Genomic DNA, 56,650 nt, shown 5'->3' with positions numbered 1-56,650 from the left:
ATCGTCGACCTCGGTGGCGGACGACCGGCGCCCGAGCTGCTCGACGCGATGCTGAAGGCCGTGGGACCGGGTGCGTCGGTGTGCGCGGTCGGCAACATCCACGGCCAGGGCGAGGCGCTGCTCGACGAGCTGGAGAAGCTGCCGACCCGATGATCGTCATCGACCTGAACCCGCAGACCGCGGCGCTCAGCCTGGGCGTCGGCCTGGTCTTCTCGCTGCTGTGCTACCTGACCACCAACCTCTCCCCGGGCGGCATGATCACCCCGGGCTGGTTGGCGATCGCGATGGTGCAGGACTACCTGCAGGTCGTGGTGATCTTCGCGATGACGATCGTGACCTACCTGGCCATGACCGTCCTGCTGAAGATCACGATCCTCTACGGCAAGCGCCTGTTCGCGGCGATCGTGCTGCTCGGCGTCCTCTTGCAGTTGACGCTCTTCCTGATCATCCAGGGCGAGCTTCCCCTGCTGTTCGTGCACCAGACGCTGGGCTTCATCGCGCCCGGCCTGATCGTGTACCAGCTGATCCGGCAGCCGCCGGCCGCCACGATGCTGGCGACCGGCATCGTGTCGGCCGCGACCTACGGCGTGATGATCAGCGGAATCCTCGCCGGCGTGGTGCCGGCGCTGTAACCGGGCCGGCGCTCCGGCGCCGGCGCTGTAACCAGAGAGGAGTCGCATGAGCGGGCGGAACGACCGGTCGGTTCTGGTGAGCGTGCTGCTGGCCGGATGCCTCGTCGTCGCCGCGCTGGCCTGGCTGGGGTTCCAGCGGGTCGGCGGGTCGCCGAAGAGCACGGCCGAGCCGGCCGAGGACGTCGCCGTCGAGGGCGTGCCGCTGGAGGTGGCCGGCTCCTCGGCGTCGGTGCCGCCCGCCGACGCGTCCAATCTGGTCTACCAGCGCGCGGCCGACCCGAACCGCACGATCGCCAAGGACGCCGGCGGCCGCGTGGTGGCGGTCTTCACCGACGGCGCCCGCACCGTGCGCCTGTCCGGTGCCGTGCGCCGGTTCGCCGAGCCGAAGTTCACCCAGGCGACCGTGACCACCGACGCCTGGATCCGGCTGGCCCCGCAGGAGTGGAAGGCCGGCCAGGAGAAGGCGGCCTGGTACAAGCCGTGGCTCACCGCCGCGCTCGCCGACAAGAGCCCCGACGCGCTGGCGATCGCCATGCAGTACGTGCAGGGCGCGCCGGCGCAGAAGGACGCCAAGGGCGTGCGCATCGCCGGTGACGCCGACTTCGGTCCGTTCTCCGAGACCGACCCCGACGGCCGGGCCGAGAACTCCGACTTCTTCGACTACCTCGGCATCCAGTACCAGTTCACCGACGGCGGACGGTCGCAGCCGCAGCCCGACCGCAACGGCGACCTCGACTGCTCCGGATACGTGCGCATGGTGTACGGCTACCGCCTGGGCTACCCGGTCCGCAGCCAGAACACCGCCGGCGTCGGCCTGCCCCGGCGGGCGTTCGCGATGAACCAGTTCGGCCCGGGTGTGGCGATCGCCGCCGACAAGGGCACCCAGGTGCGCGACTTCAACAAGATGCAGAACGGCGACCTGGTCTTCTTCAACCTCGACGGCACCGACGGCCCCCAGGCCGACCACTCCGGCATCTACCTCGGCGTCGACGACTCGGGTCACCACCGCTTCCTGTCCAGCCGCAGCAAGGCCAACGGCCCCACGTTCGGCGACTTCGGCGGCCCGGCGATCCTCGACGGCGGCGGCCACTTCGCGACGAAGTTCCGCTCGGTGCGGCGCCTCTGAGTCAGACCCGGAAACCGGCCACCAGGCTGCTCAGCTGGGAGGACATCCGCGCGAGCTCCGACGTGGCGGTCTGCGTCTCGCCGACGCCGTCGCTGGTGCGGGCCGCGGCCTGTGCGACCTCGATGATGCTCTCGGAGATCTCGGCGGTGCCGGTGGCGGCCTCCGACACGCTGCGGTTCATCTCGGCCGTGGTGGCCGTCTGCTGCTCGACCGCCGAGGCGATCGTCGTCTGGTAGTCGCTGATGCGGGCGATCACCTGCGCGATCTCCTCGATGGCGGTGACGGCGCCCTCGGTGTCGGCCTGGATCGTCTGCACCCGGCGCGCGATGTCCTCGGTGGCGCGGGCGGTCTCCTGGGCCAGGTCCTTCACCTCGGAGGCGACCACCGCGAACCCCTTGCCGGCGTCGCCGGCCCGCGCGGCCTCGATGGTGGCGTTCAGTGCCAGCAGGTTCGTCTGCTCCGCGATCGACGTGATCACCTTGACCACGTTCCCGATCTCGGCCGACGACTCGCCGAGCTTGCCCATGGTCGCCGACGTGCTCTGCGTCACCGACACCGCCTCCGACGCGACCCGGGCCGCCTCGGCGGCGTTCTGGGAGATCTCCCGGATCGAGGCGCCCATCTCCTCGGAGCCGGCCGAGACCGTGTCGACGCTGCGCGAGATCTGCTCGGCGGCGGCCGAGACGGCCTGCGCCCGGATCGAGGCGGTGCTCGCCGACTCGGCGATCTGCGCCGACGTGCTGCTCATCTGCTCCGAGGCGCTGGCCAGCGACGACGCCGACTCGTCGATGGTGCCGACGGTTCCGCGCAGGGACACGACGGCCGCGTCCAGTGCCCTGCCCATCTGGCCCGTCTCGTCGCGCGAGGTCAGCCCGGTGGTGCGCGTGAGGTCGTTGGCCGCGAGCGCCTCGCAGGTCTCCCTGACCCTGGTGAGCGACCGGACGATGGAGCGGGCGATCACGAAGCCGAGCCCGAGGGCGACGGCCAGACCGACCAGGAGGAGCGACAGTGACAGGATCCGGTTGGAGTTGTAGACGGTCTTCGCGGTGTCGGCGTTCCTGACGGCGTCGGCCGCCTCGGTGGCGTCGAGCTCGTCGAGGTACCCGGTCATCTTCTCGAGCAGCGGGAGCGTCTCGGCGTCGCGCACGGCCGCCCACTGGGCGAGCTGGTTGGCCTCGCCCAGCGGCAGCAGCTTCGTCTTCGCCACGGTGGCGTACTCGTCGAAGGTGGCGTCCAGGCTGTCGATGGTCGCCGGATTGCCGGCCGGGTTGCTGGCCCGGTAGTCCTTCATCGCGGCGCCGAACGTGTCGATGTCGGCCAGGAAGCGGTCGCCGAAGGTCTTCGTGGCGGCGTCCGTGGTCGACAGCGCCTGGTTCGCGGCGTCGACCCGCGCCTGCACCACCGCCACCCGGAGCCGGCCGACCGCGGTGATGCTGGCGACGTTGCTCGTCGAGATCAGCTCGGCGACGTCGCTGGTCTCCTTCAGGCCGATCATTCCGGCCGTGCCGACCAGCACCGCCACCAGCGCGGCCGTACCGACGGCGCTCATCACCTTCGTTCGGACGCTCAGGTTGGCCAGCGACCACCGCCCCGACGATGCGCTCACGTTCGCCCCCATGAACCGTTCTCGCGATCCGGTACCGATCATCGCGAGAAAGCGCCGGTACGGCTGCCGAATGGCCAAACTGCCGCCATCACGCGGCGCCGCCCTTAAGCGGCGCCGGCCAGGGCGCCGATGAGGTCGGCGCGCCGGCCCCCGTCGGTCCGGACGCGGTTGCTCAGCTCGACATGGACGAACGCCGCGCCCTCCGCGGCGGCCGCTTTGGCCTGGACGTTGGTGGTGCCCTCCAAGCGGCCGCAGCGCTGTGCCCAGGCGCGGCACTCGTCGAAGCCGGCCCCGGCGAGATCTTCGGCGACGCGGGTGGCGAGCGGGTTCGCCTCGTCGGTGCCGGTCGACACGGCGATGTCGTGGTCGGGCAGGTTGAGGTCGGCGAAGCCATGCACCTGGATCTGCGGCACGCCGGCCTTCGCGAACGCCACCGACAGGGCCTGGTAGAGCGAGTGCTCGTTGTGGGCCACGTCGGCCAGTTCGCCGGCGGCGCGGCGGTGGGCGCCAGCGATCAGCAGCGTGCTGCCGGGCACGGCGCGGAAGAGGTCGAGCCCGATCCACTCGGTGCCGATGTCGGTGCGCGGGTGCGGCACCTCGACCGCGAGCCGGGTCGGCTCCGACAGGTCGACCAGCACCGCGCCCCAGGCCCGGTCGTCGGCCGGCGACGTGTGCAGCGCGTACCGCCGCCCGGTGACCTCGTCGACGCCTTCGACGGTGGTGAACCCGAGGTCGGCGTACCGCTCCGCGACGGCGGCCCGCTTCTCGTCGTCGGTGGGGTCGCGGTAGGGCTGCTCGGCGTACTGGGTGGCGAGGAACGCGGTGATCCGGCCGGCCAGCCCGGGCGGCGGCTCGCCGGCGGCGGAGAGGTCACGGCGGTCGCCGGTGCGCACCAGGCTGACGACGACCACGAGCCCGATCGCGAGGGCCAGCGCCAACAGGCCTTTCAACCGCATGTCAGTGGGTACGTCCGCCGGTCAGCGTTTGCCTCCGGGCTGTGAGGAACCCGCGCTCGGCGTCGTTGCCGGCCAACGCGATCGCGGCGTCGTACGCCTCGGCGGCCTCCGCCGTTCTGCCGAGGCGGCGAAGCAGGTCGGCCTTGACGGCGTGGAACACGTGGTACTTCGCCAGGTCGAGGGCGTCGAGGAGGCGCAGGGCCGCCTCCGGTCCCTCCGTTTCGGCGACGGCCACCGCGCGGTTCAGGGCCACCACCGGCGTCGGCGCGACGGCGAGGAGCCGGTCGTACAGGTGCCGCACGCGGGTCCAGTCGGTGCCGCCGGGCGAGCTGTGCACGGCGTGGATCGCCGCCTGCAGCTGGTACGGCCCGGGGTGGTCGCGCAGCAGTGCCACGCCCTCGTCGATGAGCCCGGTGTTCCACCGCGACCGGTCCTGCTCGTCGAGGGGCACCAGCGCGCCGCCGGTGGTCTGCCGGGCCGGCCGGCGCGCCTCGACCAGCAGCATCAGCGCGAGCAGCCCCGACACCTCCGGCTCGGCCGGCAGCAGCGACACCAGCAGCCGCCCGAGCCGGAGGGCCTCCGCGCACAGGTCGGCGCGGATCAGCGGACCCGACGACGCCGCGTACCCCTCGTTGAAGATGAGGTAGACCACGGCGAGCACGCCGTCGATCCGGCGCGGCAGGTCGGCCTCCGACGGCACCCGGTACGGGATGTGCGCGTCCCGGATCTTGTTCTTGGCCCGCACGATGCGTTGCGCCATCGTCGGCTCCGCCACGAGGAACGCGCGTGCGATCTCCGCGGTGGTGAGGCCGCCGAGCAGGCGCAGCGTCAGCGCCACGCGGGCGGTGGGCGCCAGCGCGGGGTGGCAGCAGGTGAAGATCAGCCGCAGCCGGTCGTCCTCGACGGCGCCCTCGTCGTGCGGCTCGTCGTCGTGGGCGAGCAGCGCGGCCTCCGCGTGTTTGTCGCGGCCGCGCGTCTCGCGCCGCAACCGGTCGATCGCGCGGTTGCGCGCCGTCGTGATGATCCAGCCCGCCGGGCTCGGTGGCGTTCCGTGGGACGGCCACCGCGCGGCCGCCGCGGCGAAGGCCTCCTGCACGGCGTCCTCGGCGATGTCGAGATCACCGGTGACGCGCGTGAGCACGGCCACGGCGCGCCCGTACTCGGCGCGGTAGAGGTCCTCGAGGTCGTTCACCCGAGGAAGGGCCGGATCTCGATCGGCACCGTGGCGGCCCGCGACAGGCGCTCGGCCCATTCGAGCGCGGCGTCGAGGTCGGGGACGTCGATGATGCTCACCCCGCCGAGGTACTCCTTGCCCTCGGCGAACGGACCGTCGACGATCAGCGGCTCGCTGTCGCGCCGGGCCTCGACCACCGTGGCCGAGGACGCCGGTGCCAGCCCCCCACCGAACACCCAGACGCCGGCGTCCGCCATCTCCCCGTGCAGCGCCGTGACGTCGGCGGTGATCCGCGCGAGCCGCTCCGGCTCCGGCTGCGTGCGGCCGGCCGGATACATCACGCTCAACAGGTACGTTGCCATGCCAGAATCCTGCAGGGTGCCGGCGCCCGGAGCCGGGAGGGACACACATGGCCCCGGCCGACACCGATTGGGTCGCCACCGGAACCCGCGTCCCGTCGCTGCCCGACGAACTGCGCGCGGCCGGGGGCACCCTGGCGGACACCGACGCCGGCGCCGCCCCGACCGGCCTCGGCCTCGGCCTCGCGGGCCTGTCGGAACGCGTCGCGGGCCTCGGTGGCGAACCGACGGCGGACCGATGGGCAGCCGCCACTTCGTACTCCGCCCCGCGCCCTTCCCCGCCCCCGCGCCCCGCACCCTTCCCCTTCCCCGACCCCCGCACCCTTCCCCGCGCCCCGCGCCCTCCCTGAGCGCCGCGCCCTCCCCGCGCCCTCCCCGCGCCCCGCGCGCCGCGCCCCGCGCCCTCCCCGCGCCCGCGCCCTCCCCGCGCCCCGCGCCTTTCCGCGCCCTTCCCACGCCCCACGCCCCGCGCCCTTCCCACGCCCCGCGCCCTTCCCACGCCCCGCGCCCTTCCCACGCCCCGCGCCCGCGCCCGGCGCCCGCGCGCCCCCGCGCGCGCCGCACCCGCGCCCCGCGCCGTCCGCGCGCCGATCTTGCAGTTGTGGCCCCTGAAATAGGCGACATAGCCCGAAATAGGTGCGGCCACGAGTGCAAGATCGGCGCTGCCCCCGGCGCCGACGCGCGGGCATCCGGCGCCGGAGCGCGGGCATCCGGCGCCGGAGCGCGGGCACCCGGCCGGCGCGCGGGCACCCGGCCGGCGCGCGGCCATTCGGCACCGGTGCCGAGCTTCCGGGGTGCCGCGCCTGTCCGGGCCGGTGCGCTGCCGAGCGAGGGTCCGCGGTTCATCCCGGCCGCACACGCGGCGGGCTCGGCCCGCCTCGGTGGTCGGGTGCGTCATCGGGCAGAGGCAGCAAGATCGAGATTCGCCGGCCTCGATGGGGTGGTATGGTCCGCTGGTGGCGATGAAAGCGCTTACATCCACCCGCGGCGTGACCATCTACGCCGTCGCCGAGCGGGCTGGGGTCTCCATTGCCACCGTGTCGCGGGCGTTGCGTGACCCGGGACTGGTGGCCGAGGCAACCCGCGCGCGGGTGGAGGCCGCGGTCGCCGAGCTGAACTTCATGCCCAGCCGGCTGGGACGGTCGCTCGCCGAGGGACGGCATGCGGCCAACGGCATCGTGTTCCCCGACCTCATCGGCCCCTACTACGCCGAAGTGCTCCTCGGATACGAGGAGGCCGCCGCCGACCTCGGACGCAGCGTGCTCATCCTCGGCACCCGGGGACGCGCCGACCCGACCGCGCAGGTGCTCGACCTCGCCGGCCGTGTCGACGGGCTCGTCGTCATGGGCCAGACGGTCGCCGACGACGTGGTGGCGGCCATCGCCGCCAGCGGTCCGCCCGTGGTGCTGCTCGCACGGCCGCCGGTCGCGGGCGCCGACACCGTGACCGCGGAGAACGAGGCCGCCGGCGCCGAACTGGCCCGGCATCTGCTCGGCCACGGGTACCGCCGGTTCGCGTTCCTCGGTGACCCGGCCGGCTCGCCCGACGTGGCCGGCCGGTACGCCGGCATCGCGGGAGCACTCGCCGACGCCGGAGTGAGACCGCCGGCACCGCTGCGGTGCGCGTTCGACGTGACGGCCGGCCACGAGGCCGCGGTCACCCTGTTGAAGCGCCGCACCCGCCCGCAGGCCGTGATCTGCGCCAACGACGAGGTCGCTCTCGGGGTCCAGGAAGCTTGTGCCGACTACGGCCTGGACATTCCGACGGACCTCGCGCTGACGGGGTGGGACGACGTCATGACGGCCCGGTTCGTCGGGCTGACCACCGTACGCCAACCGATGCGGGACCTCGGCGCGACCGCGGCGCGCTGGCTCCACGACCGCATCAAGGAACGAACAGAGTCGGCAGAGACAGGGCCGGCGCGCACGAAGGTCCTCCCGACGCAGCTCGTCGTCCGCCGGAGCTGCGGCCCCCACGACCCGGATTGAGGTGACGATGCGACGCCTGATCGCCGCGCCGGTGGTGGCTCTGCTACTGCTGACGCTCAACCCCGGTACCGCCAAGGCCGAACCGGCACGAACACAGGGCCTGTCCGGTGCCGACACCCGCGTGCTGAACCAGTACGCGGCCGACACCTGGAAGTCCATGGACGCGATGCTCTTCCGGGAGACCGGGCTCGTCGCCGACTACATCGGTGGCGACCTGACCCCGGCGAGCCGCTCGCGGTACACGTCGCCGACGAACATCGGCGGGTACATGTGGTCGGCCGTCGTCGCCCGGGACCTCGGGCTCATCTCGCGCCGCGAGGCCGCCGACCGCATCGGGAAGACCCTGCAGACGTTGCAGCGCCTGGAGCGGCACCCCGCCTCGGGCATGTTCTACAACTGGTACGACCCGTTGAACGGCGCGAAGATCCGTACCTGGCCCGACGACGGCAGCCCGCGCAACCCGTTCCTGTCCAGTGTGGACAACGGGTGGCTGGCTGCCGCGCTCGTGGTGGTGCGCAACGTGGTCCCGGAGCAGCGGTCGAAGGCCGCCGCGATCCTGTCGAAGATGGACTTCGGCTTCTACTACAACCCCGACGCGCGCGGCAACGGCCTGCCCGGCCTCATCCGCGGCGGCTTCTGGGACGAGGAGCCGCTGACCCCACCCGAGTGCAACGTCGTGGGCAACTACCGCGACCGCGGCCCGGACGTCTTCTACACCTGCAACCATTACGACATCACCGTGACCGAGCCGCGCATCGCGAGCTACCTCGGCATCGCGTTCGGCCAGATCCCGCGTGAGCACTACTTCGCGACGAACCGTACGTTCCCGGCGTCGTGCGACTGGTCGTGGCTGGAGCAGCAGCCGACCGGCGTCACGCGTAACTACCTCGGCGTGCCGGTGTACGAGGGCGCCTACGAATACCGCGGCATCAAGTTCGTTCCCAGCTGGGGCGGCGACATGTTCGAGGCCCTGATGCCCGACCTGTTCGTTCCGGAAGACCATTGGGGACCGCGAAGCTGGGGCCGCAACCACCCGGCCACCGTGCGCGGGCAGATCGAGCACGGCATGAACGACGCGAAGTACGGCTACTGGGGCTTCTCCCCCGCGTCCAACCCGTTCGGCGGCTACGGCGTGTACGGCGTGGAGGCGATGGGCATGGATCCGGGCGGCTACCCGTCCGACAAGGAGGGCACCAACTACGACCCCGGCTTCGGCACCTGCCGCCCGCCCGGCCCGCCCGTGACCTACGGGGACGGCGTGGTCACCCCGCACGCGGTGTTCCTGGCGATGCGCTACGCCCCACGCGAGTCGGTCGACACGCTGGCCAAGCTGAAGCGGAACCTGGGCGCCTACGGTCCCGGTGGCTTCTACGACTCCGTGGCGGTGCGCAGCGGCACGGTAGCCCGCCGGCACCTGTCCCTGGACCAGGCGATGGTCATGGGCGGCCTCGGCAACGTGCTGGCCAGGGAGAACATCCGACGCGCCTTCTCCAGCCCCGACATCGAGCGGGCGCTGCGCCCCCTGATGGCGATGGAGGAGTTCAGCGTGCCCGCCCGCCAGTAACAGATCCGGCGGATCCCCCGCTCCTTCGATTCGCAGGGCGGCCAGCCACTCACCCTCCCCCCGGTGCGCTGGCCGCCCCGCCCTGACCCCTCCGTGGGCGGCGGTCCCCCCGTCCGCTGCCCACGGAGGCCCCGCCCACCCCGCATGCCTCGGCACCGCCCCGGCCCGGCCGCCCGCGCCCCGCCCCCGCATGCGGGGCCTGCGCCCGGCCTCGCCACCGCCAACCGGCCGCCCGCACGCCGGCCCACCCCGGCCCGCAAGCCCACGCGTCGCCCCGCGCCGCCCGCCGCCCAACGGCGCGCCGCCCCTGCCAGACGCACATGTGTCACCTCACGCCGCCGATCTTGCACTCGTGGCCGCCGGTAAAGCGGGACATAGGTGGAAATAGGTGCGGCCATAACTGCAAGATCGGCGGGCACGGGGTGGCGGCGCGCACCGGGGCCGCGCAGGTGGCGGTCCGGAACAAGCCGTCCGGAACAAGCCGTCCGGAACAAGCGGCACGGGAGGAGCGACGCGCAACAAGCGACCCAGGAAGAGACAGCGCGCAACGAGCGAACGCATTGACAGGCGTCACCGCGTGAACCAGACTGCAGAAAGCGCTCTCTGGTCTAGACCACCGTCACGGCCCCGCCCGGCCGTCGTCGAAGGGACCTGTCCATGCCTCCCCGTCCGCGCGTCCTCGCCGGCGCGTTTGCCATCACGCTCGCGCTCACGGCCGTCCCCGCACTGGCCTCCACCACGGCGAGCGCGAAACCCACCCCCGCACCCGCCCTCGACGGCCTGAACGCCGGCATGGTCGAGGCCATGCGCCGCGACCTCGGCCTCACCGACAACCAGATCCGCGGCCGGCTCGCGACCGAGGCCGCCGCACCCGTCGTCGAGAAGGCCGCCCGCGCGGCCACCGGCGACAGCTTCGCCGGCGCCTGGATCCCCGCCGACGCCGGCAAGCTGACCGTCGCCATCACCAACGGCGCGAAGGCCGACGCCGTGCGCCAGGCCGGCGGCCAACCGGTCGTGGTCACCAGGTCCGAGAAGGCGCTCAACGGCATCCGCGCGAAGCTCGACGCCACGAAGGCATCCACCGACGTGCACGGCTGGTACGTCGACGTCGCCACCAACAGTGTGGTGGTCGCGGCCGCCGCCGAGGGCGCGGCCCGCGCGTTCGTCGCGGCCGCGGGTGTGTCCATTGTGGACGTGCGGGTGGTGACCGGCACAGACGCGCCGAAGCCGCTCTACGACATCCGCGGCGGCGACCAGTACGTCATCAACGGCAACACGCTGTGCTCCGTGGGCTTCGCCGTCGCCGGCGGGTTCGTCACGGCCGGGCACTGCGGCGGCGTCGGCTCGCCGACCCTCGGGTTCAACAACGTCTCGCAGGGCACGTTCCGCGGCTCGTCGTTCCCCGGCAACGACTACGGCTGGGTGCAGACCAACGGCAACTGGACCCCGCAGCCGTGGGTCAACAACTACTCCGGCGGCAACGTGACCGTCGCGGGCTCGCAGGACGCGGCCATCGGCGCGAGCGTGTGCCGGTCCGGGCGCACCACCGGGTGGCGCTGCGGCACGATCCAGGCCCGCGAGCAGACCGTGAACTACGCGCAGGGCGCGGTGTACGGGCTCACCCGCAGCAACGCGTGCGCCGAGGGCGGCGACTCCGGTGGCGCCTGGATCTCCGGCAACCAGGCGCAGGGCGTCACGTCGGGTGGGTCGGGCAACTGCTCCACCGGCGGCACCACGTTCTTCCAGCCGGTGAACGAGATCCTCGGCGTGTACGGCCTCAGCCTCACCACCACCGGTGGCGGAAATGGCGGCACGAGCCGGCTCATCGGTCAGCACTCCAACAAGTGCATCGACGCGCCGACGTGGAACGACGGCCAGCAGCTGACCATCTTCGACTGCCACACCGGCCCGAACCAGCAGTGGACGAACCCCGGCGACGGCACGCTGCGCACCAACGGCCGGTGCATGGACGTGGCGTGGGGCTCGCGCGACAACGGCGCGATCATCCAGATCGTCGGCTGCAGCGGCAACCCGGCCCAGCAGTTCGTGCTCAGCGCGGCGGGCGACCTGGTGAACCCGCAGTCGAACAAGTGCGTCGACGTCTCCGGGTGGGGCACCGCCAACCACACCGGGCTGGTCCAGTGGGACTGCCACGGTGGCGCGAACCAGAAGTGGCGCCGCGGCTAGAACCCGAGGGGTGGGCGTGCCCGCACGCCGGACACGCCCACCTCACTGAAGGTTGACCCGCACCTCGTCGGGGCAGCGCACGCATCGGAACACCCGGTACATCCCGCACTGCCCGACGATCACGCCGGTCGGCTCGGTCGCCGCCGTGTGCGCGGCGGTTCCGGCGCGCAGGCCGCTCTCCTCCACCGGGCGCCAGCGCGACGGGTCTCCCCATTCACCACTGTCGACCTGGAGCAGATGCGACATCCGGTCGCCGCAACGGCCGCACAGCACCGGGACGGCGTCGGTGGTCGGCCACGCCGGCCAGCCGCCGACCTTCCAGCCGGGCGCGGTGGCCAGCTGGCGGTGGTAGCGGCCGCCGTGTTCGAGGTCCCAGGCGTGCACGTCGAAGCCGGGGTCGGCGGGCAGGTCCTGCCACCACGGGTACTCGGTGACCGGCTCGGGGCTGAGCGCGCACGGGTGCGGCAGGTACCGCGCCTCGCTCGCCGCGGGTTTCGGCGGCGGCTCACCGCGCCGCGCCGGGAGGTCGCTCTCCGCGCGCCAGCGCAGGGTGACCGCGGGAGCCCAGCCACCGTCGAGGTCGTGGTCGTTGGGGCACCAGAGGACCTGGAGCAGGTCCGTACCCGGTGGCGGGTCGAGCGTGGGCACGTCGGCGAGCCGGAGTTGCGCGACGGCCACGTACGGCGTGGGTTCCGGCTCGGGCCGCGCGACGTGCCCGTGCGCGGTGCCGTCGCGGCGGTCGACGCCGCTGAACCCCGGTATCTCGCTCGCGAGTTCGGAGAGGACCGCGGCGCCGTCCTCCCAGTTCCGGTTCTGCCGGGCCGCCCGCAGTCGCGCCAGTAAAGGCGGCGGGACCGGCGTGCGCGTGGGAACCACGTGCACGGCGTCGCACAGGGGCCACGGCTCGTCGGCCGGCCACCACAGTGGACCCCCGACATGGCTGCGCCGCCGCGACGTGGTGCCGCGTCGCGGATGCAGCCGGGTGGCACCGGCCGCGTGCGCGGCCAGCGCCGGGAACAGCGCCGTGACGTCGACCGGCGCCGGTGGTGTGGTCCTGACCATTGCCGGTCAGGTTACTCGGGAAGCACCATGTTTCCGGTGTCGTCGCGCGTCACCGGATGGACCTTCACGACCGCGGTGACGGGAACCGGACCGTAGATGTGCGGGAACTCCTCGGTGGCACCGGGTTCGCCGGGTTCGAAGACGACCTTGGCGTCGAGCTTGCCGGGGTCGATCTCCAGGAGCACCAGCTCCTCGGCGTCGGCGTAGATGAACCCGCCGACCCGGCGCACCTGGTGCAGCAGCGAACAGTGGATGAACCCCTGCCGATCCAGGCTGACCCCGCGGGTCGACTGCCGGTACTCGCCGGCCGCGACGGCGGCGGCCCACGTGGCGGGTTCGGTGAGGTGGTAGATCGACGTCACCGAAACAGCTTAAAGGAACCATAAACCGGTCTAGACCGGACTGGTCCGATCGCCTAACGTCAATCCATGACCCCAGCAACACTGATCGGTCGGGCCCGCCCGCTCGTCCGGACACTGGTGGTGGCGGCGCTCGCAGCGTCCGCCGTCATCGCGACCACGACGGCGGCCGAGGCCGCCACTCCCACCGCGACCTTCGTCAAGACCTCCGACTGGGGTAGCGGCTGGGAAGGCAAGTACACGGTCACCAACGGCGGCACCACCACCCTGGCGAGCTGGTCGGTGGCGTTCGACCTCCCCTCCGGCACCAGCATCAGCTCGTCATGGGACGCGCAGCGGTCGCAGAGCGGGAACCGCTACACGTTCAGCAACCTCTCCTGGAACGGCAACCTCGCGCCGGGTGCCTCGGTGAGCTTCGGGTTCATCGGCACCGGTTCGGGCAGCCCGGGCAACTGCACGCTCAACGGCGCGGCCTGCGGCGGCGGCACCGACCCGCAGCCGGGCGCACCCGGTGTTCCCGGCAACGTACGGGTCTCCGGCACCACGAACACCAGCATCTCGGTGGCGTGGAACGCGTCGTCGGGAACGGTCACGGGCTACCGCGTGTACGAGGGGACGGCCGTGCGCGCGACCGTCACCGGCACCAGCGCGACGATCTCGGGGCTGGCGACCTGCACCTCGAAGTCGTACACGGTCGCCGCGTACAACGCGAACGGCGAGTCGGCGAAGAGCACGCCGGTCACCGGAACCACCACCGGGTGCACGAACCCCGACCCGGGTGGCCCGCTGCCGAAGCACTTCCTCACCGGCTACTGGCACAACTTCGACAACCCGGCGGTGGAGCTGCGCCTGCGTGACGTGCCGGCGGAGTACGACCTCGTCGCTGTCGCGTTCGGCGAGGCCACGTCGACGCCGGGGCAGGTCACGTTCGGCATCGACCCGGGGCTGTCGGCCGCGCTCGGCGGTTACAGCGACGCCGACTTCCGGGCCGACGTCGCCACCGTGAAGTCGCGCGGCAAGAAGGTGATCCTGTCGGTCGGCGGCGAGGCGGGCCGGGTCGCGGTCAACGACGCCGCGTCGGCGAACAACTTCGCCTCGAGCGTGCGCGGCATCATCCAGTCGTACGGGTTCGACGGCGTCGACATCGACCTGGAGAACGGCCTGAACCCGCAGTGGATGGGCCAGGCGCTGCGCACCCTGCAGGCCCCGTTCGGCAGCAACTTCATCATCACGATGGCGCCGCAGACCATCGACATGCAGTCGACGGCCGGTAGCTACTTCGCGTTGGCGCTGAACATCCGGGACATCCTGACCGTGGTGCACACGCAGTTCTACAACTCCGGCTCGATGCTCGGCTGCGACCAGATGGCCGCGTACGGGCAGGGATCGGTCAACTTCCTCACGGCGTTGGCGTGCATCCAGCTCGAGAACGGGCTGCGGCCCGACCAGGTCGCGCTCGGGCTTCCGGCGGGGCCGGGCGCCGCCGGCGGCGGCATCGTCGCGCCGTCGGTGGTCACCAACGCGTTGGACTGCCTGGCGCGCGGAACGAACTGCGGCTCGTTCCGGCCACCGCGCACCTATCCGGGCATCCGGGGCGCGATGACCTGGTCGATCAACTGGGACGTCTCCAACGGCAACGCGTTCGCCCGCACGGTGCGTCCGCACCTCAACACACTCCCGTAGGCCGGGATACGGTGGGGCGGGTCGGGTCAGGGCCCGCCCCATCGTCATCCCCGGGAGGCACCCCTTGGGCATGGTTCACGTGGTCGGCATCGTGCTGCACCCTCGGCGCGACTGCACGCCGGCCGTCGACACGATCCTCGCCTGGGCCAAGGAGCGCGACGTCACCGTGCTCGGGCTGTCCGACGAGATCGGTCGCATCGACTGCTCGGCGGTCGCGGTGTCGTCCGAGGAGCTGGTCGACCGGTCGCACCTGCTGGTGAGCCTCGGCGGCGACGGAACGATGCTGCGGGCCCTGCGGCTGGTCGAGGGCCGCAAGACGCCGGTGCTCGGGGTCAACGTGGGCCGGCTGGGCTTCCTCGCCGAGGTCGACGCGAACCACCTCACCGACGCGCTCTCGGCGATCGACGCGCACCGGTACACCGTGGAACCGCGGATGGCGGTGCGCACCACGCTGCCCGACGGCACCGACGTCACCTCGTTCAACGACATCGCGCTGGTGCGCTCGCCCGGCAACGGGCTCGCGGCGGTCAGCATCACGGTCGAGGGGCACAGCTTCGTGCGGTACGCGGCCGACGCGGTGATCGTGTCGACGCCCACCGGGTCCACCGCCTACAGCTTCTCGGCCGGGGGTCCGATCGTCTCCCCCACCGTGCAGGGCCTGCTGGTGAGCGCGGCGGCGGCGCACTCGTCGTTCAACCGGTCGCTGCTGCTGTCGCTCGACGAGCACCTCGCCCTCGACGTGCTGCCGAGCAGCGGCCGGCTGGCCGTGGAGGCCGACGGCATCGTGCGTGGCTTCGTCGACGCCGGCGACTGCGTGAAGATCACCCCGCTGCCGGGTGCCGCCCACGTGGTGCGCCTCGGCCGCACCACGTTCTACGAGCGGGCCCGGCGCAAGTTGCGGGTCGCCGGCAGCGCCCAGGTCGACACGTTCGACACCACGAACGTGAGCGTGGTCGACAACTTCGAGTCCTCCCGCTACGAGGTGCTGGTGGCCGGCGAGGTCGCCGGTTACGTCGAGTACCGCCGCTCGGTGGGTCACATCGAGTTCCTGCACACCGAGGTGGTCCAGGGCTACGAGGGCCGCGGCCTGGCCGGCCGCCTGGCGACGAGCGCCCTCGACGACGTGCGGGCCAGGGGCGCGACGATGACCACGAGCTGTCCCTTCATGGCCGGCTACGTCGCCGACCACCCCGGGTACGCCGACCTCCTCGGTGAGACTCCTTCGGGGTAGTCCGATCGGCCGGCTCCCCGGCGTTGGCCGCGTGTCGCGTCCGGCGTCGCGGGAGTATCGGCCATCGTGTCCCCACACGACGAAGCGCGACCCCGACGCTGGTGGCGCCGGCCCGGCATCCTGTTCCTCGTCGCGGTCGTGGCCGCCGGCGCGGCGGCGGTCATGGTGTTCGACCCGTTCGAGCCCAGCCCGGCGGCGGTGCCGGCCACCGACGGCGTCGTCGAGATCGGCTGGGACAACCCGGTCAACACGTTCGACGGCAGTCCCGCGCTCGGCGCGGGCATCGACGGCCTCGAAGGCGGCGAGATCGCCAAGATCTGGACGCCGGAGAACCTGGAGGCGATGAAGTCGACCGGGTTCGGGTCGCTGTCCTACCGGCTGCGCACCGAGCTCGGCATCAAGGCCTGGCACTGGAACGCCGAGGGGACCTGGAGCGACCCCGCCCGCCAGGAGGGCTACTGGACGTCGTCGACCGAGGTGACGAACGACCCGGGCGTCTCGTACGGGTACCACCTGCCGCGCCGGGGCCACACGCTCGACATGGCCAAGGACGACGGCTATTCACGCCTCGACGACGGCGACCTCACCACGTTCTGGAAGAGCAACCCGTACCTCGACTCGCGCTTCACCGGCGTTCCGGACGCCGACCATCCACAGTGGATGGTGATCGCGTTCCCGCAGGCGTTGCCGGTCGACCAGGTACGGATCGAGTGGGGCACCCCGTACGCGACGCGGTTCCAGGTGCAGTACTGGACCGGCGAGGACGCGTTGTTCCCCGCGCAGGCCGGGCCGGTCGCCTGGAAGGACTTCCCGCGCGGCGTCCACACCGGCCGCGCCGGTTCGCAGACCGTGAAGGTCGCCGACCAGCCGGTCGAGGCGCAGTTCGTGCGGATCCTCATGACCGCCGACTCCGACACCGCGCCGCCCGGCAGCACCGACGTGCGCGACCGCCTCGGGTACGCGGTGCGGGAGCTGTTCGTCGGCTCCAACGGCACCGACCACATCCAGCACCGCAAGGACAAGAACCAGACGATGATGGTGGTGTCGTCGACGGATCCGTGGCACCGCGCGTCCGACCTCGAGAAGAACCACGAGCACGCGAGCTTCGAGCGCACGTTCGCCAGCGGTCTCACCGCCGGCGCGCCGTTGATGGTTCCGGTGCCGGCCCTCTACGGCACCCCCGACGACGCCGCGGCCCTGGCCGCGTACCTGCGCAAGCGGAAGTTCCCGGTGCGGCGCATCGAGGTCGGCGAGGAGCCCGACGGTCAGATCACGCAGCCGCGCGACTATGGCGCGCTGTACCTGCAGATGGCCGCCGCGATGAAGAAGGAGAACCCCGAGCTGGAGTTCGGCGGACCCGGCTACCAGACGGTGATCCCCGACTGGTTCGCCTGGCCCGACGCGAAGGGCGTGCGGTCGTGGACCGGCCAGTTCGTGAACTACATGCGCGAACGCGGCCGGATGGAGGACTTCGACTTCTTCTCCTTCGAGTGGTACCCGTTCGACGACGTGTGCGAGAACCCGGCCGGCCCGCTGGCCCGCCACCCCGCGATGCTCACCGACATCGTGAAGAGACAGGAGGCGGCCGGGCTGCCGCCGGACATCCCGAAGGTCATCACCGAGTACGGGTACTCGGCGTACGCCGGGCTGCCCGAGGTGGAGCTGCCGGGCGCCATCATCAACGCCGAGACGGTCGGCCTGCTGCTCGCGCTCGGCGGCGAGTCGAGCTACCTCTACGGGCTCGAACCCGACGACGTGTACCAGGAGGACGAGAGCAAGCCCTGCAACAGCTGGGGCAACCTCATGCTGTTCCAGTTCGTCAAGGACAAGCCGGTACGGCCGCTGCCCACCTACCACGTGGCGCAGATGCTCAACAAGCACTGGGCCCAGCCCGGCACCGGCCGGCACACCGTGCACCTGGCCACCTGCAACCTGAAGACGAAGGACAACCATCCGCAGGTCACCGCGTACGCGTTGCGCCGCCCCGACGGCAGGCTCTCGGTGCTGCTGCTCAACAAGGACCCGCGCAAGCCGGTCACGGTCCGGCTGGCACGCGACCGGAAGCCGGTGACCGGCGACCTCGACCTGTTCCAGTACTCGCCGCTGCAGTGGAACTGGGTCGCCCACCCGAAGGGCGAGAGCTACCCCGACCGCGACCTGCCGCCGTTCCGGTCCACAGTGGAGGATGGCCGCGCCGTGATCCTGCCGCCCTACTCGGTGACGGTGGTCCGCACGGTCAAACCGGTGTGAGCGCGGGGAGCAGGCCGTCGAAGAACTCACCGGCCGGCGGCCTCCTTCATGGCCGCCTTCATGGCCGCGGCCATCTTCGCCGGGTCGTGGTCGGGCCGGACCCCGTCGAAGACGATCGCCGAGCCGTCGATGTTGTTGGTGCGCAACGGCAGGATCGCCTGGTACGCCGGCGAGTGGTACCAGTCGCGGGCGTGCTCGCGCGACGGGAACTCGATGATGACGAGCGAGCCCGGCCACTCCCCCTCGACGACCTCGACCTGCGGCCCGTGCACGAGGAACCGGCCCTCGTAGGGCTCGAGCGTGGCCTGGATCCGCTCCAGGTACTCGATGATGTCCGGGTGCGCCGAGGGGTTGTGCAGGTGGGCGAGTGCGTATGCCTTGGTCATGCGGTCAACCTTCGCGGGTGCCGGTGGGTGCTGTCGATTACGTGGCAGGTAAAGCCGCCGCCTATCGGCCCGCGGCCGCAGGCCGCCTAGCGGCCCAGTAGGCCCCGCACGTACGCCGCCTGCCCGGCGTGCTCCAGGTCGTCGTCGAGCACGCTGATCAGCCGCACGCCCAGCGTCACCGGCGGGTCCCACCGCTCGTCGACGACCCGGTCGAGGTCGGTGGCGGTGAGCCCGCGCAGGAACCCGACGGTGACCTCGTGCACCGCGTCGAAGTACTCGACCAGCGCCTCGACGCTCTCCGGACGGACCGTGCCCACCTGCTCGATGGTGTGGTCGTACCCGGTGTCCTCGGGGTCGGGCTCCAGCCCGAACCGGCGCGGCCACGCGCCGCTGAGGTACACCTGCTTCTTGTCGACCAGCTCGGCGATGTGGCTGTCCTGCACCCGGGTGAGGTGCCAGACCAGCCATCCGATCGGGTTCGCCATTTCTCCGGGTGCCCAGCGCAGGTCGTCGGTGCTCAGGCCCTCGACGGCCGAGCGTACAAGGTCGGGTAGCCGGCCGTAACCGTCCAGCAGCAGGTCGTTGACGTCCATGCGTCGACCTTAGGCCGATGGTCGACAATGGGCGCGTGGACCCGCTTGAGACGCTCGTCATCGATCGCACCGTCACCGAGCGCGGCGAGATCGTGCTGCGCCGGCGCGGCGACGACTTCGAGATCATCAGCAACGGCGTCTTCCTGATGGACACCCGCAACGGCGAGTCGGAGCGCCTCCTCGTGCGCGCCGCCCTCGACGCCTTCGGAGCGCCGGCCGACCTGCTCATCGGCGGCCTCGGCGTCGGGTTCTCGCTCGACGAGGCCGTGCTCAGCGCGTCACCGAAGAGCATTTCCGTTATCGAGATCGAACCGGCCGTGATCGCCTGGCACCGCGACCACCTCGGCGCCGGTGGGCTGGCCGACCCACGGGTCCGCGTGGTGCGCGCCGACCTCCTGGCGCACCTCGCCGAACGGACGGACGAGTACGACGTCGTCTGCCTCGACATCGACAACGGTCCTGAGTGGACGGTGACCGACGGCAACCTGGCCCTCTACGGTGATCGCGGGCTGGCGCTGCTGCGCTCCCGGCTGCGGCCCGGTGGGGTGCTCGCGGTGTGGAGCGCCGCGGAGTCGGCGGAGTTCGCCGCGCGCCTGGCGGCGGTCTTCCACCGGGTGACTACGATCCCGGTGCCCGTTCCGCGCGGCGTGCCCGACGTCGTGTACCTCGCAGCACTGGAGGCCCGATGAGCACGACGCTGGTCCGCGGTCAGAACGCGCCGTTGGGCGGCTCGGCGCCGTACCTGGTCGTGGTGACGCACGAGCCGGGACCCGAGGTCGACCTCACGGGCTTCCTGCTGACCGGTGACGCGCGCGCGGTGAACGAGGACGGCATGGTCTTCTACAACCAGCCGACGCTCGACGGCTACCCCGGTGTGGAGTGGCGTGCCGCCGCGCCCGGCCGGCACGAGGTGGCGCTGGCACCCGACCGGTGGCCCGCCGACCTGGCCCGGGTGCGGGTGGGGCTGACCGTCGCAAGTGGAACGTTCGGCGCGGTGCGGGGGCTGTCGGCGCACGTGGCCGACGCTTCCGGGGCGGTGATGGCCACGCTCGACCTCGGGCAGCCCGACCGGCAGAACGCCCTCATCGTCGGCGAGGTGTACCGGCACGGCGGCGGCTGGAAGGTCCGCTGCGTCGGCGACGGCTTCACCGACGGGCTGGAAGGGCTCGCGAAGGACGCCGGGATCGCGGTGGCCGAGGACGACGAGCCGGCCGCCACCGCCACGGCCACCCCGCCCGCGTTCGCGCCACCGCCCGCCACCGCGCCGCCCGCCACCGCGCCGCCGGCGTTCGCGCCGCCACCCGCCGCCCCTCCATCCGCCGCGCCCGCGAGCCGGATCAACCTCACCAAGCCCGCCCCCGACGCCCCGAAGATCGACCTCCGCAAGTACGAGGTCTCCGTCGCGCTCACCAAGAGCAACCTCGCCGACCGCACCTTCCGCGTGGTGCTCGCCATCGACGCGAGCGGCTCCATGAAAGCCATGTACCGCAACGGAACCGTGCAGCGCTCGCTGGAACGCATGGTCGCGATCGCCGACATCCTCGACGACGACGGGCGCATGGAGGTCTGGTTCTTCGGCGACTTCCCGGTGCGGTCGGCGCCGGTCACGGTCGCCACGATGTACGACTACGTCGAGGCGAACGCGGCGGCGAAGCGGCAGGCCGAGGGCGGCAACTTCGAGCCGCGCGTGATGAAGGAGATCGTCGACTGGACGCAGGCGGAGCCGTCGCCGTACCCGACGCTCGTCCTGTTCTGGTCCGACGGGGGTGTGCACGCCGAGAAGCGGATCGTCGAGACGCTGGTGAAGTCGTCGCGGCTGCCCATTTTCTGGATGTTCCTCGGTCTCGGCCGGGCCGACTACGGAGTGCTCGCCCGCCTCGACGACGTGCGCGGCGGGGTGGTCGACAACGCCGGTTTCATCCCGATCGACGACATCGACCGGTACCCCGACGACGAGATGTACGGCCACATCTTCGGCTCGTTCGTCCGGCCCTGGGTCGACGCCGCGACCGCTGCCGGGGTCATCCGCTGGAGGTAGCGTGATGGTCATGAGTCTTCAGTCGGACGCGGCGGCGATCCAGGACGAGCTTGCCGCGCTGCGGCGCGAACTGCACCAGACGCCGGAGATCGGCCTGCACCTGCCCCGCACGCAGCAGACCGTGCTGTCGGCGCTCGACGGGCTCCCGCTGGAGATCGGTACGGGTAAGGCGCTGTCGTCGGTGACGGCCGTGCTCCGCGGCGGCGTCGCGGGTGGACCGGTCGTGGTGCTCCGCGGCGACATGGACGCGCTGCCGGTGGTGGAGCGCACCGGCGAGGAGTTCACGTCGAAGAACCCGGGTGCCATGCACGCCTGCGGGCACGACCTGCACACCGCCGGCCTGGTCGGCGCCGCCCGCCTGCTCAGCGCCCGGCGCGCCGAGCTGCCCGGCGACGTGGTGTTCATGTTCCAGCCGGGCGAGGAGGGCTTCGACGGCGCCGGTCACATGATCGCCGAGGGCGTCCTCGACGCGGCGGGACGGCCGGCCAACGCCGCGTACGGGCTGCACGTGGTCTCCAACGAGTACGAGCGGGGCGTGTTCAGCGCGCGGCCCGGTCCGCTGATGGCCGGGTCGGCCGGGCTGTTCGTGAAGGTGGTCGGCGCCGGCGGGCACGGGTCCCGGCCGCACGGTGCCCGCGACCCGATCCCCGCCGCGTGCGAGATGGTCACGGCGCTGCAGACGATGGTGACGCGCGAGTTCGACGTGTTCGACCCGGTGGTGGTCACCGTCGGGGTGCTGCAGGCCGGCACCAAGCGCAACATCATCCCCGACGACGCGCTGTTCGAGGCGACCGTGCGCACGTTCTCGGCCCGGGCCCGCGAGAAGGTACGGGCGGCGTCGGTGCGCGTGTGCAGGGGCATCGCCGCCGCGCACGGGCTCGACGTCGAGGTGCGCTTCGAGGACGAGTACCCGGTCACGGTCAACAACGCCGACGAGACCGACTTCCTGGCCGGCACCGTGCGCGACCTGTACGGCGACGACCGGTACCTGGACATGGCCGACCCGATCACGGGCTCGGAGGACTTCTCCCGCGTGCTCGACCGGGTGCCCGGCGCGTTCGTGTTCCTCGGCGCGTGCGCCAGCGACGACCCGGAGACGGCGGCGTCGAACCACTCGCCGCTGGCCCGCTTCGACGACAGCGTCCTCGCCGACGGCGCGGCCCTGCTCGCCGAGCTCGCGATGCGCCGTTTGTCGCGCACGTCCTGAATCGTGTTCGCACAGACGGACGACAGTCGGAAACCTGACTGGGTCGGATCCTCCCGGAAACGTGCCTAACCAGGAAATCTGCAGATCAGCGCATTGGTTTCCGGACTTAGGCTCTCCCACATGGTCTCTGCGGCATTCGGTCTCGGCGTCGACTTCGGTACCTCCAGTACCGTCGCGATGCTGCGTTGGCCCGACGGCCGGGTCAAGCCGCTCCTCTTCGAAGGCTCGCCCCTGCTGCCGTCGGCGGTATTCGCCCCCACGGAGGGGCCCCTCGTCGTGGGCAGCGACGCACTCCACCACGGCCGGTTCGAGCCGAGCCAGCTCGAACCCAACCCCAAACGGCTCATCGACGACGAGGGGCTGCTCCTCGGCAGCCGCGAGGTGTCGGTCCTCGAGCTCTTCACCGCCGTGCTCAAGCATGTCGCGGCCGAGGCGGCGCGCGTCACCGGCGGCGTCGTGCCGCAGACCGCGCTGGCCTATCCGGCCGGCTGGGGCACCGTGCGGCGCGGCGCGCTGTTGGACGCGGCACAGGCGGCCGGTCTCGGCTCGGTGACCCTGGTACCGGAGCCGGTGGCGGCGGCCGACTACTTCACTCGCGTCCTCAACCGTGACGTTCCGATCGGCCAGGCGCTGGTCGTCTACGACCTGGGCGCCGGCACGTTCGACTCGAGCGCGGTGCGCCGGGTCGAGGCGGGCTTCGAGGTGGCCGCTGTCGACGGTCTCAACGACATCGGCGGCCTCGACCTCGACGCCGCGATCGTCAAGTGGCTGCGCGAGGGCCCGGCCACGGGCCGCGACGAGCAGTGGGCCCGCATCGAGAACCCGACCACGTCGGAGGACCGGCGCCGGCGGCGCGAGCTGTGGGACGACGTCCGCATCGCCAAGGAGATGCTGTCCCGCGCTCCGGCCGTGCTCCTGCGGCTGCCCGCTTTCGACCTCGAGGTCCAGTTCACCCGCGAGGAGTTCGAGTCGGCGGCCCAGCCGCTGCTCACCCGCACGGTGCGCACGACCGCCGCGCTCATGCGGTACGCGGGGCTCAGCCAGGAGAACATCGCCGGCCTGCTGCTCGTCGGCGGGGCGAGCCGGGTTCCGCTGGTGGCGACGCTGCTGCACCGCACGTTGAACATCGCACCGGTAGCCACCGAGCAGCCCGAGCTGATCGTGGCCGAGGGCGCGCTGCAGTCGGTGGCACCGGCCGCACAGCCGGCCGCGCACCCGGTCAGCGGGGTTCCGGTGTCGGGGCAGCCCGTGTCGGCGCAGCCGTACTCGGCCGCGCCCGCGGGGCCGGTGTCCGGCGTGCCGGTCTCCGGAGCGCCGGGGCAGTACCCGCCCGGGGTTCCCGTGCACGGCCAGCCGGTCTCCGGCGCGCCGGCGCACGGCCAGCCGGTGTCGGGGGCGCCGGTGCACGCCACGTTCACGCCGCCGCACGGGTACGCCCAGCCGACGACCCCGCCGCACGGGTACGCGCGGCCGGTGAGCGGTGCCGGCGCGGGCGTCGCCCCGGTCAGTGGCGGACCCATGCCGGTGAGCGGTGCCGGCGCGGGCGTCGCCCCGGTGAGCGGCGGACCCATGCCGGTGAGCGGCGGGCCCATGCCCGTCAGCGGCGCCGGTGCTCCGGTCGTCGGACCGGCCGGGGTCGGCTTCGCCCACCCGGCCACGCCGCCGGGGCACTGGGCGGCGGTGCCGACCGCGCCGCACCACACGGTCAACCAGCAGCAGAGCAACACGGGCACCGTCTACACCGGTGGCAGCGTGCCCGTCGTCGAGCCGATGCAGCCTCCGCAGGACAACCGCGACAGCCGGGTCATTCCGGTGTGGAACGTCGCGGAGTCGCCGCGTCCCGGTCCCGTGGCAACTCCGGCGGGGGCCGAGCCGGCGCCGCCCGGCCCGGCCCCGACGCCGCGCCGCCGCTCGCCCATGCGGCTGATCGTGGCCGGGGTGGTCGCGGCCTGGATCATCATCGCGGCCGTGGTGGTGGCGCTGAACCTGCCCGGTGGCGACTCCGACACGAAGGTGCCGAACGTCACGGGCCGGACACAGGACGACGCGGCCACCCAGCTGCGGGCGGCCAAGCTCGAGGTCGGCTCCGTCACCTACGAGGAGTCCGCCGACGTTCCGGAGAACATGATCATCCGGACCGTGCCGGCGGCCGACAAGCAGGTGAACCCGGGCACGAAGATCACGCTGGTGCTGGCCCGCGCGCCGGGCTCGACCACGGTGACCGTGCCCGACCTGGCCGCCAAGACCCAGGACGACGCCACCAACGGCCTCACCGCGGTGGGCCTGACCGCCGGCGAGATCCTCTACGAGGACTCCACCACGGTCGCCGAGGGTACGGTGATCCGCACCGAGCCGGCGGCCAACGCGCAGGTGGCGCAGGGTTCGGCGGTCAAGCTGTACCTGGCGCAGAAGCCGGGTGGCCAGACCCAGCAGGCCCAGCCGCCGTGCAACGTGCCCGACGTCGCCCACAAGCAGCGCGACTACGCCGAGCAGCAGATGAAGAACGCCGGGATCTCCTACCAGATCAAGAAGGAGGAGTCCGACCACGTGGCGGTCGGCACGGTCATCCGCACCGATCCGGGTCCGGGCCGGCTGGAGCAGTGCCGCCGGGTGACGATCGTGGTCTCGCAGGGTGTTCCGATCCACGTGCCCGACGTGGTCGGTGACCCGGAGGGCTACGCCAAGCAGCAGATCACCGACGCCAAGCTGAAGGCGAGCGTGAAGTACTCCAACTACTGCGGGGCGTCCGAGAACCAGGAGGCCGTGGTCAAGTCGCAGAGCCCGGGTGGCGGCTCCACCGCCCACGAGGGCGACACCGTGACGATCACGGTGCCGAAGTACACCGGCCCGTGCGCGTCGAACAAGACCACGAACAACGACACGACGACGTCAGGCTGACCGGGCTGGCGGTCAGGGCTGGCCGCCGATCAGGTGACGATCGGCGGCCGCCGATCAGGCGATGATCACAAGTGTTGGCGACTTTTCGCTGCTCTCCGACCCACGGAACAGCAGAAAGTCGCCAACACTTGTGATCGTTGCGGAGCTCGCCGGGCTAACGGAGCCAGCCGTCCTTGCGGGCGATCCGAATGGCATCCAGCCGGTTGCGCGCGCCCGTCTTCGTAATCACCGACGAGATGTGGTTGCGCACCGTTCCCAGTGACAGATACAGGCGCCTGGCGATCTCCGCCACGGTTTCGCCCTGTGCCGCCAGGCCCAGGACCTCCCATTCCCGCGTGCTCACCGCCTTGTCGGTGCTGATCGCCGCCACCTCGAGCCGCGGATCGACCACCCTCTCGCCCCGCGCGACCTGGCGGATCGCCGCCGCCAGCTGGCGCACCGACGTGTCCTTCATCAGGAAGCTGAGGCGTCCCCCGCGCCGGCGCGGGGGCAGCATGCCGCGTTTGGTGGGATCGCACAGGACGAGCACCGAACACCTCGGGGCGGCCGCCTTGAGCTCGGCGACCTTCGGAAGGATCTGGCTCACCATGTAGTCGGTGTTCACCAGCACGACGTCGGGCGTGAACTGTGCCGCCAGCGGCGCGATCTCCGACTCGATATCGGCGGTGCAGACCAGGACGATGCCCTGTTCGCGGCCGAGGAGAGCGGGAAAGCCAGCGCGATTCCATTGACCGTCTTCGAGCAGAAGAACTCGGATCATCGCCGGAAACCCCTTGCGGAAGAATTCTCTGCCAATACCGTAAGCCAGTGGCGCCATTCCCGCGTCGACCATTCGGGTTCACGGAGTACGCATTCGTCGTCGTGGTGTCGGCAATTCGTATTTGTGCAAACTCTCACGCCCGTTATCGGGTCCCCTACCTGGCATGTCGGACTTCGGTGTCGGGTTTCCGTCCCCCGAAATAGCATGTGATCATGCGGCTCTCCGGCGGCGGCCTGCTCGGCCTGGCCTACCTCGGCTTCATCAGCCTCGGCCTGCCCGACGCCCTCCTCGGCGTGGGATGGCCGTCGATGCGCGAGACGTTCGGCGTGTCGATCGAGGCGGTCGGCCTCATCCTCACCGTGGGCGTCACCGGTTACCTGATGTCGAGTGTGTCCACCGGGTTCGCGCTGGCCCGACTCGGCGTCGGCCGCCTGCTCGCCGGCAGCACGGCGCTCGTCGCCGCCGGACTCGCCGCGTACGCGGCGGCACCGGTGTTCGCTGTCGCGCTCGTCGGCTCGGTGCTCGTCGGCCTCGGCTCCGGCGCGATCGACGCCGGCCTCAACGTCTACGCCGCGGAGAACTTCGGCGCCCGTCACATGAACTGGCTACACGCCAGCTTCGGCTTCGGCGCCACGCTCGGCCCGCTCGTGATGACGTCCGTCCTCGGCGCGGGCCTCGGCTGGCGCTGGGGCTACGGCCTCACCGCGGCGGTGCAGTCGGTACTCGCGGTCGCGTTCGCGCTCACGGCCCGTTCATGGCAGGTTCCGCGAGACGCGCTACAGGAGGAAGCCACTGGAGAAGCTTCGCGTGGCAACGCCGCTCGGACCCTGCTCCTGCCGACCGTGTGGATGGGCGCCGTCACCTTCGCCCTCTACACCGGTACGGAGGTGGCCGTCGCCCTGTGGACGTTCACACTCCTCACCGACGGCCGTGACCTGTCGACCAGCGTCGCGGGGACGTGCGTCGCGGCCTACTGGGGCGCGCTGTTCGTCGGCCGGGTGGTGTACGGCGTGATCGCCGACCGGCTGTCCGGCCGGAGCGGGCTCGTCGCGTGCCTGGCCGGGATGTCGGCCGGCGCGCTCGTGGCGGTGCTGCCGGCGCCGGCGTGGGTCACCGTGGTGGGCGTCATGACGATCGGGCTGTTCGCGGCACCGGTGTTCCCGCTGCTGACGCTGACCACCGCCGACCGCGTCGGCTCCGACCACGCCGGCCCCGCCGTCGGCATGCAGATCGGCGCCGCCTCCCTGGGCGCGGTGATCTTCCCGGGGCTGCTGGGGCTGCTCGTCGGCCGGGGCGGCACCGACGTCATCGCGCCGGCGTTCCTCGTGCTGACGCTGCTGGTCCCGTTGGCCTATCTCCTCACCGTGCGGCTGGCCGGGCACGTGCCCGACCGGGTGTGAGAGCCTGGCGGCCATGCACGAGCTCCGCACGATCACCGAGGACGAGGTCGGCGCCTTCTGGACGGCGATGGCCACGGGCTTCCTGAACCCGAACGGCTCCGGCGACGCCGAGGTCCGCCGCCCCGGCATGCACCTGGACCGCACGTTCGCCGCCTTCGACGGCGCGCGCATCGTGGCGACGTTGCGCAGCTTCCCCACCGAGCTGACGCTGCCCGGTGGGGCGACCGTGCCGGCGTCGGCCGTCACCGCGGTCACGACCACCGCGACGCACCGGCGGCGCGGTCTCGCGAGTCGCCTGGTCCGCCACGACCTGGCCGCGAGCGTCGAGCGGGGCGAGCCGGTGAGCGTGCTGATCGCCGCGGAGTGGCCGATCTACGGCCGGTTCGGGTACGGCGCCGCCACCGAGCACCAGACCTGGACGGTCGACCGCAAGCTGGCCCGCCTGCGCGACCGTCCACAGGGGACGGTCGAGTTCGTCGACCGCGACACGGCCCGGGCCACGCTGCCGCCGCTGTTCGAGCGGCACCGGCTGCGCAGCCCCGGCGAGATCACCCGCACCGACCGGTACTGGGACCTCGACCACGGCATCGTGCGGATCCCCAGCTGGGGCGACCCGAAGCCGGCCTTCCACGTGGTGGCGCGGGATCCCGCCGGCGAGGTGGTCGGTGCCGCCCGCTACACGGTGGAGAACAAGTGGACCGACCGGCAGCCGGTGGGCACGGTCGAACTGCAGACGATGTACACCACCGGTCCGCGGGGCGACCTGCTGCTCTGGGACCACCTGCTCTCCCTGGACCTGGCCCGCACCGTCCAGGCCGGCGACCGCCCCGTCGACGACACGCTGCCGTGGCTGCTGCTCGACGCCCGGCACGCGAGGGCCAGCGAACGCTTCGACGCCCTGTGGGCGCGGGTCTGCGATGTGCCGGCGGTGCTGGGTGCGCGCACCTACGGCGTCCCGGGCACGCTGATCCTGGAGGTGGTCGACCCCGCCGGCTACGCGGAGGGCCGCTTCGCCCTGGACGGCGGCCCCTTCGGTGCCACCTGCACCCCGACGACGGAGTCGGCCGACCTGACCATCGGGGTGTCCGCGCTGGGCTCCATCCTGCTGGGCGGCTACCCCGTGCGGACGCTGGCCGCGGCCGGCCTGGTCGACGAGCACTCGGCCGGCGCGGTCGCCCGCGCCACCCGCATGTTCGCGGCCGACCGCGCCCCCTGGTGCACCACCTGGTTCTGACAGCTACGGGCGTTGCCAGGCCCGGATGTAGTCGACCCGTTTGACCGCCTCGTTCGTCGCCTCCGCCGGGGGGACCTCGGCGAACACGGCCAGGTTCGAGACGATGTTCGTCACGCCGTCCGAGGTCGCCGGCGTGTGGCACACCTCGACGCCGTCGACGTACCAGGTGGTGCCGGTCGGCTCGATGGCGGCACCGTACGTGTGCCACCCGTCGGCCGGGTCGAACGCGAGCGCCGGCTTGCAGTTGCCCTTGCCGCCCGAGTGCTGGGTCAGGTCGAGGCGGTGGCGCGTCTCGGAGTAGAACTCGTAGACGTCGGTTTCGATGTACCGGTCGACGAACGGAGCCTGCCAGGTCCACAGCGCCGGCCAGAACCCGCGTGCCCGCGGCAGGATCGCCCGCTCCTCCACGTACCCGAACTGGAAACCGTACGACGGCGTCGACGAGATCAGGCACGAGGTCCACCCGTACCGCTCCCCCGACGGCGACGTCACGGCCTCGCGGCGGGCGGTCATCGTCAGCTCGCCGCCGCCCACCGCGCAGTTCGCGGCCTGGTTCCACTCGAGCTGCTTGTTGCCCTTGTTGCCGCGCCCGTTGTCGGCTTCCGCGCCGGACTGGTCGGCCCACCTCCGGCTGTCCAATGTGGACCCGTCGAACTCGTCGCTGAAGGCCATCTCCCAACCGTCGGTCTGGCCGGCGGGCAGCGGCGGTCGCCCGGAGTCCTCGCGGGGGGCCGATCCGGCCGTCGGGGGCAGGCCCGCCGCGTGACCCGCGGTCGCGTCGCCGCGAAGGGCGAACACCGCAAGGGCAAAGGTGACCAGGACCAGCACAGCGGCGCCACCGGCCCAGAACGTCCTACGCATCGTGTGCTCCCGTCGTGAAGGTGAGCCGTCCGACGCGGTTGTCGAAGCTCGACGGCACGAGGTCGGGCTCGCCGACCGACCGGATGGCGGGCAGCCGGGTCAGCAGCTCGCGGAAGAGCACCGAGATCTCCTGACGCGCCAGCGCGGTGCCGAGGCAGAAGTGCGGCCCGCCGCCGCCGAAGCCGACGTGGGGGTTGGGCGAGCGGGTGATGTCGAACGCGTCGGGCGCGTCGAACACCGTCTCGTCGCGGTTGGCCGAGGTGTAGAACAGCACGACCTCGTCGCCGGCGCCGAGCCGGTATCCATTGAGGACGGTGTCGCGGGCGACGGTGCGCCGGAACTGGATGATCGGCGTGGAGTGCCGCACCAGCTCCTCGACGAAGCCGCGCGAGTGCCTGTCGAAGTCGTCGAGCAGCAGCGCCCGTTGCCGCGGGTGCGACGTGAGGAGCAGCAGCCCGTGCGCGATCGCGTTGCGGGTGGTCTCCACGCCGGCGACCAGCAGGAGGGAGAAGAACGCGCCGAGCTCGCGGGCGGTCAGCTTCGCGGCCACCAGCTGGGAGATGAGGTCGTCGGTCGGGTGGCGGCGGCGCTGCCGGCCGACCCGGGCGACGACGCGTTGCAGGCGGGCCAGCGCGAACAGGCTGCGTCCGGGGACCCTCCGCCACCGCGGCGTCGGCACGCCGGCGTGCTCGGCGGTCCGGTTGAGCTGCGTGAGCAGCCGCGCCCGGTACCGCGCCGGGATGCCCATCAGCTCGCAGATGACCCGCAGCGGCATCTGCGCCGCCACGGTCTCCACGAAGTCGCCGGTCCCCCGCGCCGCGACCTCGTCGACGAGCTGCGAAGCGACCGCGGCCATGTCCTCGGTGATCTTCGCGATGACCCGCGGCGTGAACGCCTTCTGCACCACGCCCCGCAACCGCGCGTGCCGCGGGTCGTCGAGGTTGACCATCGAGTCGCCGAACACGAACCGCACCCAGCGGGCCGGCTTCGGCGTGGTGACGCCCGGTCCGCTGGTGAACACCCCGGCGTCGCGGCTCGCGTCGACCACGTCGCGGTGCCGCACCAGTGCGTGGAACCCGGTCAGCTTACGGCCGCGGGCGGCCGGTCGCTCCACGAAGAACACCGGGTCGGGCAGGTGCCGCAGCCGGGCGAAGGCCTCGTCGCGCCGGGCCGGTGGCCGCTTCCAGAACAGCGGGTCGGCGAGATCGATGTCGATGTACGGGCAGGTGCCGCGCCGGCCGGTGCCGGCGCCGGTGAGAACCTTCATCTCCGCTGTCCTCTATGGATCGAGCCTCTGTGGATCGCGGTCTCGGTGGCCGCTGCGAGCCGGTCGAACGTGTGCCGCAGGTCGTACCGGGCGGCGTGCGTCGCGGCCGCCTCGCCCTCGACGCGGCACCGGGCGGGGTCGCCGAGCCGTCGGGCGAGGGCGTCGGCGAGCGCCGCCGGGTCGTCCGGCGGCACCAGGGCACCGACCGACGACGGGACCGTCTCGGCGAGGCCCGGTACGCGGCTGGCGACGACGGACCGGCCGGTGGCGAACGCCTCCAGCACGGTGAGCGGGAGCCCCTCCCACCGCGATGGCAGCACGACGACGTCGGCGGCGGCCAGCCACGGCCGGACATCGGCGGCGTTGCCGGCGAACGTCACTCCACTGTGGACGCCCCGGTTCAAGTGGCCGAGCAGGTCGCCGTCGCCGACGAGCGCGAGGCGCGCACCGGCACAGGCGTGAACGACCGCCGGCCAGGCGGCGAGGAGCACGTCCTGGCCCTTCTGCCGGGTGACCCGCCCGACGCACACCGCGAGCGGCGCCACCGGGTCGAGGCCGAGCCGGTGGCGGGCGGCGGCGCGCCCGTCCGGTCCGGCGGCGGTGTAACGGCCGCGGTCGACGCCGTTGCGCACCACCGTGTACCGGCCCGCGACCCGCTGTTCCCGGCCGGCTTCGGCCTCGGCGGCACCGACGCACACGAACAGGTCGGTCCAGCGCGCGGCGGCCCGTTCCCAGGCGACGCTGGCGGTGCGCAGGCGTCCGTCGACGGCGAGCCACGACCAGCCGTGCGGCTGGAACAGCGTCGGCAGCCGGCGGCCGAACCGGGTGCGCAGCCGTCCGGCCAGCCCGGCCTTCGACGCGTGCAGGTGCAGCGCGTCGGGGCGCTGCCGCTCGACGATCGCCGCCAGCCGCCGCGCCTCGCCGACCGAGCCGCGACCCGGTCCGCGACCGGCGTTCCAGTTGACCCGCGGGATCCCCGCCGTGGCCAGGCTCGCGGCGAGCCGCCCGCCGTCGGGGCACGCGACGGTGACCCGCCAGCCGCGGGCGACCTGGTCGAGGCAGGCCGCGAGGACGTACGCGGCGACGCCGCCGTCGACGGGCTGCGCGACGTGGAGGACCGCGGTGCTCACGACGTCACCTTCCTACCGGACACGGACGTGACACGGTCGCGGACCGCGCGCAGCCACGGCGCGCGGGCCTTCGCGAGGCGGACGGCCGCCGCGCGGGCGCGGACCGCCGCCGCGTAGGCGTGACCGCGTGGGCTGCCGGCGCGCACGAGCAGCACGCGGCGGTTGACCGCCTCGGTCGGACGCCAGCGCAACTTGTACGGCTCGGCGCCGCGCAGCATGCTCATCGTCGCGCAGCCGCTCTTCTCCGCGACGGGAAGCGTCGTCGAGATGAGCAGCGTCGTGATGTCGAGCCTGTCGCGCAGCTCCGGGTCGGCGCCGTACAGGTAGCCGCCGGCGAGGTCGGTGCCGACCACCACGAGGTTCGAGGCGACATGCGCGCCGTCGAGGCGGTACTCGAGCAGCACGGCCTGTCCGTCGGCGATCATCGTGGGTACCGCGCGGGCGAGGTGCTCCGCGAACGCGGGCCGCAGGTGCTCGGCGTTGACGCCGCGTCCCTGCCACTGCGCGGCGTGCAGGCGCAGCAGGTCCACTGTGGACCGTTCCGCCTCGTCGGGCCCGACCGCGCGGATGTCGAGGCCGAGCTTCGCGAGCTGGTTGACGCGGCGGCGCACGGTCTTGCGGGCGTGCGCGGGCAGGTCCTTGACGAGCGTCTCAAAGTCCTGTGCCGGAAGCTCCAGGCACAGCGAGGCGTCGAGCACGTAGCCGCTCCCCCACGCGGCGGCCAGCTCCGCCGCGAGCCCGGTGGCGCGCGTCTCCGGGAAGTCGACCGCCTGCCAGCCCCGCATCGCGCGGAGGGCGGCGCCGAGCTCCCGGACCGCGTCGGCGCGGCACGAGTCGTCGGCGAGCGCGTCGGTGAAGTCGGAGAACGCGCCGCCGACCGGCACCAGCACCGCGCACCCTCCGCGCCGGACGAGCGTGAAAGCGGCCGCCGCCACGAGGGTGCCGCCGCGCCGGACGAGCACCACGCGCAGCCGCCCCGTCGTCCCGTACGCCGTCCACCAGGCCTCGTTCCACGCGTAGGCCTGGAACGGGGTGGCGGTGGCGCACCGGCGGAAGAGGTCCGTCCACTCGGTGCGCAGTCCGGCGAGCCCGTCGCGGATCTCGACGGTCCACTGTGGAGCGATCATCGTGGTCACGACTCCTCCCGGTAGATCACGACGGCGCGGCCGACGATGCGCGACTCGTCGAGCTGTCCCTCGATCACCTCGGCCGGCCCTTCGACCGGCGACTCCTTCGCCACCGGTGCCGTGGCTGTGACGCGCGCACTCACGGGTGGGGGGATCACCATCGAGAGCGTCGGTTTCGGGGGCGCGAGCTGGCGCGGCAGCGGCACCGCCGCCGAGGCCACGATGTGCTGGGTCGCGGCGCTGCCGGCAACCGGGTCACCGTCGGCGGGCCCGGGGTCGCGGCGGCGCGTCAGTGCCGACCGGCCCACGCCGGCCAGCGCCGCCAACCCGGCGAGCAGCAGGCCCGCCGCGGCGCCCACGGCCAGTTCCAGCGGCGGTTTCGGCGACGACGGCCGGGCGGGCTTCGCCGCCTGCGCCAGCATCGACACGCCCACGCGCGTCTCGGCCTTACGGGTCGCCGCGAAGTCGATGAGCCCCTGCGCGACGGCGTTCGCGACCACCTGCACACGTCCGGCGTCCGGGCCGGCCGCGGTGATCTCGATGACCGGCGCGTCCGGCGACGTCGACGCGGTGACCCTGGCGAGGTCGGCCGCGGCGCCGGGGCCGATGGTCTTCGTGGCGTTCTCGGCGGCCGGACCGGTGGTCACGACCCGGCCGTACGCCTGGGCGAAGTTCACGGCGGCGAACGGCTCACCGGCGTCGGCGGTGACGACGACGTACGCCGTCGCCCGGTACGTGGGTGTCTTCGTCGCGCTGTACACGGCACCGGCGGTGCCACCGAGCACCGTGAGCACCAGGAGCAGCCCGAACCTGTGCGTGAGACGGCGGAGGATCTGTGCGGTCATCGTGTCTTCCCTGCTGCTTCCGGTGTTCGGCTCAGATAGATGTCGCGCACCGCGTCAGCGAGTGCGGAGGCCGCGAATGGCGCCTGTGCCGGGCTTCTGGCGTCCAGTGTGGACAGTCGCCGGCGGATCGCCTCGCGGTATCGTGCCGCTTCCGGCGGCAGCTTCGACGCGTTCGCGACCGGCTCGGCCAGCTCGTCGAGCGGCGGGCAGGTCGTGTACAGCACCGGCAGACCGTTCGCCAACGCCTCCAGCACCGCGAGGTTGAACGTCTCCTGTTCACTCGGCGCGGCGAGGACGTCCATGGCGCACAACGCCTCCCGGGCGTGCCCGGTGGCACCGGCGAAGACGACCCGCCCGGACGCCTGTGCCTCCAACTGCCGCCGCACCGACCCGTCGCCGACGAGCAGCAGGGTCACGTCACGCAGCGGGCGGACGGCCTCGATCAGCACGTCGAACCGCTTTCCGGGCTCCAGCCGCCCCAGGCCGCCGACGACGAACGCGTCGTCGGCGATGCCCCAGCGCATGCGGGCGTCCTTGCGCAGGCGTTCGTCGAACGCGAGCTCGTCGGGGTCGATGCCGTTGGGAACGACCGCGATCCGGTCGGGCCGCACGCCCCACGCGACGAGGCGCTGCTCCACCGCCTGCGACACCGCGATCGTGGGACCGGCGGCGATCCGCTCCGCCGCGAGGTACAGCCCGCGCACGGCCGCCGTGGTGCGACGGCCCTCGATCTGCCCGTCTCCGAGCGAGTGCTCGGTGGCCACGACGTGCCGCACCCCGGCCAGCCGCGCGGCGATCCGGCCGTAGACACACGCGCGGTACAGGTGCGTGTGGACCACGTCGAACCGGCCGGCACGGATCAGCCCGACGAGCCGCGGCAACGCCGTCACGTCGTTGTTACCCCGCATCCCCAGCACGTGCACGGGGATGCCGTCGGCGCGGATCGCCTCGGCGACCGGGCCGGGGTCGGTCAGCGTGACCACCTCGCACTCGACGTCGGACCCGAGCGCCCGTAGCAGCAGCCGCAGCTGGTGCTCGGCGCCGCCCGCGTTGAGGCCGGTGATAACGTGCAGCACCCTCATCGCACACCCCCGTGGATCCGGTGGCGCAGCCACTTGGCGTACAGGCGGGGCGAGCTGTCGCGGTCACCGATGTAGGTGCGCGGCAACGCGTGCGGGCCGGCGAACGCCCGCGCGCCGACGGCGCAGGCGTACGCGTAGCCGGCCCGCGCCGCCATCGCGACCTCCCGGTCGGCGGCGTCGCCGTACGGGTAGCAGAACCCTTCGACCGGTCCGCCGACGATCCTCTCGAGCGCGACCCGGCTCGCGCCGATCTCGTCCTCGACACCCGCGGCGTCCACTGTGGACAGGCGGCGGTGGGTCAGGCTGTGCGAGCCGACCTCGATGCCGTCCTGGGCCACCCGGCGCGCGTCGGCGGCGGTCATCAGCGGCTTGCGCGGCCCGTCGGCGTCCCACGCGTTGTCGCCGCCGAGCGCGCCGACCACGACGTAGACGGTCGCGGTGAACCCGTAGCGGCGCAGCGCCGGCACGACCCGGGTCACGAAGTCGGCGTAGCCGTCGTCGAACGTCAGCCCGACCAGGCCGCGCGGGTCGGTCGCGGCGCGCAGCTCGCGCATCGACACCCCGCGCAGGCCGCGCCGGCGCAGCCAGCGCAGCTGCCGGTCGAACCGCTCCGGCCGCACGGTGACCCGGTACGGGTCCTCTGTGTAGGGCTCGACCGAGTGGTACATCAGGATCACGGGATCAGCGGACACGGCGCACCCCCGACGCGTAGGCGGTGACGGCGAAGACGGCGAGCATCACCGCTCCGCCGAGGAACACGGAGACGGCTCCGTGCGTGACGCGTCCACAGAGGACACCCGCAACCGCCGCGACGGCCGCGGCCAGGCCGAGCCGCGCGGCCGCGGCGCCCAGCGACGCCAGCGACACGTCGATCACCCGGCGGCGCATGCCGACCAGCAGCAGCACGGCGGTCACCGTGATGCCGGCCCCGTTCGCCGCCGCGATCGCCGGACCGCCGAAGTGCGGCACCAGCAGCGCGGCGAGCACCGCGTTGACCGCGAGCCCGACGCCCATCGCCACGGCCGGGAACCAGTCGGGCCGCTCGCCGGTGAAGAACGGGCGGCACAGCACGCCGACCATCGCGTGCCCGAACAGCCCGAAGGCGTACACGCGCATGATGGCCGCGGTCGCCTCCGTGTCGGCGGCGGTGAACGCGCCGTGCTCGAGCAGCAGCCCGATGATCTCGGGCGCGAACACCACCAGGTACGCGGCGGCCACCACGATGAGCGCGGTCACCGTGCGCAGGTCCTCTTCGAGCCGCTTCCGCGCGGCCTCGACCTGTTGTGCGGCGACGTTGCGGGCGAGCGTGGGGAACGTGACCGTGCACACCAGCAGCGCCACGAGCATCGGCAACTGGGCCACCTTCTGCGCGTAGTTCAGGTGCGAGATCGTGCCCGGCTCCAGGTGCGAGCCGAGGAACCGCTCGACGAACACCTGTGCCTGGCGGCTCAGCGTGTAGACCGCCAGCGGCGCGAACGCGCCGAACGTGACGAGCGACGTCCGCCGCAGCGTGACCCGGCGCGGCAGCCCGACGTGACGCAGGAAGCTCGGCAGCTGTGCCGCCACCATGAGCGCGCCGCCCAGCGCCACCCCGGCCGCCGCGGCGACGATGCCGAACCGGCCGTGCAGCGACCAGATCAGCGCCAGGATGCCGACGTTGTAGGCGAGGTGGATCGTCGCCGGGGCGCCGAAGACGTGCGTGGCGCGCAGCGCCGCGCTCACGTATCCGGCGACGCCGAACGTCAGGATCGTCAGCGCGGTGAGCCGCGTGCAGGTGACCGCGAGCGCCGGGTCGGCGAGCCCGGGTGCGATCAGCCGCACGATCCACGGCGCGAACACCATCACCGCGACCGACCCGAGCGCGAGCGCCGCGACGACGCGGGGCAGCGTCGCGGCCACCACGTCGCGCGGTTCGCGTCCCTCGGTGAGTGCCCGGCTGAACAACGGGACCAGCAGGAACGCCATCGCGCCCTCGACCACGAGCGGGAACGCGGTCTCCGGCACCGTCCAGGCGACGAGGAACGCGTCGGTGCCGCCGTCGGCGCCGAAGTAGCGGGCGACGAGCAGGTCGCGCACGAACCCCAGCAGCGACCCGGACAGCGTGATGACCACGGTGACGACCGCCGCCCGCACAAGGCTCCTGTGCATGACCGCCGTCATGACGACCCCCGGGGAAGCGGGACGATCAGGCCGCGCCGGGCGACCAGGCCCAGGGAGACCGCCAGCACGACGCCCGTCGGGCCGGCGCCGATGTCGCCGTAGCTGAAGTCGACGAGCGTCCACACGAGGAGGCCGGGCGCGGCGAGGTCGAGGAAGCGGTGGTCCGACGGTCGCCGGCGTACCGCTGTCACGCCGAGCGCGAGCAGCAGGCCGCCGAACGAGACCGCGCCGACCACGCCCTGTTCGCTGAGCACCATCAGGTACTGGTTGTGCGCGCTCAACAGGGGTTCGCGGCGGAAGCCGGCGGTGAGGTCGTCGACGTCGCTGCCGGCCGACAACGACATCGGCGCGTACGTGTCGCGGTAGCGGTGGAAGTCCTTGAGGCCGACCCCGAACACCGGGTGGTCGCGCCACATGCCGGTCGCCGCGCTCCACAGCGCGTACCGGTCCTGCACCGACCGGTCGGGTGTGCTCCCCGACTGCCCGATGCTGGTGACCCGCTCGGTGTAGGTCGCGGAGGTCGTGTTGCCGCTGAGCGTCAGCCCACCGAGGACGACGACGAGCAGCGCCCCGCACATCGCGGCGACCTTCCAGTTCCAGGCGATGAGCAGGATGGAGACCGCGAGCGCGGTGGCGATCCAGGCGCCGCGCGACAGCGACAACGCCAACGGCAGGCCCAGCGCCAGCACCAGGCCGACAAGGTGCACCCGCAGGCGTCCGCGCGAGGCGAGGGCCAGCGCGAGCGTCACGACGATGCCGTAGCCGATGAGCGCGCCCATCGCGAGCACCTGCTCGGAGCCGAACGTGCCGACGGCCCGCACGTACTCGCCGGCGTAGGAGGCGCCGGTGCCGGTCAGCGACTGGTGGACCCCGACCACGCCCTCGACGACCGTGAGGAGCACCATCGCGCCGGCGACGAGGTACAGGTCCAGCCTGTCCCTGATGGACAGTGCGACGGCGACCGGCACGAGCACGAACAGCTCGGCGTAGCGCACGAACCCGCGCACACTCTGGCCGATGTCCTGCGCGCCGAGCGTGGCGCAGGCCAACGCGACGACCACCGCGGCGTAGGGGATCCAGGCGCGCCCCGAACGGATCGACCGCGGTCGCACCGCGACGGCGGCCACGGCCAGGCAGATGACCGCGTCGGCGACGGTGACGCTGCCGCCGAGGTCCTGGTGCGGGACGCTCACGATCAGCAGGGCGGCGGCGACGAGGATGGAGGGGCGCTTCAGCACCGCGTGGCCGGCGGCCAGGAGAGAGGCGAGGGGCGACAGGAGCACCGCCAGGGGTACGCCGCGCCATCGGTGCGGCGGCGGAACGGTCATGGTCGTCATGACGGGTCCCCACTTCGTGGTGACCCGCCCTGACCGGGACGGCTCTGCTCAATGATGCCCTCGCACAAGTGCTCGGTCATGGCGTCACTTCCGGTGGATGCTCAGCATCGAGCCGACCGTGCGGGCCATGATCTTCAGATCCAGGGCCAGCGACCAGTTCTCGATGTAGTAGTTGTCGAAGCGCGTCCGCTCCTCGATCGACGTGTCGCCGCGCAGCCCGTGGATCTGCGCCCAGCCGGTGATGCCCACGGGCATGCGGTGCCGGTCGGCGTAGCCGGAGTAGGTCCGGCGGAACTGCTCGACGAAGTACGGCCGCTCGGGGCGCGGGCCCACCAGCGACATGTCGCCGCGCAGTACGTTCAGCAGCTGCGGCAGCTCGTCCAGGGACGACGCGCGGAGCAGCCGGCCGATGCGGCCCACCCGCGCGTCGTTGGCGATGTTCCAGCGCACCTGCGACTCGAGGTCCGACGACGGGGTCAGCGACCGGAACTTCATGATGGTGAACGGCCGGTCGTGCTGACCGATGCGCTCCTGCCGGAAGATGACCTTCGCCCGGCGCGACTCGAACCGCACCAGCGCGGCGCACGCCAGCAGCACCGGCGCGAGCAGCAGCAGCCCCAGCCCGGCGCCGAGGACGTCGATCGCGCGCTTCAGGATCCCGCCCGGCCGCCCGACGGGCAGGCGCACCAAGGGGATGCCGTGCACGAGCTCGGCGCCGCTGCGGGCGACGGACAGCTCGAACAGCCGCGGCACCACGAACACCGTGACGCCCGACCGCCGGCAGGCGCGCAGCGTGCCGACGAGGTCGGCGTCGGACGGGCCGGGGAACGTCACCACCACGACGTCGGGACGGTGGTCGGCGAGCACGGCGTCGAGGTCACCGGCGTCACCGAGCCGGCGCACCGGGGTCCCCCCGCCCATCAACGGAGCGGGACCGACCACACCGACCGGACGCAGCCCGAACATCGGGTCGTCGCGCAGGACCTCGGCCATGCGCAGCCCGACGGCACCGGTACCGACGACCACGGTGGCCGCCCCCGCGGTGCGCCGGCGGGTGCCGTGGATGGCCTTGCAGGTGATCGAGCGGGAGATCACGAAGCCGGTGAACATCGCCACCGGCCAGAGAAAGGGCGCCGCCGTGAACCAGAGCGGCGCCAGCAACGTAGGTAGCTTCCACCAGGCCCCGAGCGGAAGGACGGCGATCATGCACACCAGTGCGCGGGACAGGTCGTCGAGCGGGGAGAGGTGCAGCCGCGGCCGGTACAGCCCCGCCACGGCGAAGAGCGCGACGCACAACGCGGTGCGGGTCACGGTGGCGGGCACCGTCGACCCGGCGACCGTCGACAGCGCGGCCAGCGTGGTGACGTCGGTGGCGACGAGCGTGTTGCGCTCCCACCGGCCGGGGCCGGACCGGGTCCGGCCGGTAAGCGCCGGGGTTGTCCTGCCCGCGCGGCGCGTCGCGTCGGGCCGGCGGTGTGCGGGGGCCACTGCGGCGAACGGATGCTGCACGGCGGCCTTCCCTTCTGGTCTGTATGTGGAGCGCGCCCTCGGCGGGGAACCGCAATCGGGCAGCGCGGAGCGGGGCGCTGTGCGCCCATGGGTTTCGCGTTGTGCGGACGTGCGGAGGTACGCCACGCCGCCAGCGGCGCGACCGGTGTGATCGGTGATCGATGACGCCCTCTCGCGTCCACCACAGGGTGGCAGCCGCCCCCTAGGGGTTACGAGTTGAAAATGTCATCCAATAGCCGAAGGCTTTTCACGTTTGGCATGACATCGGGCGCGCGCAACGCATACGAGCACGGAAAAGCTCGTGTCGGGCGCTTTCCCGACAGTCACCCATGGACCGGTTCGACCTCGGCGTCGGGTGCGACCGTCGACATCCGCGGGGTCCCCGGCGGCAGCTGCGTCAGCACGCCGGTGGAGTCGCGTGACCAGCGCACGCCCAGCCCGTCGGTGAACCGGATCTCCACCTTCATCGCCGCCGACGGCGCCAGCTTGATCGACCCGTCCGGGTTGATCCGCGACGGGTCGGGCCGGCCCTCCGTGCGCTCCTCGTCGAACCCGGCGAACACCTCGGCCGCGGCCGCTGGCGGCACCGTGCCGACCTGGCGTACCGCGATCCAGGCCGCCGGCACGTCCCGGTAGATCAGTTCGACGTCGTAGACCGGCGACTCCGACCCGTTGCGGATCGCGGCACCCACGATTCCCCGCCGCAGCAGCGACTCGTACGTCGAGCGCTCGCTCACCGGCCAGGCGGCAACGAGCTGCGCCTGCGCCCTGGCGCGCTGCTCGGCGTCCCGTTGATAGAGGTCCTCCATCATGCGCAACTGGCTGACCAGCGCGCGCTGCGCCCGCAGCGCGACCACCGCGAACGCCGCCGCCAGCCCCACGGTGAGCACCGCGGCGATCGCGGACAGCCAGAGCGGCAGCACCGCACTGTCCACGATCCGACGTTACCCCGATTTGGGCGTATCCGAGGGGGTTCTTCCGTTCTCTGGTTGCCGGGCCGCTGACGTGCGGGGACCATGAACGAACAGGGGGCGAGGGGGTGTTGCGGTGCGCTGGATCCTGTTGGTGGTCGGGGCGCTCATGCTGGTGGTCGGCCTGGTGTGGACGCTGCAGGGGCTCAATGTGCTGGGGGGCAGCGCGATGACGGGCCAGACGCTGTGGGCCGTCGTCGGACCGATCGTGGCGATCGCCGGGGTGGTGATCGTCGGGCTCGGCATTCGGCGCGGCGCCGTCCGGCGGTGATCCGGTTCTCGGTGCTGCTCCTGCTGGTCGCGCTGTCGGCGTGCTCGTCGCGGTCGGGTTGGACGGTGACCGTCTACTACACGGCGGTCGCCTCGTTCCACGGCGGCGCGACCGAGCGCGTGACCGGCTGCCCGCGGCTGGACTGCGACGGCGGCTCCGACGACCTGGGCACGTACCCGGCCACGTTCGTGCAAGCCGTGCGCGACGAGGGCACCGGCCGGGTCGGCGACGGCCGCTACCTGAACTGGTCGGTCGACGTGGGCTTCTGGCTCGACACCGCGCCGCGTGACAGCGCCGGCGGCGCGCTGGAGCCGTGGCGGTCCGCCGCCGCTGACCCCGACGTGCTGGCGGCCGGCACCCGTTTCACGATCACGTCGTGCGGTTCGGGCGCCGACGTCACCCCCCAGGTGTGCGACCGGCTGAGCGCGGCCGAATGGACCGTGCGCGACGAGTTCAGCCCCGGACTGGGCGGCGACCGCCACGTCGACGTCTACATCGGCGAGGAGACCGGGCCGGATTTCACGGAGTCCGACTGGTACACCACCCTGACGGACGCCACCCTCCACCTCCCCTGACCCGTTCACCCACGGCCCCGCGCCGCGCGCGCCGCCGTCGCTGCACCACTGCTGCCTGCGCCGCCGGCCGACGCTCCCCGCGCTCGCCGCCCGCGCCGTGCTGCGCCCACGCCTGCCGCCCGCGCCGCGCCCCGTGCCCCGTGCGCCGTGCCCACGCCCACGCCCGCCGCGTCCCTCCCCCCTCCGCCGATCTTGCAGTTGTGGCCGCCCCTTTGTCCCACTAAAAGCCGCTTTGTCAGGGGCCACAACTGCAAGATCGACGCAGATTACGACTGTTGCCCACCTGTGGAGCGACTTAAGAAACGGTTAAACCAGCCCCCGAGGGTCTACCTGAGGCTCAAGCGTTCCTAGAGTCGATCCGTGCTGCTCAGGCCCCCCTTTCCTTTTCGGCGTTTGTCGGCTTTTGCGCAGGTCACGGCGCCAACCACGGCCCCAACCGCCACGCCGATCGCGGCGCCAACCACGGCCCCAACCGCGAGGCCGATCGCGGCCACAACCGCGGCGCTGATCGCGACGCTGGTCGCCGCATTGGTCCTGACCGGCTGCGCCGGCACGAAGTCGGGCGCCCGGGGCGCCGGTAGCGGGCTCGACCCGGCCGGCAACGACGTCGCCGCCACTCCCGCGGCGTCGGCGTCGAACTCGGGGTCCGCGTCGGCTTCGGCGTCCGCGTCGGCTTCGGCGACCAAAGCGGCCGCCCTCCCCCAGGCCGGCAACCCCAACGGCAAGGCGCCCATCCCGGCCGAGGCGAGGGCCGTCGACATCTCGAAGCCCGACCGGACGGTGGGCAACGGCTCGGCAGCCAGCTGCACGTCGGAGGCGGTCGTCGCGGCGGTGGCGGCGGGCGGCGTCATCACGTTCAACTGCGGCCCCGACCCGGTGACGATCACCATGAAGGCCACCGCGAAGGTCCGCAACACCGTGCAACGCGTGGTGCTCGACGGCGGCGGCAAGGTGACCCTCAGCGGTGCCGGCCAGCGCCGGATCCTGTTCATGAACACGTGCGACAGCGCGCAGGGCTCGATCGGCGGCAACTGCGCCGACCAGGCCACCCCGCAGCTGACGGTGCAGAACCTGACGTTCGCCAACGGCAACTCCAACGGCGCCCGCACCGACTACGACGGTGGTGGCGGTGGCGGCGCGGTCTTCCAGCGCGGCGGCCGGTTCAAGGTGGTCAACTCGAGGTTCGTGAACAACCGCTGCGAGTCCACCGGCCCCGACGTCGGCGGTGCCGCGCTGCGCGTGTTCGACCAGTCGAAGGACCTGCCGGTCTACGTGGTCAACAGCACGTTCGAGGGCGGTGTGTGCTCGAACGGTGCCGGTATCAGCAGCATCCACGTGTCGTGGGTCGTGCTGAACAGCCTGTTCCGCAACAACCAGGCCATCGGCAAGGGCGCCAACCCGGCCCGCGCCGGCACTCCGGGCGGCGGCTCCGGAGGCGCCATCTACTGCGACGGCGACAAGTTCACCCTCGCCCTCAACGGCACGGTCATCGAGAACAACAAGGCCAACGAGGGCGGCGGCGCGATCTTCTTCGTCAGCAACGACCGCACGGGCACCATGTCGATCGAGAACTCCCGCCTGAAGGGCAACCCGAGCGCCGGCTTCGAGACCGACGGCCTGCCCGGCATCTTCTTCCTCGGCGCCCGCCGCCCCACGACGACAGGCTCCACCCTGTCCAAGTAAGAGCTTTGATGAGACCCACGTGGTGGCGCACCGGCGGGGCGCGGGCGGGCGGCGCAAAGCGCCGCGGACCCGCAACCTGATACGCACCCACTCGCCCGCCCCGGCGCGTCACCCCACCCTGATACGAGCCGTTCGGCCTGACTCGACGCCACCCACCCTGACACCGCACGACCCGGAACCTGATACGGGCCGGCCCACACCCCACCACCGCACGGCCGGCAATCTCACACCGCAAGAGCCCGCGCCGCACCCGCCACCCGCGACCTGCTCACCAGCGAGCTCGCGCCGCAGCCCGCTGCCGGCCAGCCGTCGACCGCCCTACCAGGGCACCACGGGAACCGCGTCGTACGGGCTCGGTGACACCCGGGCGTCCAGCTGGCGCAGCAGTTCGGCCGGCGGATCCGTTCCGGTGTTCAGCTCGGCCCACTCCGACCGGGCCGCCGCCACGCTGACCAGGCACGGCTCGGGCTCGGGCGCTGGCGCGGACAGCCGCCCGGTCAGGTGGACGACGTCGACCACGTCGGGGGCCAGCGCGTGGAACAGGTCGAACAGCGCCACCAGGGCGATCTGCTCGACCGCGGAGTCGTAGCGGCGCCGCAGCTCCTCGACGGGCACCAGCTGGCGGCGGATCGCGTCGGCGGCCGAGACATAGCGGTAGCGCCGCACCCCGGGGACGACCTCGGGACCGGGCAGCACGCACTCCGCGTCGATCTGGCAGTAGTCGGGCCGGTAGTTCAGCCGCCAGCGCAGCACGATGCCCTCGGGCCACGACCGGGCCGACAGGACGATGCGCGCGAACTGCTCGACGGCGGCCGGCTCGTGGTCGCGGTAGCCGCTGCGTAGCCGGTCGATGGTGGCGTTGTGCGCGTTCGCCTCGGCCGCGACCGTGGCTTCCCGGCGCTGGTGGTCGAGACGCGCGACGGACAGCCGCCGCACCCGGTCGTACTCCGCCGCCCGGTGCTCGGCCAGCGCCTGCCGGTACTCGTCGTAGGCGGCCCGGCGGGCGCGCTCCCGGGCGGCCCGCTGCCCGGGCAGCCATGTCGGCAGCGTCGGACCGACCGGCTGGAAGTCCTCGGCGCGCGGCTCGGGCAGCGGCGTGGCCAGTGCCCCGGCCTCGAACGGCACATGCGAGACCCGGCGCCGCAGCGACCCGAAGCTGACGTGCAACGGGCTGGCCAGGGCCGTCGCCCACAGGTCGTCGAGGGCGGAGCACCTGGCGGCGGCCGCCACCGTGGCCTCGCGGGCCTCGGCGTGCCGGCGCCGGACGTACGCCTCGTAGCTCTCCGGCTCGCTCCCGTACGGCGGCGGCTCCTCGCGGGCGGCGCGGAGCCGCTGCTCCCGGTCGAGGATCGCCTGCTCGGTCTCGACCTGCCGGGCGGCCCGCTTGGCCGCGGTGCGCTGCCAGATGCGCCGCTGCTGGTCCTGACGGACAAGCTCGAGGGGACGCTGCTCGCGCGGAACCCGCCGAACCTGCCGCACCCGGGAGGGCTGTCTGGCTGCCCCCGCTCCGGCCGCAGCGCCGTTGCCTGCTCCCCGGGCACCCGCTCTGGCCGCCGCTGCTCTACCGGCCACCCCGCCGGCCACCCCGCCGGCCACCCCACCGGCCGCCGCTGCTCTACCGGCGGCCCCACCGGCCGCCGCTGCCCTGCCTGCCGCGCCCCCTGCTGCCCTGCCGGCAGCCCTGCCGGCCGCCCCGCCAGCCGCCCCGCCAGCCGCCCCGCCAGCCGCTCTGCCAGGCACAGCGGCGCTACGGGCCACCTGCGTGGCACGTGCCGCCTGTCCCCCGGCCACGACGTCCCCCTATCCCGGCCCCTATCCCGGTCGGATCCCCCTGAGCTTCCAGCCTGCCACAATCTGGCCGGATCGCACTCCGTGGATACCCTGGTCAGGACACTCTGACGGGTGCACGACAGACCACCCGCCTACGGCGGAAGCAGCCGATCGAGCGCCGCGATGTTCTCCCCCTCCTCCGGATCGGCCTCCTCGACGGCGAGGAACGCCTCGGTGACCTCCACGGCCACGTCGGGCGCGAGCCGCTTCAGGCTCATCGCCAGCACGTTGGCGTCGTTCCACAGCCTGGCCCCGCGGGCGATCCACGGGTCCCAGGCCAGGGCCGCCCGTACCCCGGGCACCTTGTTGGCCGCGATGGCCGTGCCCGTACCGGTCCAGCACATGACGATCCCGACGTCGGCCGCGCCCTCCACCACGGCCCGCCCGACACCGGCACCCAGATCGGGCCACGCCACGGCCCCCGCCGCACCCGAACCCGCCGCCGCCGCGCCCGAACCCCCCGGCGCGGCCGCAGCACCGGCGCCAGCATCGACGGAATCGCCAGCGCCAGCGGGAGCGCCAGCGTCGGCGGGAACGCGCACCACCTCGTCGCCGCGGCGGGCCAGAAGGTCGAGCACGGCGCGGGTGGTGTCGTTCTCGTCGTCGGCGGCGAAGGCGATACGCATTACGACCAGTTCACCTGCCCGCGGCCGGCGTCGGCAAGGGCCTTGGCGATCTGGCTGAACGGACGGCTGCCCAGAAAGCCCCTCGGGTTCATCGGACTCGGGTGGCCCGCCTCCAGCACGACATGCTTCGGGTTGGTGACCAGCGCCTTCTTCTTCCGCGCGTAGCTGCCCCACAGGACGAACACCACGGGGTACGGCAGGTCGTCGAGCGCCTTGATCGCCGCGTCGGTGAAGTGTTCCCAGCCCTGGTTGGCGTGCGAGCTCGGCTTGCCGGACCGCACGGTGAGCACCGCGTTGAGCAGCAGCACCCCCTGGCTGGCCCAGCCGGTGAGGTCGCCGTTCTTCGGCGGCGTGACCCCGAGATCGTCGTGCAGCTCCTTGTAGATGTTGCGCAGCGACGGCGGCACCGACACCCCGGGACGCACGCTGAAGCTGAGCCCGTGCGCCTGGCCCTGCTTGTGGTACGGGTCCTGGCCCAGGATGAGCACCCTGGTCGACTCCAGCGGACACAGCCGGAACGCGGTGAACAGGTCTTCCAACGGGGGGAACACGGTTTCGCTCTCGTACTCGGCCGAGACGAACGCCGTGAGCGTGGCGACCGTCGCCGGGTCGAGGTGCGGCTCCATGCGCTCCCGCCAGCCGTCGGGCAGCAGGGCGAGCAGATCCAGGGTCATGCCAGCAATCTAGACAACAGGTACGACACTTCTCAGCCCGGCCGGGAGACCCGGCCGGCGCGGCCGTCAGGAGACGATCAGCCCGGCCGCCGGTCCTCCATCTCCCACGCGTGGTCGAGGGCGTGCCACGCGATCCGCCGTGCCGCGTAAGGGACCGGCCATCCCTTCGGGGGCGGCGCACCGTCCGACGGCGCGCCGAGAACCGCGAGGATGTCCGCCCGCATGGCCTCCAGCGCCGCCCGGTCTCCGAGCGCCGGCGGCTTGTGCTTCACGCCGATCTTGCGGCCGTACGCGGCTTCGGTCTCGATGACGTGCGTGAGCATCCGGTCGCGGTCACGCCCGCCCCCACGCGGTCCCTTACGCAGGTCCTCCGGTGAACCGGCGGCGACGCGGTCGAGCGCGGCCCAGCACGCCGACACCAGCGCGGCGGTCCGTTCGGCGGCCGCGGCCGACACCGGCGCGGAGTCGGCGCCGGCGAACGCCGCCGGGGCGCCGAAGTCGGTGGTCGCGTTGCCCGCCACGGTCTCCACGATCTCGAGATCCGTGGACACGGCCGCGCCGACCGCGTCCGTGTACCGCGCGGCGTAGTCGGCCAGGGCCGCGAGCGCGTCGTCGGCCGTGCGGCCCGACCGTCCCCAGCCGGGCCAGTCGGGCGCCATGGCGAACGTGCGCTTCGCGCCCACCTCGAGGTACACCCTGGTCCGAGTCACGTGCCCAGTATGGTGCGTCCGCACACGGCCGGGCGACCATCCACTGTAGACAGAACGCCCCGCCGGATAAGCTCTCGGACATGGCAGTTGTGAAGATCAACGCGATCGAGGTTCCCGAGGGCGCGGGCCCCGAACTGGAGCGGCGGTTCGCCGCCCGGCACGGCGCGGTCGAGGGCTCGCCCGGCTTCCTCGAGTTCCAGCTGCTGCGCCCGGTCGCCGGGGAGACCCGGTACTTCGTCTACACCAAGTGGGAGAGCGAGGAGGCGTTCCAGGCGTGGTCGAACGGCCCCGCCCGGGAGGCGCACGCCGGTGAGCGGAGCCGTCCGGTCGCCAGCGGGTCGAGCCTGCTGGAGTTCGAAGTGGTCCAGAGCGCCGACCCGCGTGGCTGAGTGCCGGGACGGCGTCCTCTCGTTCCGCTACCACGACCCCGACGGGCGGCTCACGGGCGTGCGGCTGCAACAGGGCGTCGGCATCCCCGGCACGCTGCTGTCGTTCGCCCGCGACGGTGACGACTGGACGCTCAGCGTGCCCCGCCCGCCCGTCGCCCGATTGGAGTACCAGTTCGAGCTGCGCCACCCCGACGGCGGCGTGGAGACGGTGTGCGACCCGGCCAACCCGCGCCGGGTACCCGGCGCGTTCGGCGACAAGTCCGAGCTGGTCTGCCCCGAGTACGCTCCGCCGCCGTGGCTGACCTGGGACGGTCCCGAGGAGTCCACGCAGGACCTGAAGGTCGCCGCGCCGGAGCTGAGCGCGTCGATCGACGTGCACATCTGGTCGCCGACCACGCGCACGTCGCGGGTCGTGGTCGCGCACGACGGCCCGGAGTACGACCGGTTCGCCTCGCTCACCCAGTACTGCGCGGCGATGGTGCGCGCCGGCCGGGTCGCGCCGTTCCACCTGGTGCTGCTGTCGCCCGGCGACCGCAACGAGTGGTACTCGGCCAACCCCCGGTACGCGCGGGCGCTGGTCACCAATGTTCTGCCGCGGGTGCGGGCCGAGCTCGGCACCGCCGAACCGGTCGTCGGCATGGGCGCCTCGCTGGGCGCGCTGGCGATGCTGCACGCGCACCGCCGTCACCCCGGGTCCTTCGCGGGGCTGTTCCTGCAGTCGGGAAGCTTCTTCCGGCCCAACTACGACGGCCACGAGTCCGGGTTCCAGCGCTACCTGCGGCTGGTGAGGTTCGTCGGGCGCGTGGTCCGCGCGCCGGTGGGCGATCCGGTTCCGGTCGCGGTGACCTGTGGACGCGCGGAGGAGAACCGCCACAACAACCGCGAGATGGCGCACGCCCTGCGGGCACAGGGCTATCCGGTGGCCACCGCGGAGGTGCCGGACGCGCACAACTTCACCGCCTGGCGGGACGCGCTCGACCCGCACCTGACCGATCTGCTACGCCGTGTGTGGGGGTGATCGTCTCCATGCAGCAACATGCGGTCGAACTAGCGTCGCCGGCGACGGGTGGCGCGGGAACGGTGGTGCGCTACGGGCACTACGGGCGCCCTGTGCTGGTGTTCCCCTCGGAGCAGGGCCGGGCCTGGGACTTCGCGAACAACGGGATGGTCGACGCGGTCCGGTCGCTGGTCGAGGCCGGCCGGGTGAAGCTGTACTGCGTCGACTCCCACGACGGGGCGAGCTGGTCGGCGGCCGACAAGCCGATGGAGGACCGGGCGGCCGAGCACACCAAGTACGAGCGGTGGATCACCGACGCCGTGGTGCCGTTCATCCGCGCCGACACCGGTGACGGCGAGATCATCACCACCGGCGCCTCGATGGGCGCGTTCCACGCGTTGAACTTCGCGTTCAAGCGGGCCGACCTGTTCCCGTTGGCGATCTGCCTGTCGGGCAACTACGACCCGGGCGCGTGGCGGGGCTGGGGAGACCGGGGCGACGGGACGTACTTCAACAGCCCGCTGTCCTACGTCGCGCACCTGCACGGCGACCACCTCGACTGGCTGCGGTCGCGGCTGTCGGTGCTGCTGGTGTGCGGTCAGGGACAGTGGGAGGACACCACCGGGTCGCTGGAGTCGACGAAGCGGATGGCCGAGCTGCTGCGTGACAAGCAGATCCGGTACGAGCTGGACCTCTGGGGGTACGACGTTCCGCACGACTGGCCATCGTGGCGGGCACAACTCGCACACCACCTACCCCGGTTCTGTTAGGAGTCACCAATGGGCGAGACGGAACACATCATCGGTCTACTGCTGGGAACCGAGGAGGACTGGCCGCGGGCGTTCGAGACGCTCGTGCGCCGGCTCGGCGTCATCTCGGGTGAGAACGGCACCGCTCATCGGCTGACCACGCGGCGCGTCACCATCGAGCCCTTCGACCTGCGGTACAAGCCCCGCCACTCGCTGGTGATCGACCGGCTCGCCTACTGGTACTACCACCCGCGCGAGTGGCTGAAGAAGGCCGCGTTGATGGACGACGTGTACCTGCTCAACAGCCCGTTCACGTTCCAGTCGATGGAGAAGCACGCGGCCTACTGCGCGATGATGCGGCTGGGCCTGAAGGTGCCCGACACCGTGCTCGTCCCGTACAAGAACCCGCCGGAGAACACCCGCTACGCGTACACGGCCGCCCGCTACAACCAGCCGTTCGACCTCGACGAGGTCGCCGGCAGCCTGGGCTACCCGCTGTTCATGAAGCCGTACGACGGCGGCGCCTGGGTCGGCGTGTCGAAGATCCGCAACTCGGCGGAGCTGCACGCCGCCTACGACGAGTCGGGCGAGCGGCTCATGCACCTGCAGCAGGCGGTCGAGGGGTACGACGTGTTCGCCCGGTCGCTGACCATCGGTCCGGAGACCATGGTGATGCGGTTCCGGCCGGAGCTGCCGATGCACGACCGGTACGCCGTCGACCACAACTTCCTCGACGCCGGCGCGGGCGAGGAGGTCGTCACGATCTCCCGGCTGGTGAACGCGTTCTTCCGGTGGGAGTTCAACTCGTGCGAGTCGCTGGTGAGCGGCTCCGAGGTGCATCCCATCGACTACGCCAACGCGTGCCCCGACGTGTCGCTGACCTCGCTGCACTACTACTTCCCGTGGGCGATGACCGCGCTGCTGCGCTGGAGCGCGTTCTGCGTGGTCACCGGCCGCCAGCCGCGGCTGGACACCGACACCCGCCGCTACTTCGACATCGGCGACGACCCCGACCTGTCCTACGGCGAGAAGCTCGCCGCCTACCGCGGGCTCGCCGACGAGTACTTCGAGACCGAGCGCTACCAGGAGTTCTGCGCCACCCGGCTTGGGCACGTCGACGAGATGGTGCACGAGTGGGTGGGCTCGTCGGCGTTCGACGACCTGCTGGTGGAGACGGTGACGTCGACGTTCCCGCCGCACGAGCACGACCGCTTCGTCGCGCACTTCCGCGGGCTGCTGGGAGCCTGGGTGAACGACAACACTAAGCCCTTGCGCTAAGTATTGTCGGCGGCAATACTTAGCCGCGTGGCACAGTATTCAGCGGTGCTCGACCGCGACATCGACGACGTGTTCGTCGCGCTCGGCGACCCCACCAGGCGCGGCGTCATCCGCCGCCTCGGCCGGGGTCCGACGAGCGTCGGCGACCTCGCCGGCGAGTTCCCCATGACCCTGCCCTCGTTCATGAAGCACATCCGGGTGCTCGAGTCGGCCGGGCTCATCAGCACGGCCAAGCGTGGCCGCGTGCGCACCTGCGAGCTCAACCGCGGGCGCCTCGCCGTCGTCGACGACTGGCTCGCCGAGCAGCGCCGCATCTGGGACGAGCGCACCGACCGCCTCGCCACCCTGCTGGAGGAGGAACAGTGAACCCCGACCTCGATCTGGCCCTCGACAGGGTCATCCGCGCGCCGAGGAAGGCCGTCTGGCGCGCGTGGACCGACCCGGCCGTCTTCGCCCGCTGGTGGGTACCGGCGCCCGCGGTGTGCCGGGTCGACCGGCTGGAGGCGCGTCCCGGCGGCGGCTTCGTCACCCGGATCAGCGACGACGGCGTGGCGTTCGGTCCGCACATGGACGTGACGTTCCTCGTGGTGGAGGACCACGAGCGGCTGGTGTTCACCAACGCGGTCGACAGCTCGTGGCGGCCGGCCGACCCCGGTCCCATCGTGATGACCGCGGAGATCGCGATGCGCGACCACGCCGAGGGGACCGACTACCGGATCCTCGTGCGCCACGGTGACCCCGCCGCCCGGGCCCTGCACGAGAAGCTCGGCTTCGCCGACGGCTGGGGCACGGTGGCCGGCCAGCTGGCGGCGGTCGTAGAAGCGGGCGGCACCGGAGCGGGCGGCACCGGAGTGGGCGGCACAGCATGAGGATCACGCTCACGGAGTTCGTGACGCTCGACGGTGTCTGCCAGGGCCCCGGCTCCCCCACCGAGGACACCAGCGACGGCTTCACCCGCGGCGGCTGGCTCGTTCCGCACCTCGACGAGCGGTTCGTGCGGCGCACCGTCGAGTGGCTCAGCCGCGCCGACGGTCTCCTGTTGGGACGCCGCACCTACGAGGCGTTCGCCCGCGACTGGCCCGCGATCACCGACCCGGACGACCCGTACACCGCGACGATGAACTCCCTTCCCAAGTACGTCGTCTCGACCACGCTCACCGACGGCACCTGGAACCCCACCACCGTGCTCGCCGACGTGAAGGCTGTCGGGGCGCTGAAGGAGCGGCCCGGGCGCGAGCTGCAGATCCACGGCAGCGCCCGGCTGGGTCGGTCGCTGCTGTCGGCCGGGCTGGTCGACACGGTGCGGCTCGTCGTGGCGCCGACCGTCGTGGGGACCGGGAGGAGGCTGCTCGACCACCCCGGCGCGCCGGTCGGGCTCCGCCTGGCCCACCACGAGGTGACGCCGAACGGGCTGCTGCTCCTGGAGTACGACCGCACCGGAACCGCAACTGTGGCGGAGTACGAAGGAGTGAACGCGTTCGTGGCCTGATCACCGGGTGGCACGAACCGGGGATCAGCTGTCGGGAAACCGCCCATAGTGTGGTTCCTGTAAGCGCAGCCAGGACACAATGCGTTCCACTTCACTGGAGGACATGACATGAGCGAGTACGAGGAGCCGACCGGCGGCGACTACGGCCACGACGACGGCTACCAGCCCGAGCCGAGCCACGACGAGCACACGATCGTCGCGCAGTTCACCGACGGTTCGCAGCTCGGTGTCTCCGACGTGGACCACGACGGCTACGCCGACATCGCGGCCACCGACGCCGACGGCGACGGGCGTCCCGAGGCCGTATACACCGACGAGCACGGTGGCGTCGCCCTCGACACCGCCTACGTCGACGCCAACGAGGACGGCAGCCCCGAGCGGGTCTACGCCGACACCAACGAGGACGGCTACGTCGACGCCGCGGCTGCCGACACCGACCACGACGGGCAGCTCGACCTGGCCGCGTTCGACCGCAACTTCGACGGCCGCGTCGACCAGGTCCAGTACGACCCGGACGAGGACGGCAACATCGACAAGACCGTCAGCGACAACAACTTCGACGGCGTGCCGGACACCGTCCACTACGGCGACAACGACACCAACCCTTACGCCCGCGCCTGATCACCGCGACCCGATGTGCCCGGCCCATCTCCCCAGGGGCCGGGCACATCCGCGTCTGGGCACATCCACGTCTGGGCACATCGGCGTCTGGGGGCAACGGCCGGAGGCTAGGCTCGCCGGGTGACCCAGGTGTTCTGGATCGACCACGGCTACGACCGCGAACGGGCCACCTCCGGCACCAGCCGGTACGCGGAGCACGTGGCCGCGCACCTCGACGCGTTCGCCGACACGGTCGGCGACATCTCGCCGGTGGGGTTCGCGTGCGTGGCGTGGCGGTTGGCCACCCGGCTCGACCCGGGGTACGTCCGGTCGCACCGGCGGGTGCTCAACGCGACCTGCGTCCGTAACGAGTACGACGGTGGCCTGGGTGCGTGGGTGACGCTCGTGGCGCCGTGGCCGGCGGGGCTCACCACCACCCGGGCGTGGACGCACGACCAGGGCTGGCGCGACTGGCCGGTGGTGATGGGCCAGTACGTGCAACCGCCGGCCCGCGACACGGCCCGCGCCCCGCACGTGCGGGCGACCCTGCTGGTCGAGGCTCCGCTGCCGCTCGACGGCCTGCCCGCCGCTCCCGACGGCGCGGACGACGTCGTCGACGGCGCGGTCCGCGCGGTGGCCGTGCTCGTGCGGGAGCTGAACACGTTGCTCACCCCGATGGTCCGCCAACTGGAGCCGGCCTGATGCGCATCGGTGTCCTCGTCCTGCCGACCGACCCGTTCCCCGCGGCCGTCGCGCAGGTGCGGCGCCTCGAAGGGCTCGGCTACCACAGCCTGTGGACGTACGACCACCTGTCCTGGCGCCGGTACCGCGACCGGCCGTGGTTCGCCGCGGTGCCCTGGCTCACCGGGATGGCCGGTGCCACGTCGGCGATCCGGCTCGGCACGATGGTCGCCTCGCCGAACTTCCGCCATCCGGTGACGTTCGCCAAGGAGGCGATGACGCTCGACCACATCAGCGCCGGCCGGCTCACGCTGGGGATCGGCGCGGGTGGCATCGGCTTCGACGCGACCGTGTTCGGCGACGGGCCGCTGACCCCCGGGCGGCGGGTCGACCGGCTCGCCGAGTTCGTCGAGGTGCTCGACGTGCTGCTGCGCCAGCCGGAGACGTCGCACCGCGGCCGGCACTACGCGGTGGACGGCGCGATGATGCTGCCCGGGTGCGTGCAGCGGCCCCGGCTTCCGCTCGCGGTCGCCGCCGGTGGCCGCCGCACCCTGGGGCTGGTGGCCCGGTTCGCCGACGCGTGGATCACCGACGGGTCGGAGGCCGGCGAGCGCGCCGTCCGCGAGCAGGCCGACATCCTCGCGGCGCACTGCGACGCGATCGGGCGCGACCCGGCCGGCATCGATCGCATCATCCTGATCGGCAACACCACCGAGCGACCACTCGCCAGCCTCGACGCGTTCGCCGACTTCGTCGGCCGGTACGCGGCGCTCGGCTTCACCGAGGTCGTCTTCCACCACCCCCGTCCCGACGATCCTGTGTGGACGGACGACCCGGCGATCGTCGACGCGATCGCGGAGACCTACCTGGAGCCGCGGTCTCCGATCCAGCCGAACATGCGGCTGTAGACCGCGTCACCGGTGGGGTCGTCGAGCGACGACGACGCCTCCTCGAAGCACGCGGCCAGGTAGAGCACCACCGCCAGCGGGTTGACGCGCATCTCGTCGAGCAGCATGTCCCGCCGGGTCGGGCAGGGCCACGGCTCGCCGCAGTCCCGGCAGACCCAGTCGGGACGGCGGGGAGTGTGCTCGGGCTGCCTGCCGTCCATCGTCGCCTCCCGCGCCGGTGTGGGTGGTGCGCCGGACGGGGGGATCACTGGAACCATCCGGCGCACCTGCGGGAGCATACCCAACACGTTCAGGGACGTACACCGACGTACACACCCACCGTGACAATTACCGGCGGTCGGCGTCGAGGATCGCGGCGAACCGGCGCTCCGCCAGATCGAGCTGACCGTTGATGTGCCTCTTCACCCCCTCCGTGAGCGGCGTGTCCGGGCGGTCGAGCAGTTCGCGGAGCACCGGAAGGAAGCCGTTGTACTTGCGGGCGGAGTGCCGGACCTTCGGCCCGACCGTGTGGATGATTCCGACACCGTTGTCAGTGAAGTCGCTCAGCTTGAGCACCCGGGCCCACGGCTCGGCGTCCAGGCTGGTCGCGAGGTGCTCGACGTACTGCAGGTTGAGGGACTGCCAGTCCGTGCCACCGGGTCGGACCGGGTTGGTGACGGCCGCGACCAGTCGCGCGACCCGGGCGCCGTACCGGGACGTGATCACCGCGAGGGCCGCCGCCCGCGGTGGCGGCCCGTGGTTGGCGACCCCCGCCGCCGCCCACGGCTGGTCCTCGACCACGTCGTGCAGCAGCGCCGCGATGAGGACCTCGGGGTCGGTGACCTTGTAGTGGCAGAGGATCCGCAGCGTGACCCGCAGGACGTGGTTCGCGTACGGCTCGCGGGTGCGGCGCTGGTCGGCGTGCAGGCGCAGGGCCCATTCGGCGGCGTCGGCGACGGCGTAGCGGGAGTCGGCCGGCAGCCGGCCGATCTCGTAGCTGAGGCGCTGGGTGAGGCCCGCCTCCCCGAAGACCTCGGTGATGGCGTGCAGCGGCATGGCCGCGAGCTGGGCTGTATCGAGAGCGGGGGGTTCGATGCGGGATCTTGTCGTCATGGATCAAGGGTGACGAATGATCGGTTCTATTCACACTATGATCTGGCGAGATAGCTATAGGCTCAGGTTATGGATGGAGCGCGCATCTCGTCCGACGCGTTGTCGGCGTTCGCGATCTTCGCCGACCACCTCAACCTCACCCGGGCGGCCGCCGAGTTGCGCATCTCCCAGCCGGCGCTGCACGCCAAGCTCGCGACGCTGGCCCGCCAGGTCGGGCGGCCGCTCTACAACCGGGTCGGCCGCCGCCTGGTGCTCACCCCCGACGGCGAGGCGGTCGCCCGGTTCGCCCGCGACCACGACGACCGGCTCGGCCGTTTCCTGGAGGAGCTCCGGGTGACGCCCACCACGCGGCCGATCGTGCTGGCCGCCGGGCACGCCGCCTACATGCACGTGCTGGCGAACGTCATCCGCACCACGCTCGCCGAGCGGCCCGGGTCGTTGCGGCTGCTGCACACCCACCGGCACCAGATGCTGGCGGCCGTGCGCACCGGACGGGCGCACCTCGGCGTGTCGGCGCTCGACGTGCTGCCCGACGACCTGGTCGTCACGCCGGTCGCGACCTATCCGCAGGTGCTGCTGGCGCCGGCGACGCACCGGCTGGCCGGCCGGCACTCGGTGACGCTGGCCGACCTCGGTGGCGAGGAGCTGGTGGTGCCGCCGCCGTCGCGGCCGTTCCGGGTCAACCTGGAGCGGGCGATGCGGGCCGCGAAGGCGCCGTGGCGGGTGGCGGTGGAGGCCGAGGGCTGGCCGCTGACGATCCACTTCGTCGAGCTCGGGGTCGGTGTCACGGTGGTCAGCGGCTGCGTGACGCCCGCGCCCGGCCTGGTCACGGTGCCGGTGACCGACCTGCCCGACGTCACCTACTACGCGGCCCACCGCCCGACGATGCTCGACGATCCGCGCGTGGCCGACCTGCTCGACGCGATCCGGGCCAGCGCGCACATCAAGGCCGGCGTGCTGAAGAAGCTGCGCGCCTGACGGTCGCGGCTCCCGGGACCGGAGCCACGACCGTCAGGCGCCTGGGGGTTGGTCAGGCGAGCGTGCAGGTCGCGAGCGCGTCCAGGCCGGTGGGACGCGCGGCGTGCCGGCCGATCGAGATCGCGATCCGGTCGAGCG

At 72.4% G+C, this 56,650-nt stretch carries 56 protein-coding genes (1 of these 56 cut by a window edge); 29 read left to right on the top strand and 27 right to left on the bottom strand.

Annotated elements, in window-relative coordinates:
* The 3 genes in view from pgsB to Voc01_RS15505 are tightly spaced (at most 46 nt apart) and all read left to right on the top strand, a layout consistent with a single transcriptional unit that may run on beyond the window.
* A protein-coding gene (gene pgsB / locus Voc01_RS15515) for a poly-gamma-glutamate synthase PgsB (protein ID WP_203928117.1) crosses the window boundary here: on the top strand, positions 1-153 show its 3' end. The gene continues 1,023 nt to the left of window position 1, outside the view; only the last 153 of its 1,176 coding nucleotides appear in the window; its start codon lies off the left edge, out of view; the stop codon is at positions 151-153.
* A complete protein-coding gene (locus Voc01_RS15510; RefSeq protein WP_203928116.1) occupies positions 150-632 on the top strand; it encodes a poly-gamma-glutamate biosynthesis protein PgsC/CapC in 483 nt (160 codons plus the stop codon). Before pgsB ends, Voc01_RS15510 begins: the two co-directional genes overlap by 4 nt.
* A 46-nt stretch (positions 633-678) precedes the next feature.
* A complete protein-coding gene (locus Voc01_RS15505; RefSeq protein WP_203928115.1) occupies positions 679-1,758 on the top strand; it encodes an NlpC/P60 family protein in 1,080 nt (359 codons plus the stop codon).
* 1 nt (position 1,759) lies between these two features.
* Here Voc01_RS15505 and Voc01_RS15500 read toward each other — a convergent pair whose 3' ends face one another.
* From Voc01_RS15500 to Voc01_RS15485, 4 genes are all read right to left on the bottom strand, one after another.
* A complete protein-coding gene (locus Voc01_RS15500; protein WP_307781573.1) occupies positions 1,760-3,364 on the bottom strand; it encodes a methyl-accepting chemotaxis protein in 1,605 nt (534 codons plus the stop codon).
* A 104-nt stretch (positions 3,365-3,468) separates the two neighbouring features.
* Positions 3,469-4,320, bottom strand: coding sequence for a hypothetical protein (locus tag Voc01_RS15495; RefSeq protein WP_203928113.1), 852 nt, complete (start codon positions 4,318-4,320; stop codon positions 3,469-3,471).
* 1 nt (position 4,321) lies between these two features.
* Positions 4,322-5,512 carry an RNA polymerase sigma factor gene (locus Voc01_RS15490; RefSeq protein ID WP_239160220.1) on the bottom strand — a complete coding sequence of 397 codons (1,191 nt, stop codon included), beginning with the start codon at positions 5,510-5,512 and terminating at the stop codon, positions 4,322-4,324.
* Positions 5,509-5,856, bottom strand: coding sequence for a YciI family protein (locus Voc01_RS15485; RefSeq protein ID WP_203928111.1), 348 nt, complete (start codon positions 5,854-5,856; stop codon positions 5,509-5,511). The genes Voc01_RS15490 and Voc01_RS15485 overlap by 4 nt, the downstream gene beginning before the upstream one ends.
* Positions 5,857-6,815: 959 nt before the next feature.
* On the opposite strand from Voc01_RS15485, the gene Voc01_RS15480 reads away from it, so the two are divergent.
* From Voc01_RS15480 to Voc01_RS15470, 3 genes are all read left to right on the top strand, one after another.
* Positions 6,816-7,841, top strand: a complete 1,026-nt coding sequence (locus Voc01_RS15480; RefSeq protein ID WP_239160223.1) for a LacI family DNA-binding transcriptional regulator — start codon at positions 6,816-6,818, stop codon at positions 7,839-7,841.
* A gap of 7 nt (positions 7,842-7,848) precedes the next feature.
* Entirely contained in the window at positions 7,849-9,405 is a 1,557-nt protein-coding gene (locus tag Voc01_RS15475) for a glucoamylase family protein (RefSeq protein WP_239160219.1), read from the top strand.
* A gap of 657 nt (positions 9,406-10,062) precedes the next feature.
* On the top strand, positions 10,063-11,592 hold the full coding sequence (locus Voc01_RS15470; RefSeq protein WP_203928109.1) for a ricin-type beta-trefoil lectin domain protein: 1,530 nt from the start codon (positions 10,063-10,065) through the stop codon (positions 11,590-11,592).
* Between the two features lie 42 nt (positions 11,593-11,634).
* Here Voc01_RS15470 and Voc01_RS15465 read toward each other — a convergent pair whose 3' ends face one another.
* Both Voc01_RS15465 and Voc01_RS15460 read right to left on the bottom strand, forming a co-directional pair.
* Positions 11,635-12,654, bottom strand: coding sequence for a hypothetical protein (locus Voc01_RS15465; protein ID WP_203928108.1), 1,020 nt, complete (start codon positions 12,652-12,654; stop codon positions 11,635-11,637).
* Between the two features lie 11 nt (positions 12,655-12,665).
* The gene (locus Voc01_RS15460) at positions 12,666-13,016 is read right to left on the bottom strand and encodes a DUF952 domain-containing protein (RefSeq protein WP_203928107.1); all 351 of its coding nucleotides are present in this window, start codon (positions 13,014-13,016) and stop codon (positions 12,666-12,668) included.
* Between the two features lie 66 nt (positions 13,017-13,082).
* Here Voc01_RS15460 and Voc01_RS15455 point away from each other — a divergent pair, with 66 nt between their 5' ends.
* The 3 genes from Voc01_RS15455 (at position 13,083) to Voc01_RS15445 (ending at position 18,177) form a co-directional block, all read left to right on the top strand.
* Positions 13,083-14,696, top strand: coding sequence for a chitinase (locus Voc01_RS15455; protein WP_203928106.1), 1,614 nt, complete (start codon positions 13,083-13,085; stop codon positions 14,694-14,696).
* A gap of 70 nt (positions 14,697-14,766) precedes the next feature.
* Complete coding sequence (locus Voc01_RS15450; protein WP_239160218.1) at positions 14,767-15,927, top strand: NAD(+)/NADH kinase; 1,161 nt, start codon at positions 14,767-14,769, stop codon at positions 15,925-15,927.
* Positions 15,928-15,993: 66 nt separating this feature from the next.
* Positions 15,994-18,177, top strand: coding sequence for a discoidin domain-containing protein (locus Voc01_RS15445; RefSeq protein WP_203928104.1), 2,184 nt, complete (start codon positions 15,994-15,996; stop codon positions 18,175-18,177).
* Between the two features lie 26 nt (positions 18,178-18,203).
* Here Voc01_RS15445 and Voc01_RS15440 read toward each other — a convergent pair whose 3' ends face one another.
* The gene (locus Voc01_RS15440) at positions 18,204-18,563 is read right to left on the bottom strand and encodes a DUF1330 domain-containing protein (protein ID WP_203928103.1); all 360 of its coding nucleotides are present in this window, start codon (positions 18,561-18,563) and stop codon (positions 18,204-18,206) included.
* Positions 18,564-18,649: 86 nt separating this feature from the next.
* On the bottom strand, positions 18,650-19,156 hold the full coding sequence (locus tag Voc01_RS15435) for a mycothiol transferase (protein ID WP_203928102.1): 507 nt from the start codon (positions 19,154-19,156) through the stop codon (positions 18,650-18,652).
* A 35-nt stretch (positions 19,157-19,191) separates the two neighbouring features.
* On the opposite strand from Voc01_RS15435, the gene Voc01_RS15430 reads away from it, so the two are divergent.
* The 4 genes from Voc01_RS15430 (at position 19,192) to Voc01_RS15415 (ending at position 25,299) form a co-directional block, all read left to right on the top strand.
* Positions 19,192-19,845, top strand: coding sequence for a spermidine synthase (locus Voc01_RS15430; protein ID WP_239160217.1), 654 nt, complete (start codon positions 19,192-19,194; stop codon positions 19,843-19,845).
* Positions 19,842-21,194, top strand: a complete 1,353-nt coding sequence (locus Voc01_RS15425) for a VWA domain-containing protein (protein WP_203928100.1) — start codon at positions 19,842-19,844, stop codon at positions 21,192-21,194. The genes Voc01_RS15430 and Voc01_RS15425 overlap by 4 nt, the downstream gene beginning before the upstream one ends.
* Positions 21,195-21,204: 10 nt before the next feature.
* On the top strand, positions 21,205-22,401 hold the full coding sequence (locus Voc01_RS15420; RefSeq protein WP_203928099.1) for a M20 metallopeptidase family protein: 1,197 nt from the start codon (positions 21,205-21,207) through the stop codon (positions 22,399-22,401).
* Positions 22,402-22,521: 120 nt separating this feature from the next.
* On the top strand, positions 22,522-25,299 hold the full coding sequence (locus Voc01_RS15415) for a PASTA domain-containing protein (protein ID WP_203928098.1): 2,778 nt from the start codon (positions 22,522-22,524) through the stop codon (positions 25,297-25,299).
* A 154-nt stretch (positions 25,300-25,453) separates the two neighbouring features.
* On the opposite strand, the gene Voc01_RS15410 is transcribed toward Voc01_RS15415, so the two are convergent.
* Positions 25,454-26,131 carry a response regulator transcription factor gene (locus Voc01_RS15410; RefSeq protein WP_239160216.1) on the bottom strand — a complete coding sequence of 226 codons (678 nt, stop codon included), beginning with the start codon at positions 26,129-26,131 and terminating at the stop codon, positions 25,454-25,456.
* Positions 26,132-26,271: 140 nt separating this feature from the next.
* On the opposite strand from Voc01_RS15410, the gene Voc01_RS15405 reads away from it, so the two are divergent.
* The gene (locus tag Voc01_RS15405; protein WP_203928097.1) at positions 26,272-27,459 is read left to right on the top strand and encodes an MFS transporter; all 1,188 of its coding nucleotides are present in this window, start codon (positions 26,272-26,274) and stop codon (positions 27,457-27,459) included.
* Between the two features lie 13 nt (positions 27,460-27,472).
* On the top strand, positions 27,473-28,693 hold the full coding sequence (locus tag Voc01_RS15400) for a GNAT family N-acetyltransferase (protein ID WP_203928096.1): 1,221 nt from the start codon (positions 27,473-27,475) through the stop codon (positions 28,691-28,693).
* A gap of 3 nt (positions 28,694-28,696) precedes the next feature.
* On the opposite strand, the gene Voc01_RS15395 is transcribed toward Voc01_RS15400, so the two are convergent.
* From Voc01_RS15395 to Voc01_RS15345, 11 genes are all read right to left on the bottom strand, one after another.
* Positions 28,697-29,554 carry a glycoside hydrolase family 16 protein gene (locus Voc01_RS15395; protein ID WP_203928095.1) on the bottom strand — a complete coding sequence of 286 codons (858 nt, stop codon included), beginning with the start codon at positions 29,552-29,554 and terminating at the stop codon, positions 28,697-28,699.
* Entirely contained in the window at positions 29,547-30,821 is a 1,275-nt protein-coding gene (locus Voc01_RS15390) for a cytochrome P450 (RefSeq protein WP_203928094.1), read from the bottom strand. Before Voc01_RS15390 ends, Voc01_RS15395 begins: the two co-directional genes overlap by 8 nt.
* Positions 30,818-31,951, bottom strand: a complete 1,134-nt coding sequence (locus Voc01_RS15385; protein WP_203928093.1) for a glycosyltransferase — start codon at positions 31,949-31,951, stop codon at positions 30,818-30,820. The genes Voc01_RS15390 and Voc01_RS15385 overlap by 4 nt, the downstream gene beginning before the upstream one ends.
* Positions 31,948-33,078, bottom strand: coding sequence for a GNAT family N-acetyltransferase (locus tag Voc01_RS15380; protein ID WP_239160222.1), 1,131 nt, complete (start codon positions 33,076-33,078; stop codon positions 31,948-31,950). The genes Voc01_RS15385 and Voc01_RS15380 overlap by 4 nt, the downstream gene beginning before the upstream one ends.
* Before the next feature lie 5 nt (positions 33,079-33,083).
* Positions 33,084-33,923, bottom strand: a complete 840-nt coding sequence (locus Voc01_RS15375; protein WP_203928091.1) for a Wzz/FepE/Etk N-terminal domain-containing protein — start codon at positions 33,921-33,923, stop codon at positions 33,084-33,086.
* The gene (locus Voc01_RS15370) at positions 33,920-35,005 is read right to left on the bottom strand and encodes a glycosyltransferase (protein WP_239160215.1); all 1,086 of its coding nucleotides are present in this window, start codon (positions 35,003-35,005) and stop codon (positions 33,920-33,922) included. Before Voc01_RS15370 ends, Voc01_RS15375 begins: the two co-directional genes overlap by 4 nt.
* On the bottom strand, positions 35,002-35,697 hold the full coding sequence (locus Voc01_RS15365; protein WP_203928090.1) for a polysaccharide deacetylase family protein: 696 nt from the start codon (positions 35,695-35,697) through the stop codon (positions 35,002-35,004). Before Voc01_RS15365 ends, Voc01_RS15370 begins: the two co-directional genes overlap by 4 nt.
* Positions 35,687-37,153 carry a murein biosynthesis integral membrane protein MurJ gene (gene murJ / locus Voc01_RS15360; RefSeq protein ID WP_203928089.1) on the bottom strand — a complete coding sequence of 489 codons (1,467 nt, stop codon included), beginning with the start codon at positions 37,151-37,153 and terminating at the stop codon, positions 35,687-35,689. The genes Voc01_RS15365 and murJ overlap by 11 nt, the downstream gene beginning before the upstream one ends.
* Positions 37,154-37,161: 8 nt before the next feature.
* Positions 37,162-38,502: an O-antigen ligase family protein gene (locus Voc01_RS15355; RefSeq protein ID WP_203928088.1), complete on the bottom strand. Its 1,341-nt coding sequence runs from the start codon at positions 38,500-38,502 to the stop codon at positions 37,162-37,164.
* Between the two features lie 84 nt (positions 38,503-38,586).
* Positions 38,587-40,011: a sugar transferase gene (locus Voc01_RS15350; protein ID WP_203928087.1), complete on the bottom strand. Its 1,425-nt coding sequence runs from the start codon at positions 40,009-40,011 to the stop codon at positions 38,587-38,589.
* Between the two features lie 323 nt (positions 40,012-40,334).
* Positions 40,335-40,946, bottom strand: coding sequence for a hypothetical protein (locus tag Voc01_RS15345; RefSeq protein ID WP_203928086.1), 612 nt, complete (start codon positions 40,944-40,946; stop codon positions 40,335-40,337).
* A 112-nt stretch (positions 40,947-41,058) separates the two neighbouring features.
* Here Voc01_RS15345 and Voc01_RS15340 point away from each other — a divergent pair, with 112 nt between their 5' ends.
* Entirely contained in the window at positions 41,059-41,253 is a 195-nt protein-coding gene (locus Voc01_RS15340; protein ID WP_203928085.1) for a hypothetical protein, read from the top strand.
* Positions 41,250-41,828, top strand: a complete 579-nt coding sequence (locus Voc01_RS15335) for an RlpA-like double-psi beta-barrel domain-containing protein (protein ID WP_203928084.1) — start codon at positions 41,250-41,252, stop codon at positions 41,826-41,828. Before Voc01_RS15340 ends, Voc01_RS15335 begins: the two co-directional genes overlap by 4 nt.
* Before the next feature lie 347 nt (positions 41,829-42,175).
* On the opposite strand, the gene Voc01_RS54435 is transcribed toward Voc01_RS15335, so the two are convergent.
* Positions 42,176-42,718, bottom strand: a complete 543-nt coding sequence (locus Voc01_RS54435; protein ID WP_203928130.1) for a hypothetical protein — start codon at positions 42,716-42,718, stop codon at positions 42,176-42,178.
* On the opposite strand from Voc01_RS54435, the gene Voc01_RS15325 reads away from it, so the two are divergent.
* Positions 42,717-43,511 carry a hypothetical protein gene (locus Voc01_RS15325; RefSeq protein ID WP_307781572.1) on the top strand — a complete coding sequence of 265 codons (795 nt, stop codon included), beginning with the start codon at positions 42,717-42,719 and terminating at the stop codon, positions 43,509-43,511. The two genes, Voc01_RS54435 and Voc01_RS15325, sit on opposite strands and share 2 nt — an antisense overlap.
* A gap of 318 nt (positions 43,512-43,829) precedes the next feature.
* Here the strand turns inward: Voc01_RS15325 and Voc01_RS15320 are convergent, their stop codons facing one another.
* The 4 genes from Voc01_RS15320 to Voc01_RS15305 form a co-directional block, all read right to left on the bottom strand.
* Positions 43,830-44,990, bottom strand: a complete 1,161-nt coding sequence (locus Voc01_RS15320; protein ID WP_203928083.1) for a hypothetical protein — start codon at positions 44,988-44,990, stop codon at positions 43,830-43,832.
* 443 nt (positions 44,991-45,433) lie between these two features.
* The gene (locus Voc01_RS15315) at positions 45,434-45,967 is read right to left on the bottom strand and encodes an RpiB/LacA/LacB family sugar-phosphate isomerase (RefSeq protein ID WP_203928082.1); all 534 of its coding nucleotides are present in this window, start codon (positions 45,965-45,967) and stop codon (positions 45,434-45,436) included.
* Positions 45,967-46,641 (bottom strand): uracil-DNA glycosylase, encoded by a 675-nt coding sequence (locus Voc01_RS15310; RefSeq protein WP_203928081.1) that lies wholly within the window; start codon positions 46,639-46,641, stop codon positions 45,967-45,969. The genes Voc01_RS15315 and Voc01_RS15310 overlap by 1 nt, the downstream gene beginning before the upstream one ends.
* Positions 46,642-46,718: 77 nt before the next feature.
* Positions 46,719-47,351: a hypothetical protein gene (locus tag Voc01_RS15305; protein ID WP_203928080.1), complete on the bottom strand. Its 633-nt coding sequence runs from the start codon at positions 47,349-47,351 to the stop codon at positions 46,719-46,721.
* Positions 47,352-47,431: 80 nt separating this feature from the next.
* On the opposite strand from Voc01_RS15305, the gene Voc01_RS15300 reads away from it, so the two are divergent.
* From Voc01_RS15300 to Voc01_RS15255, 10 genes are all read left to right on the top strand, one after another.
* The gene (locus Voc01_RS15300) at positions 47,432-47,740 is read left to right on the top strand and encodes an antibiotic biosynthesis monooxygenase family protein (protein ID WP_203928079.1); all 309 of its coding nucleotides are present in this window, start codon (positions 47,432-47,434) and stop codon (positions 47,738-47,740) included.
* Positions 47,733-48,758, top strand: coding sequence for an alpha/beta hydrolase (locus tag Voc01_RS15295; RefSeq protein ID WP_239160214.1), 1,026 nt, complete (start codon positions 47,733-47,735; stop codon positions 48,756-48,758). Before Voc01_RS15300 ends, Voc01_RS15295 begins: the two co-directional genes overlap by 8 nt.
* A gap of 8 nt (positions 48,759-48,766) precedes the next feature.
* The gene (locus tag Voc01_RS15290; protein ID WP_203928078.1) at positions 48,767-49,507 is read left to right on the top strand and encodes an esterase family protein; all 741 of its coding nucleotides are present in this window, start codon (positions 48,767-48,769) and stop codon (positions 49,505-49,507) included.
* Between the two features lie 9 nt (positions 49,508-49,516).
* Positions 49,517-50,764: an ATP-grasp domain-containing protein gene (locus Voc01_RS15285; RefSeq protein ID WP_203928077.1), complete on the top strand. Its 1,248-nt coding sequence runs from the start codon at positions 49,517-49,519 to the stop codon at positions 50,762-50,764.
* Positions 50,765-50,791: 27 nt separating this feature from the next.
* Positions 50,792-51,130 (top strand): ArsR/SmtB family transcription factor, encoded by a 339-nt coding sequence (locus Voc01_RS15280; RefSeq protein ID WP_203928076.1) that lies wholly within the window; start codon positions 50,792-50,794, stop codon positions 51,128-51,130.
* Entirely contained in the window at positions 51,127-51,633 is a 507-nt protein-coding gene (locus tag Voc01_RS15275; protein WP_203928075.1) for an SRPBCC domain-containing protein, read from the top strand. Before Voc01_RS15280 ends, Voc01_RS15275 begins: the two co-directional genes overlap by 4 nt.
* Entirely contained in the window at positions 51,630-52,253 is a 624-nt protein-coding gene (locus Voc01_RS15270) for a dihydrofolate reductase family protein (protein WP_203928074.1), read from the top strand. Before Voc01_RS15275 ends, Voc01_RS15270 begins: the two co-directional genes overlap by 4 nt.
* 108 nt (positions 52,254-52,361) lie before the next feature.
* Positions 52,362-52,874, top strand: coding sequence for a hypothetical protein (locus tag Voc01_RS15265; RefSeq protein ID WP_203928073.1), 513 nt, complete (start codon positions 52,362-52,364; stop codon positions 52,872-52,874).
* Between the two features lie 120 nt (positions 52,875-52,994).
* Positions 52,995-53,555 carry a hypothetical protein gene (locus Voc01_RS15260; protein WP_203928072.1) on the top strand — a complete coding sequence of 187 codons (561 nt, stop codon included), beginning with the start codon at positions 52,995-52,997 and terminating at the stop codon, positions 53,553-53,555.
* Positions 53,555-54,442 (top strand): LLM class flavin-dependent oxidoreductase, encoded by an 888-nt coding sequence (locus Voc01_RS15255; protein ID WP_203928071.1) that lies wholly within the window; start codon positions 53,555-53,557, stop codon positions 54,440-54,442. The genes Voc01_RS15260 and Voc01_RS15255 overlap by 1 nt, the downstream gene beginning before the upstream one ends.
* Here the strand turns inward: Voc01_RS15255 and Voc01_RS15250 are convergent.
* Positions 54,397-54,699, bottom strand: a complete 303-nt coding sequence (locus Voc01_RS15250) for a hypothetical protein (protein WP_203928070.1) — start codon at positions 54,697-54,699, stop codon at positions 54,397-54,399. The two genes, Voc01_RS15255 and Voc01_RS15250, sit on opposite strands and share 46 nt — an antisense overlap.
* 70 nt (positions 54,700-54,769) lie before the next feature.
* On the bottom strand, positions 54,770-55,534 hold the full coding sequence (locus Voc01_RS15245) for an HD domain-containing protein (protein ID WP_239160213.1): 765 nt from the start codon (positions 55,532-55,534) through the stop codon (positions 54,770-54,772).
* A gap of 69 nt (positions 55,535-55,603) precedes the next feature.
* On the opposite strand from Voc01_RS15245, the gene Voc01_RS15240 reads away from it, so the two are divergent.
* Positions 55,604-56,512, top strand: coding sequence for a LysR family transcriptional regulator (locus Voc01_RS15240; RefSeq protein WP_203928069.1), 909 nt, complete (start codon positions 55,604-55,606; stop codon positions 56,510-56,512).
* Positions 56,513-56,650: the final 138 nt, after the last annotated feature.

Source organism: Virgisporangium ochraceum (assembly GCF_016863655.1).
Taxonomy (GTDB): Bacteria; Actinomycetota; Actinomycetes; order Mycobacteriales; family Micromonosporaceae; genus Virgisporangium; species Virgisporangium ochraceum.
This window is presented reverse-complemented; position numbering and strand designations above follow the sequence as displayed.

Bases quoted from the DNA above. Each gene is read 5' to 3' on its own strand.
- Voc01_RS15510 (WP_203928116.1), top strand. From the start codon at position 150: ATGATCGTCATCGACCTGAACCCGCAGACCGCGGCGCTCAGCCTGGGC.
- Voc01_RS15505 (WP_203928115.1), top strand. From the start codon at position 679: ATGAGCGGGCGGAACGACCGGTCGGTTCTGGTGAGCGTGCTGCTGGCC.
- Voc01_RS15495 (WP_203928113.1), bottom strand. From the start codon at position 4,320: ATGCGGTTGAAAGGCCTGTTGGCGCTGGCCCTCGCGATCGGGCTCGTG.
- Voc01_RS15485 (WP_203928111.1), bottom strand. From the start codon at position 5,856: ATGGCAACGTACCTGTTGAGCGTGATGTATCCGGCCGGCCGCACGCAG.
- Voc01_RS15480 (WP_239160223.1), top strand. From the start codon at position 6,816: ATGAAAGCGCTTACATCCACCCGCGGCGTGACCATCTACGCCGTCGCC.
- Voc01_RS15475 (WP_239160219.1), top strand. From the start codon at position 7,849: ATGCGACGCCTGATCGCCGCGCCGGTGGTGGCTCTGCTACTGCTGACG.
- Voc01_RS15470 (WP_203928109.1), top strand. From the start codon at position 10,063: ATGCCTCCCCGTCCGCGCGTCCTCGCCGGCGCGTTTGCCATCACGCTC.
- Voc01_RS15465 (WP_203928108.1), bottom strand. From the start codon at position 12,654: ATGGTCAGGACCACACCACCGGCGCCGGTCGACGTCACGGCGCTGTTC.
- Voc01_RS15455 (WP_203928106.1), top strand. From the start codon at position 13,083: ATGACCCCAGCAACACTGATCGGTCGGGCCCGCCCGCTCGTCCGGACA.
- Voc01_RS15450 (WP_239160218.1), top strand. From the start codon at position 14,767: ATGGTTCACGTGGTCGGCATCGTGCTGCACCCTCGGCGCGACTGCACG.
- Voc01_RS15440 (WP_203928103.1), bottom strand. From the start codon at position 18,563: ATGACCAAGGCATACGCACTCGCCCACCTGCACAACCCCTCGGCGCAC.
- Voc01_RS15435 (WP_203928102.1), bottom strand. From the start codon at position 19,156: ATGGACGTCAACGACCTGCTGCTGGACGGTTACGGCCGGCTACCCGAC.
- Voc01_RS15425 (WP_203928100.1), top strand. From the start codon at position 19,842: ATGAGCACGACGCTGGTCCGCGGTCAGAACGCGCCGTTGGGCGGCTCG.
- Voc01_RS15420 (WP_203928099.1), top strand. From the start codon at position 21,205: ATGAGTCTTCAGTCGGACGCGGCGGCGATCCAGGACGAGCTTGCCGCG.
- Voc01_RS15415 (WP_203928098.1), top strand. From the start codon at position 22,522: ATGGTCTCTGCGGCATTCGGTCTCGGCGTCGACTTCGGTACCTCCAGT.
- Voc01_RS15410 (WP_239160216.1), bottom strand. From the start codon at position 26,131: ATGGTCGACGCGGGAATGGCGCCACTGGCTTACGGTATTGGCAGAGAA.
- Voc01_RS15405 (WP_203928097.1), top strand. From the start codon at position 26,272: ATGCGGCTCTCCGGCGGCGGCCTGCTCGGCCTGGCCTACCTCGGCTTC.
- Voc01_RS15400 (WP_203928096.1), top strand. From the start codon at position 27,473: ATGCACGAGCTCCGCACGATCACCGAGGACGAGGTCGGCGCCTTCTGG.
- Voc01_RS15395 (WP_203928095.1), bottom strand. From the start codon at position 29,554: ATGCGTAGGACGTTCTGGGCCGGTGGCGCCGCTGTGCTGGTCCTGGTC.
- Voc01_RS15390 (WP_203928094.1), bottom strand. From the start codon at position 30,821: ATGAAGGTTCTCACCGGCGCCGGCACCGGCCGGCGCGGCACCTGCCCG.
- Voc01_RS15380 (WP_239160222.1), bottom strand. From the start codon at position 33,078: ATGATCGCTCCACAGTGGACCGTCGAGATCCGCGACGGGCTCGCCGGA.
- Voc01_RS15375 (WP_203928091.1), bottom strand. From the start codon at position 33,923: ATGACCGCACAGATCCTCCGCCGTCTCACGCACAGGTTCGGGCTGCTC.
- Voc01_RS15370 (WP_239160215.1), bottom strand. From the start codon at position 35,005: ATGAGGGTGCTGCACGTTATCACCGGCCTCAACGCGGGCGGCGCCGAG.
- murJ (WP_203928089.1), bottom strand. From the start codon at position 37,153: ATGCACAGGAGCCTTGTGCGGGCGGCGGTCGTCACCGTGGTCATCACG.
- Voc01_RS15355 (WP_203928088.1), bottom strand. From the start codon at position 38,502: ATGACGACCATGACCGTTCCGCCGCCGCACCGATGGCGCGGCGTACCC.
- Voc01_RS15325 (WP_307781572.1), top strand. From the start codon at position 42,717: ATGAAGGCCACCGCGAAGGTCCGCAACACCGTGCAACGCGTGGTGCTC.
- Voc01_RS54435 (WP_203928130.1), bottom strand. From the start codon at position 42,718: ATGGTGATCGTCACCGGGTCGGGGCCGCAGTTGAACGTGATGACGCCG.
- Voc01_RS15315 (WP_203928082.1), bottom strand. From the start codon at position 45,967: ATGCGTATCGCCTTCGCCGCCGACGACGAGAACGACACCACCCGCGCC.
- Voc01_RS15310 (WP_203928081.1), bottom strand. From the start codon at position 46,641: ATGACCCTGGATCTGCTCGCCCTGCTGCCCGACGGCTGGCGGGAGCGC.
- Voc01_RS15300 (WP_203928079.1), top strand. From the start codon at position 47,432: ATGGCAGTTGTGAAGATCAACGCGATCGAGGTTCCCGAGGGCGCGGGC.
- Voc01_RS15290 (WP_203928078.1), top strand. From the start codon at position 48,767: ATGCAGCAACATGCGGTCGAACTAGCGTCGCCGGCGACGGGTGGCGCG.
- Voc01_RS15285 (WP_203928077.1), top strand. From the start codon at position 49,517: ATGGGCGAGACGGAACACATCATCGGTCTACTGCTGGGAACCGAGGAG.
- Voc01_RS15270 (WP_203928074.1), top strand. From the start codon at position 51,630: ATGAGGATCACGCTCACGGAGTTCGTGACGCTCGACGGTGTCTGCCAG.
- Voc01_RS15265 (WP_203928073.1), top strand. From the start codon at position 52,362: ATGAGCGAGTACGAGGAGCCGACCGGCGGCGACTACGGCCACGACGAC.
- Voc01_RS15255 (WP_203928071.1), top strand. From the start codon at position 53,555: ATGCGCATCGGTGTCCTCGTCCTGCCGACCGACCCGTTCCCCGCGGCC.
- Voc01_RS15250 (WP_203928070.1), bottom strand. From the start codon at position 54,699: ATGGTTCCAGTGATCCCCCCGTCCGGCGCACCACCCACACCGGCGCGG.
- Voc01_RS15245 (WP_239160213.1), bottom strand. From the start codon at position 55,534: ATGACGACAAGATCCCGCATCGAACCCCCCGCTCTCGATACAGCCCAG.
- Voc01_RS15240 (WP_203928069.1), top strand. From the start codon at position 55,604: ATGGATGGAGCGCGCATCTCGTCCGACGCGTTGTCGGCGTTCGCGATC.